The following is a 48,010-nucleotide window of genomic DNA, read 5'->3' as shown; positions in this document are numbered from 1 at the left end:
GATCCACGGCGACATCCCCACACCAGACGGAACGCTCAACTCCCGCCCTGGACGCGGCCGTCAGCGCCGATCCACCTCTTTGTGTTAGCCGTTGTTATCCCCATATATTGAGATGGTGGATCATGTGGACGTCGGCGGCGGGATCGACGCGGACGCCGACCTCCTTGTGCTTCGCTCGTCCAGCACCTGGAGGATGTGCCGGTAGGGTCGGCCGACGGCGCGGGTCATGCCGAGCTCGCAGGTGCGGTTGCACGAGACGTGCAGGGTGGCGCCGGACTCCCGCACTTCGGCAGCCTGGCGGCGGGTTGCGCTGTCGGTGAGTTCCGGGCGCAGGAGTCCACGGTCGCCGGCGAACGCGCAGCATCCCCATGAAGGGGGGATGAAGACATGTGCGCTGAGAGCGTCGGCGATGATCTTCAGGCTGTCGTCGGTGTGCATGCGGACCGACGAGCAGGTCGGGTGCAGAGCCAGCACTTCCGAGGTTCGCTCGATGTCCACCTGCGGCAGGATGTCGCGTGCGGTGAACTCGGTGGCGTCCTCGACACGCATCCCGGACGGCAGTGTCTTGCGAACTCCTTCGGTACAGGACGACGCGTCGACAACGACCGGGACGGCGCCCTCGTCGCCGGCCTGCCGGAGCGCGGCGTGGAGACGGCGGCTCATCACCTCGGCGCCGTCGGCTAGTCCTTTGGACGACCACGGCATTCCACAGCACATACCAGCCACCTCGTCGGGCACGGCCACCCGGATGCCGGCTTTCGCGCACAGCGACAGGAACGCGTCCGCCGTGGACACGTCGCCGGCGCTGCCGAACATCGACCCGGTACAGCTGGGCAGGAAAACGATGTCCGGAAGAGGCGTCGGACTGGCGGACCTCGGGTGGCCGCCGCGGGGCAGCTCGGGTGACCACTGCGGTACGGCCTCCGCAGGCAAGACCTTCCGCGCGGCACCGGTCGCTGCCGCGGACACGGTCGGCAGTCGGTGGGCGATGGTGAGCCCTGCCGCCGCGGCTTTCGTCGCGCTGGCCCAGTGGCGGGCAGCCGTGCGGCCGATCGCCTGGGCGGTCCTGCCGCGGCCTTCGGCGCGCAGCCTGCGGACGAGCGCGCCGGTGTCGATGTCGACCGGACAGGCTGTCTGGCACATCCCGTCCGCCGCGCATGTCTGCACGCCGGAGTACTCGTAGGCGCGGGAGAGTTCCGTTGCAGCCGCATCGTCGCCGGCCTGCCGCGCGGCGGCGATGGCGCGGCGGGTGACGATGCGTTGCCGAGGGGTCAGGGTGAGGTCCTTGCTGGGGCAGACGGGTTCACAGAAGCCGCATTCGACGCAGCGGTCGGCTTCGGCTTCGATCGGCGGGGTCGTTTTCAGGTGTCGCAGGTGGATGGCCGGGTCGTCGGTGAGCAGGACGCCGGGGTTGAGGATCCGGCGTGGGTCGCACAGGCTCTTGATCCGCCGCATCACGTCGTAGAGCTCGGTGCCGTACTGGCGTTGGACGTACGCGGCCATGACCCGGCCGGTGCCGTGCTCGGCCTTGAGTGTGCCGCCGCGTCCCAGTACCAGATCGACCATGTCCTCGGTGAAGGCCGCGTACCGGTCCACCCCGGCGGAGTCGTGGAACTCGGCGCTGAGCAGGAAATGGATGTTGCCGTCCTTGGCGTGCCCGAAAATGACGCTGTCGTCGTACCCGTGCTTGCCGAAGAGCCGTGTCAGTTCCGCGCAGGTGTCCGCGAGGACGGGGGGAGGAACGGCGATGTCCTCCAGGAGAGCGGTCGTCCCGGCTGCCCGGGCGCCGGCGACGGCGGCGAAGAGTCCCTTTCGGATCTTCCACAGCGCGGCCCGTGGCGCGGGGTCCGTCGTGAGCTCGTCGCCCCCGCCCGAGGTCCATGCGAAGCGTGCTTCCGCGTCCTGGAGAAGGCTCTGCAGCTGCGGGACCGTGGGCGCCTGGTATTCGACGAGGAGCGCGGCCTGTCGGGAGATGGGCAGCGCGCGCAGGCGTTCGGTGGCGTCCTTGTCGGCGGCGGCGACACGCAGCGACTGAGCATCGAGCAACTCGATCGTCGCGGCGCCGCTGTCGATGAGCGCGGGCAGCACCGAGGCGGCCGACACCAGGTCCGGCAGGACCAGCAACCCGGTACCGGTGTGGGGAAGCAACGGCACGGTCGTGAAAGTCGCCGAGGCGATGAAGGCCAGTGTGCCTTCGCTGCCCACGATGAGATGGGCGAGGATGTCCGCGGCCGCGTCGAAGTCGAGGAAGGCGTTGACCGCGTAGCCCATGGTGTTCTTGATGGCGAACAGTTCCCTGATACGGGTCACCAGAGCCGGGTTTTCGCGGACCTGGTCACGCAGCAGGAGCAGCCCTCGATACAGATCCGGCTCGAGCGCGCGCAGGCGGGCGTCGGCGTCGGCGTCGCCGGTGTCGACGAGGGTGCCGCTGGGCAGGACGAACCGCAGTGAACGAAGGGTGCGGTATGGGTTGGCATGCGTGCCGCAGGTCATCCCGCTGGAGTTGTTCGCGACGATGCCGCCGATGGTGCAGGCGTACTCGCTGGCCGGATCCGGGCCGAGCTTCGTGCCGTAGGGTCGCAGAGCGGCGTTGACGGCGCCGACGGTGGCTCCCGGCTCCACCCGCGCGGCGCGGCCGTCGTCGAGCACCTCGATGCCCCGGAAGCCACGGCGGGTGTCGACCAGAACGGAGTCGGTCACCGCCTGTCCGGACAGGCTGGTCCCGCCGGCGCGGAACGTCAGGGCGACACCGGCCCGGCCGGCGGCGGTCATCAGCTTGGCGACGTCCTGCGTGCCCTCGGCGACCACGACAGCCTGTGGCGTGAGCAGGTAATGGGAGGCGTCGTTCGCCTGGGCGACCCGGTCCAGCAGACTGTCGCTGGCGCCGCCTCCCCGCCACCCGTGCGCGCGGAGGCTCTCGAGGGGCTTCACCGCGTCACCTCCTCGACCAGCAGCTCGAAGGTGACGGCCACGATGTTCTCCTCGTCGACGAACTCTCCGCGGTGGACGTTTCCGAACCGGTCGATCGCCACCCCGCTGAGCCAGGAGAACGGGGCGGCGGGATCGCTCAGGTCGAAGCGGCCGATCAGGGACGCCTCGGTGGCCGGCCCGTCCACGACGAACGCACCACCGTCGCGCCGGAGGACGGCACCGACCAGACTGCCCACACTGCCCGCGATCGACGCACGCTCGAACCCGTTCTCCCGCATGACGTCGCGCACGGCCTCGGCCAGCTGGACTCCTGGTGCTACGCGGGACATGACCGCCCGCACCGACCCGGACGCGTTCGCCCCACCGGGCTGGGCCGGGCGCGGCGCGAAGACGGGCAACCTGGTCTCGGCGTCGTCGTCGTTGATGAGTTCGGCCTCGTGCAGGGCATGCACGACCGCGTGGACGGGACCAGGGCCGATTACGGTCTCCGGCCACACGTGCCCACCTCTGACCTCGCCGTACGCATCGAACCAGGCGGCGTGACAGTGGGCGAAACGCCGCCCTTGCCTGAACCCGACCGTGGCCGACCCGGCGATCAGACGCGCGGGTGCCACGGCTTCTCTGGTGGAGCTGAAGGTCACCGCGGTAGTGCCGTCGTGGCACAACGCGGGTACGCAGTAGCTGACCCGGGACAGTGACCCGTCGAGCAGCTCGACCTGACCGGAACTCGCACCCAGCGCCTCGATCTCGTGGGCCATGGCGTCGACGAGCCGCGCCCCGGCGGGCAGGGTCACTCGGGCCGGTGTGCTGGTCGTCGGCACGGAGACGCGGCGCTCCGCCGCCACGGCTCCGGGATGGCGGAGGGGCTGTGCCCAGCCTGAGGTCATGACTGCCAGCCCTGCTCGATCAGCCGATCTCGGACCGTACGGCGCACGATCTTGCCGTACCCGGACCGTGGCAGTTGGTCCCAGAACACGACATGCCGTGGCACCTTGTAGCGTGCCATGCGGTCGGTCAGCCACTGCCGGATCTCTTCACCGGTCACGGACGAGCCGTCGGCGAGGACACACACGGCGACACCGACCTCACCCCATGTCGCGTCCGGCATGCCGAGCACGATCGCCTCGCTGAGCGCCGGGTGGCTGAGGATCTTCTCCTCGATCTCCCGGGGGTGGATGTTGGATCCACCGGAGATGTACATGTCGGACAGCCGGCCGGTGATGTAGAGGAAGCCTTTCTCGTCGAGCATCCCGACATCGCCCGTGTGGAACCAGCCGTCGCGGAAGGCGGCCTCGTTGGCATCCGGGTTGTTGAGGTATCCCCGGAACACGGCTGGCCCCGCGGCACAGATTTCCCCGCTCTCGCCCGCTGCGACCTCGTTGCCTTCCGCGTCCTGGATGCTGATCTGCATCCCGGTACGCGGGTAGCCGCAGGTGCTGTACGCGACATTCGCCGGAGGCTCGTGGTCGTGCCGATGCGGCGGGAGGACGGTGATGTTGCCCGTCACTTCGGCCAGCCCGTAGTACTGCACGAGGACCTCTCCCAGCGTCGCCCGGGCGTGCTGCTGATCCCGGCGGGGCATCGGGGCGCCGGCGTAGACGACATGATGCAGCGACGAGTGGTCGCGCTCGTGCACCGAGTCGTGTTCGGTGAGGCGCTTGAGGATGGTCGGGACGGTGAAGAGGTTGGAGATCCGCTCGGATTCCACGAGCTCCCACACCTCGGCGGGATCCAGGCTCGCCGAGACCGGGATGACGGTGGCAGCCCCGCGCGCGACCTGGGGCAGCAGGTGCACGCCCGCGCCGTGCGACAACGGAGCCACGACCAGGGACCGGTCGGCCTCGGTCATGCCCGGCATCAGATCGGCGATGTGGTTGGTGATCACGTAGCCGAGCTGGTCGTGGGTGAGCACCGCCGCCTTCGGGGAGCCACTGGTGCCCGAGGTGAAGAAGTACCACGCGGCGTCGCCGACCCAGACCCCGTGATCCGGCATGTCCCGCTCCGGGTCGGACAGCGAGCCGATCTCCTCCAGCCACAAAGTCACCAGCCCTGGACCGACGACCGATTCGACCGCGCTCACGTGAGAAGCGGCCGACTTGTGCGCGATCACCACGACGGGCTCGCACACGGAGGCGATGGGAACGAGTTCGCTGTCATGCGAACGCGCGTTGACCGGTGCGAGCACCGCCCCTACACGCCACACGGCGAACATGGCCTGTACGTACTCCGGCTGGTTCGGGCCGTCCAGCAGCACGCACTGGCCGGGGCGGACTCCGAGCTTGAGCAGGCGCGCGGCCAGTGCCGAGACCCGCCGGTCCAGCTCCCGCCACGTCCAGCGCGTTCGACCGTGCACCAGCGCGCAGGCGTCAGGAGCACGGCGGGCGGTCTGCGTCAGCAGGTGGGCGAGGTTGACCGCTCGGTGCCGCGGCGTTTCGGCCTCGCCGCTGAGTTCTGTGTTCCTTCGTGCATAGGCGGGGGTCATCGTGCCCGCTCCAGGACGGTGGCGTAGTTGGCGACGGCGGCACCGCCCATGTTGAACACAGCCGCACGGTCGACGGTGGACAGCTGCAGCTCGCCGGCTTCGCCGACGAGCTGCATGGCAGCCATGACGTGTTGGGACACGCCGGTGGCGCCCAGAGGATGCCCCTTCGCCTTCAGGCCGCCGGACACGTTGACGGGCAATGTCCCGTCACGCTCGGTGGCGCCGCTGGCCAATACCTCGGCGGCCTTGCCGGGTGCGGCGATACCGAACGCCTCGTACTGCAGCAGTTCGGCGATGGTGAAGCAGTCATGGGTTTCGAGCAGATCGAGCTCCGTCAGCCGGGTTCCGGCCTCGTCCAGCGCGCCGTGGAACGCCGCGGCAGCGCCGACCAGGGCGAGGGGATCGGGCCTCGCGGCGACCGCCAGGTGGTCGTTGGCTTGGCCACGGCCACGCACCGCGACCGCACGGGCCGCCGTGCGCGCGAGGTCGACGTCGGCGACGACCAGGGCGGCCGCGCCGTCGGACACCATCGAACAGTCGGTGCGCAGCAGCCGTCCCACTACGCGCGGGTTCCGCTCCGACTCAGTGGCACAGAAGTCGAACCCCAGATCCTTGCGCATGTGCGCCAAGGGGTTGGCCACACCATTGCGGTGATTCTTCGCCGCAATCCGCGCCATGGCGTCGTGCGGGTCGCCGTACCGCTCGGCGTAGCGGTCGGCCAGTCCCGAGAAGACTCCCGCGAAACTGCCCGCCGACTCCTCGGTACGCCGGTGCGAACCACTCAGCAGGATGTTGTTGATCTCTGATCCCGGTACCGACGTCATCTTCTCGGCGCCCACCACGAGCACGGCGCGCGCACGGCCGGCCTCGATCCGGTCCAGGGCCGCGAACAGGGCCGCCGACCCGGTGGCACACGCGTTCTCCGCCCGGGCCGCAGGCACGGACGCCAGAGCGGGCGCGCCGGCACCGACCAGCGCGGCCTCGAAGCCCTGCTTCGAAAAGCCGTTGTTGAACACTCCGACAAAGATGGCGTCGATGTCGCCGGGTTCCAGCCCGGCGTCCTCGACAGCTGCGCCACTGACCGTGGCGATCAAGCGTTCGATGTCATGGTCCGGATGGCGGCCGAACGGGGTATGGGCCCATCCGATCAACTGCGGTGGTTTGGTCATCGAGAACCTTCATCTTTGAAGTCGGCGGGGCATCGCCCGAGACGCCCCGGTCGGCCCACCATGCCGCGCAGACGGGGCGCTGGGCACCGTCCGGGGACGAGGAAACAGGATGGCTCTTCCTCTCTCTGTAGAATTAACGTGTGTCCGACAACGAGATCCAATCCATCGTCGACCAGCTCGCCCAGAAGCTGCACCGGTCCGTCGTGATCAACGATCCAGCCGTACGCATGCTCTACAGCAGCGCCCACTTCGGCGACGAGGACCAGGTCCGTGTCCAGGCGATCCTCCACCGCGACGCCGGCCCCAAAGCCATTGGTCACGTCCTCGCCCAGGGGGTGTCGACCTGGACCACCGCCGGCGTCATCCCTCCCTACGAGGAGATCGGGATGAAGGCCCGTGTCGCGGTACCCATCCGATGGCGCGGTGAGCTCCTCGGCCTGCTGCTGGTGATGGACCCCGACAGTTCCCTCACCAGCTCCGAGTTCGCGACGATCAGCGACACGGCACAGCTCGTCGCTCCGATGCTGGCGGGCCAACCTCTTGGGGACGAAGGCGCGATTGCCCGCGAACGAGCCGTCCGGGACCTCGTCAGCAAGGAACCCACAGTGCGTCGCCGCGCACTGGCCGACCTCGCCCCGGGCGACGAGCTCAACCGGTTCACGCACGTCACAGCCATCGACGTAGGGGTGATACCCGTCGCGGAGACAGTGAGCGCGGCCCATGTCGAGATGGCACTTCGCGATGCCGTGAGCTTCAGCCGCCCGCAGGGCTCGACGGCCGAACTGCACGCGGTCACCGCCGACGGTGCGTTGCTGCTGCTCGGTGGCTCCGCCCCCCTCGCCGACAACGTCGGCCGCGGCCACGCGCAACGGATCGTCGAGAGGGTGCAGGACATGGCCGCCGGCCGCTTCACACCGGTGGCCGGTGTCGGATCCGCAGCCGAGGGCCTCGACCGCGCCGTGGAGACAGCGGACCAGGCACGGCTGGCCCGCCGCGCCGCCTCGTCAGTACTGGGCACGGACATCGCTGTCTGGGCCGACGTCGGACCCTACGGCCCACTGCTGCGCATCCCCGCCGACGAACTCACCACGAGCGCGCTGCCGGTCGAGCTCCGCCGCCTCCTCGACATCGACCGGGGCCGCCAGCTCACCGAGACCCTGCGCGCCTACCTGGACAACGCGTGCTCAGGTCCCGCGACATCGCAGGTGCTGAACATCCATCGCACCACCCTCTACTACCGTCTCGGTCGCATCAGTGAGCTCACCGGTCTCGATCTGACAGACGGCCGCACCAGGCTCGTGCTCCACATGGGCCTCACGATGATGGACCTCATACACGCCGGAGTTCGACAGTAAGAGGAAAACCGGCGTTCGCATTCCAACGTCCCGCTGTAGTGGCACACGGCCGCAAAGGCGCATCCTGCTCCGGACTGACCACCCAGCCACCAGGGATGTGACATGAGCACCGTTCGCCCTACCACCGAGGCGACGCGAGCCGGAACCGGCCCGTTCGACCTCACAGGGAGAGTCGCACTGGTCACCGGAGCAGCCCGTGGAATCGGCCAGTCGATCGCCGTGGAACTGGCCCGGCGAGGCGCCCATGTCATGGTCGCCGACATGCGCGACCCGAGCGAGACGGTGGCCCTGCTACGTGACGGCTTCCCCGTCGGCACCCACGAAGGCAAGGCGGTCGACGTGCGCGAACGCGAGCAGGTCGAGAACGTGGTCTCCGACACCGTCGAACACTTCGGGCGCCTGGACATCCTCGTCAACAACGCTGGGACAGCCACCCGGGCAAGTCTGACCGGGATCACCGACGACGAATGGTTCCGCGACATCGACACCAACCTCCGCGGCACCTTCCTGTTCTGCCGCGCCGCCATCAGCCCCTGGATGAGCGAGCAGCGCGCCGGCGCGATCATCAACATCAGCTCGATCAGCGGCATCATGGGCGGTGCCTCCTCGGGAAGTGAGGACCAGGTACGCTCCGGGCCCGCGTACGCGGCCTCCAAGGGAGGCGTCATCGCCCTCACCAAATGGCTTGCCAAAAAGGTGGGCGCCCTGGGGATCACGGTCAACTCGGTGGCACCTGGTCCCATCGCCACGGTGCTCACCGAAAACGTGGCGTACGACTTCAGCCAGCAGATCCTCCCGCGTATGGGCAAGCCAGAGGAGATCGGCGCGGCTGTGGCCTACCTCGCCTCGCCCGCGGCCGCGTATGTCACCGGGCAGGTGCTGCGCGTGTGCGGTGGCGCAGCGCTCGGATAACGGTTCCCGCTCAGTCCCCCTCAATTGAGCCGTAAAGGAGCCGGCCCAATGCATCAAGGAAAGCCCCAGACACTCCCCGATGCCCTGCAGGCACGCATCGTCCGCAAGGTCGCCCTCCGGCTGATCCCGTTCCTGGCGGTCGCCTACCTGCTCAACTACCTGGACCGCACCAACATCGCCTTCGCCAAACTGACCATGAGCCAGGACCTGGGACTCAGCGAAACCGGGTACGGACTGGCGAGCGGCCTGTTCTTCGTCGGCTACGTGTTCTTTGAGGTGCCGAGCAACCTCGCGCTGCACCGATTCGGCGCGCGACGCTGGATCGCCCGGATCATGATCACGTGGGGAATCGTCGCGATCGGCATCGCGTTCGTGAACAGCCCGGCCACGCTGTACACCGGGCGAATCCTGCTGGGCGTGGCCGAAGCGGGATTTTTCCCCGGCGTCATGCTCTATATGACGTGGTGGTTCCCACGGGCGGTCAGAGTCCGGCTGATCGGGCTGTTCATGATCGCCCTGCCGGCCTCCTCCGCACTGGGCGCCCCCCTGTCGGGCGCGATCATCGAGTACCTGCACGGATTCCTCGGCCTGGCCGGATGGCGGGTCATGTTCCTCATCGAGGGCGCGCCCACGGTGGCACTCGGAATCGCCGCATGGTTCTACCTCACCGACCGACCCCGCCAAGCCCAATGGCTCACTCCCGACGAACGCGAATGGCTGGACACGACCATGGCCGCCGAACAAACGGCCACGGCGGAAGGCGGCGGCCACACCTCCGTACGCCAGTCCCTGCGGGATGCCCGGGTGTGGGTACTGGGATTCGTCTACTTCGGTCTGGGATACGGCCTGTTCGCCCTGTCCTTCTTCCTGCCGACCATCGTCGCCGGGTTCGCGAAGAGCTTCCACACCGACTTCTCGATATTCCAATCGGCACTGATCGTCGCCATCCCCTTCACCTTAGGCGCGATCGCCCTCGTCATCTGGGCACAGCACTCGGACCGGACCGGCGAACGCATCTGGCACGTCGCTTTACCCACCATCCTCGCCGCGATCACCGTTCCGGTGGCGTTGTACATGCAGTCCCCAGCCGGGGCGATGGCGATCATCTGCCTCACCGCTATCGGGATCTACGCCGCATTCCCTGTGTTCTGGTACCTGCCGTCGACATTCCTCACCGGCACGGCCGCAGCCGGCGGCATCGCCGTAGTCAACACAATGGGTGCCGTCGCGGGTTTCGCCGCTCCCTACATCACCGGCTGGCTCCTGGACCTCACCGGCACTTCAAGGGCGGGCCTCTGGGTTGTCGGCGTAGTAATGTCCGCTTCAGCGATCGTGCTGCTGACCTTCCGCAGGCGGTTCCGCCCCCGAACGGCGGACGAGGCGCAGCCCACGGACGCGTCCTCGACCCTTCGGACAGCCCCGCTGCCGTCGCCTCCGAAGTGCCCGTGATCGAGGACCACCCCGCGACTTTATGAGACACCTGACCGTTCCATCCGTCTTCGCCCCCAGGGCATCCAGATCGGCGGCGGGTTGGACCGGACCCCTGGCACCTTCGCGGCGCGCCCGCCGCCCACAGCAAAGGCAGGACACCCCACCATGAGCGGAACCGGACTGATGTTCACCGCCTCCGACGGCGTGCGAATCTGCTACGACGACGAGGGATCCGGCGCACCGGTCCTGCTCGTCCATGGCTACTCCGGCAACCGCGGATACTGGCCCTTCCAGCGGCGCGCGCTGCTCGACGCCGGCTACCGCGTGATCAACATCGATCAGCGCAACCACGGCGACTCCGACCAGGCCGCATTCGGTCAGCGGATGTCTCGGCACGGCTTGGACCTGCGAGAGCTGATGGACGGTCTGGAGCTGACCGACGTCAACCTGATCGGTCACTCGATGGGTGTATCGGTGTCGCTGGCCCTGTTCAGCCTTTTCGGCACGCGCGATGTGCGCCGCTTCGTCGCTGTCGACCAGTCGCCGAAAATCGTCAACGACGAGACCTGGAAGTGGGGAGTGTTCGGGGTCGAATGGCCTCATGCGTGGGAGCAGGCCAACATGCGTCACCCGTGGGGCGAGCTGGACCGTGAGCCGGACATGCCGGAGGCAGCCACCCGCGAACTCGCCAAGTTGGCACACCATCACGACCACTATCCGCACGAGCAGGTCACTCAGCTCCTGCTGGACCACTTCGTCGCGGATTGGCGGGACGTGCTGCCGCGGATCGACATTCCCACCTGGGTCGTCACCGGCCGCCTCAACCCGTATTACCACGCTGAGGGAATGGAGTGGTTCGCCCAGCAGGTCCAGCGCGGCAGCTACTCGATGTTCGAGAACAGCGGTCACGAGCCGCACATGAACGAGCCCGACCTTTTCAACGAGCGGCTGCTCCAGTTCCTGGAAACCACTCCGTGAGCCGGCACCACAGAATGGTTCCCGCCGGCCGTGTCGTCCTCGTCAACCAAGCGCCGACTGAGGTAGAGCCCGCCGCTTCGACGAAGAGAGGAAGGTCCGGTCCGTTTCCCCTCCCCGCGACGGTGGTCATCCACGGCGGTTCGCACGACTGTTGGCACACGGGACGTACGGGTGAATCACACTCGGAGAGAGGTCTGATGAACAGCGTTGGCCGGGCATACACATCCTTTGACTTCGAGGTGCTGTTCCCTGAGATGGACCGCATCGAGGCGGGTCGGGTGCGGTGAGCACGGTGCACGAACTCAGCGGCCGGGTGGCCGTGGTATTCGGAGCGGGGTCATCGGGTGCCGGACTCAGCAACGGCGAGGCAGCCGCCCGGGCGTACGCTGCGGCCGGAGCGCTCGTCGCCGTGGTGGATCTGGTCGGCCCTGAGGCCGATCGGGTCGCCAAGAAGATCACCGCTACCGGGGGCACCGCCCTCGCTGTCACCGCCGATGTCACCGACGAGGACCAGGTCGCGGCCGCGGTGCGTACCGTGGTGGCGGAACTCGGCGTGCCGCACGTTCTCCACAACAACGTGGGCGTTGCGCGCACCGGCTCCGTGCTCGAGCTCGGGCTGGACGACTGGGAGGCGGGCTTGCGCGTCAATCTGACCAGTGCCTACCTCACGACACGCCACGTGCTGCCGTCGATGCTCGACGCCGGGAGGGGGGTCATAACGAACGTCTCGTCCGTCGCGAGCATTCGGGACACCGGCTACGTCTACCCGGTCTACAGCGGGGCGAAGGCCGCGGTGAATCAACTGACCGTGTCGTTGGCTCTCACCTACGCCGCTTGCGGCATCCGCGCGAATGCCGTACTGCCCGGTCTCATAGACACCCCTTTGGTCACCCAGCAGATCACTGACGATCCAGAGGCCCTTGAGGCCCGTCACGCTGCCAGTCCGACCGGTCGCATGGGTAGCCCATGGGATGTCGCCCATGCGGCTGTGTTCCTGGCCAGCGACGCGGCGGCCTACGTCAACGGCGTCTGCCTCCCAGTCGATGGTGGCCTGTCGGCGCGGTGTCGGTGAGGTCGACAAGACCGGTGGCGTCGCCGCGCCCAGGAGAGTGCTGATCCCGTCCCCCGGCCCGGGTCTGAGGGGATCGGAGCCATCCTGGCCGCCGGAACCGCCTGGCATCTGCTGTCGAAGGTCAAGTTCCGTGAGCGTCCACGTTCTGCGATCGGGTCCGGAAGCGTCACGGCTCACGCCCGGCAAGTTAGGTGGATCTCCAGTACCGGCCCTCATGCCACTGCACCTACCGTCCTGTCATCCGGCCGGAGCCCGACCCCGTCCGCACTCCTCTCGCCAAGGCGCCCCCTCCTCATGCGCGAGTCCCTTCGCCGAAGCCGAGCGGCGGCGCCCTTCCCGGCAGCGGCTCAGGACCCCGGAAGCGGACAGGGCAAGGGGCGGTCGCCACCCACGTCGCAGAGTAAGCGAACACCCCGGAGGAAAAGTGGACTCAGGCAGCACAGCCGCACAGGACGCGTACTGGACGTCCGCCGTCAGTACATTGACCGGGGACAAGGTCTACGTCCGCGGCTACGACCTCGAGGATCTCGTCGGCCAGATCCCCTTCACCGCGGCGATTTTCCTCATGGTCCGGGGACGGGTGCCGACGCCCCGGGAGACCCGCGTCCTCGACGCCGTCCTCAGTGGCGTCCTTGACTACGCGCTCGAGAAGCCGGGCACCGTGGCCGCGCGGTACGCGGTCTCCGCCAACCCCAGTATGGCCATCGGTATGGCCGCAGCCTGTATGTCGGTCGGTGCGCACACGCTCGCCACCGAGGACACGGGGCGCTTCATCGTCGCGACACACCGCGAGTATCTAGACTCCGGCCTCGCACTCGACGAGTTCGCCGACGCCAAGGTCGCTCGCCTGCGTGCGGCGAAGCAGCGCGTGCCGGGGCTGGGGCATCCCGTGTTCAAGAAGGTCGATCCGCGAGGCGCCCTGCTGAAGGGAGTCGCCGTGGAGGAGGGCCTGTGGAGTGAGGCCGCGGAGGTCTATGAGGCGGTCCATCGGGCATTCACACGGCTGCCCGGCAAGTCGGACATCCCGATCAACGACGTGGGTGTCATGGCGGCGGTGTTGCTCAGCTTGGGCTTCACCCCGGAGGAGGGCACCGGCCTCGCCGTCCTGTCGACACTTCCGGGGGTCATCGCGCACGTCTCCGAGGAACTGGCCGCGCTCAAACCGATCCGGATCGTGTCGAGGGATTCCGTCGCCTACACGGCCGGGACCACGGGAGAATTCTCCGCCGCCCGCGAGGCGGCCGGCTGGGACGAGCGATGGCGTGAGCTGCCCCAGGGCTGACGTCGAATGCCCGCGCTGCTCGTTCCTGCTTACCGTCCTTCCCAGTCCTGGCCATCAGCCACGTCTGTGACAACGGCCGGTATGGGGCCAGTGCTGAGTAAGGAGAGTGTGTGATGCCGCTGAGGGCCTGGGACGGGTGCAGCCGGCCACTTCCCGGTCGGTGTCTCGGTCACCGCGGTCTGCACCCGCCTGCGGAGCTGAGCGCCAGCCAGTGTGGACCGGAGCAGGGATCCGAGGGCGGCACGATGAGGCGCGCGCCACGCTGCGCTCACCCAGCACCTCGGGTGATGAATGGGTGGGCTGTGGGCCTCCCTCTTTCTGACCAGTACGCTGAAGTCTCTCTGGGAAAAGTGCCAAATCCAGCCATTTGTCTCGGCGTATCCCCAATTCCTGCTGTGGCACAGGACTGGCAGCCTTCAGCCACCCAAACCAGCTTCACGCTTCGGGCTTGACAGCCCGAACTGCCACTTCGTCGAAGCGGATCATGCGCGCGCGGTGGGTTTCGTGCAGCTGATAGCCGGACCGACCACGGGCTGCGGCTCGGCTCCGGCAGTGATGGTTACCTCGAATGGAAAAGGCTGCGAATGAGCGCAACAGACACAGTGGTCTCCGCCGACGCCGGGCCACGCCTGGGTGGAAACCTCGGAGCTCTGCATCTCTTCTTCAGCGTCATGGCCTTCAACGCCCCGCTGGTCGTCGTCATCGGTGTTCTTCCGATCATGCTGGGGATAGGCAACGGGGTGGGAACGCCGATAGCGTTCCTTGCGGCTGGCCTCATCGTCGCTGCCTTCGCCGTTCCGTTCACCAGAATGGCGAGAGTCTTCCCGAACCCTGGTGCCTTTTACGTGTACATCACGGCAGGGCTCGGGAGGGCAATCGGCCTGGGATCCGGGTTCCTGGCCCTTGTCGGCTACCTCAGCGTCAACATCGGCAGCTACGGGTTCGGCGGCGTGGTGTTCCAGTCGCTGGTTCGCGACACGTTTCACGGCCCCGACGTCGACTGGTGGCTGTGGGGGGGCCTGCTCTGGGCCGCCACGACACTACTCGGCTACCTAAAGATCGACCTGTCGGCGAAGGTGCTGACCGTCTTCCTGTTCCTCGAGCTCGCGGTCATCGTCGTGTATGACGGCGCTGTGATGTTCCAGGGGGGAGCGTCGGGCCTGTCCGCGGCACCCTTCTCGCCCAGTCACTGGTTCGACGGATCCTTCGCGGTGGGACTGCTGTACGGCCTCGGCATGTACGGCGGTTTCGAAGTCGCCGCGCTCTTCCGGGATGAAGTGCGCCAGCCCACTCGTACGGTTCCCCGGGCGACCTTCGGTGTCATCGCGGTGGCGATGGTTCTGTACGGGGGCACGGCCTGGCTTTACATCAACTCCCTCGGAGTCGACAAGGCGGTGTCCACCGCCGGCGCGGATCCCGCGGGGTCGATCCTGGGAAGTATCGAGACCTTCGGCGGACACGTCCTGTTCGACCTGGCGACGGTGATGGTCACTACCAGCACGTTCGCCGTGATTCTGGCAGCTCACAACATCAGTGCCCGCTACGTGTTCAACCTGAGTGCGGACGGGATCCTGCCCCGCCGGCTGAGTGGAGTGCACGCCAAGCACGGATCTCCGCATGCGGCCTCTCTTGCCACCAGCGGCATTGGATTGGTGGTCCTCGCCTTCACCGTGCTCAGCGGGGCCGATGTCAACAAGTTCTTCGCGGCGTCGCTCGGGCTGGCCAGTTTCACGGGTGTTGCCGCCATCTTCCTGGCGAACATCGCCATCGCCCTGTACCTGCGTAAGCGCCACAAGGACCAGTTCAGCGTCTGGAGCACTGTCCTGTTGCCGGTGCTCGCGGGCATCGGGCTGGCCTTTGAGCTGGTGATGACCGTCCGGAAGTTCCCTCTTCTGCTCGGCACTTCCACAGGCCTCGCGATGCTTCTGCTGGCGGCGCTCATCGGCGTGTTCGTCATCGGCGTCGTCATGGCCCTCGTCTACCGGCGTACCCGGCCTGAGGTCTACAGCAAGATCGGTCGTCAGTAAGCCCACGGCCACGGTCCCAGCAAGACTGTGGCACGCGGCACGACACAACGAAAGTGCCTTCTGCACTGGAACGACGAGGCTCGTCCAAAGACGCCTCCAATTTCGGCGGACGGCACTTCTCTGCCTGCACCCGCAGCCACGTCCCCGGCCGTCTGCGCAGCCCTCTCTGTCAGCAGCGCCGGCCCGACCCGCCCCCGATGCTTGGAAGTCCTACGAAACCAGAGCGCCGATTTCGAGTATCCGCCGATGCGACACTTCCCGGGCCGCAGGCACATTCGGGCGCGACAGCGAGGACGCGGACGCCGTCCTTGTCGGCCCGGCCCCGCACTGACGGGACGGCTGGAGATTCCGAGGAGATTTTCGATGAAGTTCGGTCTGTGCTACTTCCCCACGGACTACGGCATGGGGCCTGCCGAAGTAGCCGCAGCCGCCGAGGAACGCGGTTTTGAGTCGCTGTTCTTCTGCGAGCACACCCACATCCCGGCCAGCAGGCGAACGCCGTACCCGCTCGGAGGCGAACTCCCCAAGGAGTACCTGCACACCTACGACCCCTTCGTCGCGTGCACAGCGGCCGCGGCGGCGACGAGAGGCCTGAAGATCGGCACCGGGATCTGCCTGGTGGTGCAGCGGGACCCGATCACGACGGCCAAGGAAGTGGCAAGCGTCGACCGCCTCAGCGGCGGCCGGTTCCTCTTCGGCGTGGGGGCTGGCTGGAACCGCGAGGAGATGGCCAACCACGGCACCGATCCGCGTACCAGGATGGCACTGATGACGGAGCGGCTCGCGGCGATGCGACAGATCTGGACCACTGACGATGCGGAGTACCACGGCAGGTTCGTGGACTTCGACCCGATCTGGTCGTACCCGAAGCCGCTTCAGTCGCCGCTGCCGGTGCTCGTCGGCGGAATGGGCCCGACCGTGGAGGACCGCATCCTCTCCGTCGGGGACGGCTGGCTGGCGGAGAGTGTGCCGCTCGAGGAACTCGACGAGTTCGCCGATCGCGTGGCCAGGTTGCAGCAGCGTGCGGCCGAGGCCGGACGGGGCCGCATCCCGGTCACGATGTTCGACGCGCCCTCCGAAGCGGGTATGGCGGAGCGCTACGAGGCCGCTGGTGTCGACAGGTTCCTCTTCCAACTTCCCAACGGCGACGCCCCGGAGGCCGCCAAAGACCTCGATCGACTGGCGGACCGTATCCACTGACGCCGAGGAATGTTCCAGATGCTCGCAGAGCCAGGCGTGGAGCAAGCCCCGCACCATCACAGGAAAACCAGCATGGACAGGTGCAGTGATCGAGTACGAGGTTTCGTCCCCGAGCGCGGGACACGCTGTACTCACTGCGGATGTCTACCGTCCCGCCGGCGGGGGACCGTGGCCCGTGATCGTCGCCCGGACTCCCTATGACGTGAGAGCAAGGTCGCCGCGCGTGAGCCGGTGCTGATCAACCCGGGCGACGCGGGGGAGCGGGCATCGGAACGGCACGGCTCGCCCAAGGCTCCACGTCCGGCGACTCTCGTCGAGCTCAACGCGGCGACCCGCCGACGGCACCGGAGCTGCCGCCTTTCGTGCCGCCTGAGACGGTCGGCCCGGGATCTCCGTCGGCTCAGCCTCCTTCGCGATGGCCTGGGCCTGTCGGCCTCCATCCCCCAACGACGTGAAAGACAGGTGCGACAGATGCCCGATGTGACCATCGAATACGATCTCCCTGCCACCATGCGGGACGGCACCATCCTGCGCGCCGACGTCTACAGACCCACGACCAGTGGGCCGTGGCCCGTACTGCTCTCTCGGCTGCCTTACGGCAAGAGCACCTCGCTGATGATCACCCTGCTCGATCCGATGGGCATGGCACGCAAGGGCACCATCGTGGTCGTCCAGGACACCCGGGGCCGGTTCGCCTCCGAAGGTGACTGGGAGCCCTGGACGTTCGAGTCGGACGACGGCTATGACACGGTCCGGTGGGCCGCCACGCTCCCGGACTCCAACGGCTCGGTCGGGATGTACGGGGCCAGCTATTTCGGAAACACCCAGTGGATGGCGGCCCTGTCCAAGCCTCCGGAGCTGAAGGCCATCGCTCCGACGATCACCTGGTCGGACCCGGACGACGGCCTGTTCTCCCGGGGCGGGGTAGAAGAACTGGGCACCAATGTGTCGTGGTCTCTGTGGCAGGGGTTCGACACTCTGATGCGTCGGCACGCCGATGACCCGGTTGCCGCCACCGCCGCGCTCGCCGCGCTGGTACGCGATGTCGACGGCCTCGCGACGACCGGCTACTGGGAGCTGCCGTCCGGCCGCCATCCCGCGCTCCAGCGGCATCAGGTTCACGATCTCGGATTCGAGCGTTCGCGGCGCGAGCCGGAGTGGACCGCGTCGTGCCGGGTGGCGGGGCGCCACGGGGAGGTCGACCTGCCGAGCCTGAACATCGGGGGCTGGTACGACGTCTTCTGCCAGGGAACCCTCGACAACTTCACGGCGATGCGGGCCGCTGACCGTCCGGCGAACCTGATCATGGGGCCGTGGACCCACGGACACTTCGGCGCACAGGTGGGCGACGTCAACTTCGGCACGGCCGCGAGCGGGGAGGTCCTCGGCTTCCGGGGCACGCTCAGCGACGTACAGCACGGATGGTTCCGGCAGTGGCTGGCATCGGACGGCGGGGCCGGCGACGGAGGCCCTGTGCAGCCGGACCTGCCGCCGGTTCTGCTGTTCGTCACGGGGATCAACGAGTGGCGGGAGGAACAGGAATGGCCCCTCGCCCGCGCCGTCGACACGGAGTTCTTCCTGCGTGCGGACGGGCGGCTCACCGATGACCCGCCCCAGGTGGGCGAGGGCGGCGACACGTATGTCTACGACCCGGCCGACCCGGTGCCGACGACCGGCGGCGCGGCGCTGCTACAGGACGAGTTCCGGCTGGGCCCCCTGGACCAGGCCCGGGTGGAGGCACGGCCGGACGTGCTCGTCTACACCACAGAGCCTCTGACCGAGGACGTCGAGGTCACCGGACGGATCCGGGCCTTCCTCCACGCCGCGACCGACGCGCCGACGACGGACTGGGTGGTCCGGCTCTGCGACGTCGACGCCGACGGCCTGTCGATCAACATCGTCGACGGGATCGTCCGCGTGGCCGCGTCGCCGGGCGAGTTCGCCGAGCACCAGGTGGATCTGTGGTCCACCAGCCATGTGTTCCGCACCGGCCACCGCATACGAGTTCAGGTCACCTCCAGCAACTTCCCGCGCTGGGACCGGAACCTCAACATCGGAGAACCCGTCGAACGCGCGACAGCCTGGCGCCCGGCCCACCAGGAAGTGGCGCACGACGCCGCGCGGCCGTCCCGTCTCTTCCTCCCGGTCATCCCGGCTTCCTGACTCCGAGCATGCCTAACGTCGTGGCCGAGCAACATCGGCCACGACGATGACACGAGGTGCGACAGCACAGCTCACAGGTACTTCTTCGACTCGTGACGTCCTCACGACCGCCGGTGCGCCGATGACCGTGCGCGTCGCTGAGAGTAGGTTGGCTCACGCTCGTCGTGGCGGCCCGCGCCCCGCACTCGTGTCCGCCCCCGGACTTGCCGGAAGCGTCGGGCCCCGACAGACGGGACGCCCTTTCTGTGCAGGATCATCCTGGTGTCTCGTCAGGGACAGCGGACTCGTAGCCGACGCCGCCGTGACTGTCGGGGCGAACGCTGCTCTCACCGAGGCCACCCGCACCGCATGGAACGAAGCGGCCGAGCTCGGGCTCGGCGATGGCGATGACTCGGGCGTCGCCGAAGTCTTCCGCCACGGCTGACCGGGGCGTCCTACGCCTGGACGGCGGAGCCGTGCGGGCGGTCCCGAGGCAGCTGCGGCGCGCCGGGCGGACGCCAGAGATCTGGACACGCTCGTCACCTTGTGCTTGGCCATCGGGTACAGATCGGCCGACGTGAGGTTCCGCACCAGGGCTGTCCCACGGCCCCGGAGATCTTAGCCACGGCAGCGCGAACGCCCGGAGTGCCGATAATGGGAAGAGGCCCGGTGGAGCACAGCGAGGTGCCGAACGGAGCGAGGAGCGCCATGAGCGAATCCAGCGACCATGTCGGCAGTGGTTCCTGCGCCCTCGATGTCCTCGTCACCGCCGTACTCGACGAAGACGGCACGGTACGCCAGTGGTCGCCGGCGGCCGCGGAGCTCCTGGGCTACGACGCTGCGGACGTCCGGGGTCGGCCGTTGGGGGACCTGATCGTCGATGCCTCCGGTGCGTCATGCGCGGGACCCTGGCAGGGCACCCGACTGCCGGCCGGGGGCCGGGCAGTGCTGCGACACCGCCAGGGCGGCACGGTCGATGTCACCTTCCGCGTGCACCGGCTCGTTGACTCCGGCGAGCTGCTGGTTCTGGCCGCCCCCACACAACGAGTGGACGAGCAGGAACTCGGCATGTCGCTCGTGCGCGCGCTGTTCTCCCAGAACGGGATCGGCATCGGTATCCATGGCGCGGACCTGGCCCTGCTGCACACCAATGTGTTCCCCGTGAAGTCCGGCGGGCGGCCCGCACCGGCTGGTGCCCGTCTGCGGGACGTTCTCCTCGGCGAGGACGCCGACGCCATCGAGGCTTCGCTGCGGCAGGTGCTGGAATCAGGCGTACCGCTGGTCGGCGAGGAGAAGCGGACGCGGTCGCCGCAGGCCCCGGGACGGGAGCGGAGCCTGAGGCTGTCCGCCGTCCGGCTGGAGGACGAACAGGGGCAGGCGACCGGCGTCGCCGCCCTGTTCACCGACACGACCGAGCAGCAGCGGGCCCGCCGGCATCTGGACCTTCTCCAGGAGGCCGCGATCAGTGTCGGCGGCTCGCTGGACGCCACCCGCACCGCGCAAGAGCTGACCGAGGCGGTGGTGCCCGGGCTGGGTGACATGGGGATCGTCGACCTCGCCGAGGCTGTGTTGGAAGGGAACGAGCCCCCGAAGATGATCGGTGGCGGAGACCTCCACCTGCGCGCCGTGGCCTCCGCGACGGGTAAGTGGCCGGGCCACGTGGGCCAGGGGGAGTCCCTGCCTCCGTTCCGGGACCATCCGGCCCTGCGCGGCATGCAACACGGTGAGACGCTTGTGATGACCCGCGACGAACTCCTCGCGCTACTGAGTGACTCCCGGCTGATCGAGCTCCTGCCCGAAGACTGGCACTCGGTGGTGATCGCGCCGTTGTACGCGCGCGGCCTCGTCCTTGGTGACCTTCAGGTGTGGCGGTTGACGGATCCGGCCCCGTTCACCGAGGAGGACGTCGACCTGGTCACGGAGATCGCCTCCAGGGGTGCCCTGGCCATCGACAACGCCCGGCGCTACACCCGGGAGCATCGGGTGGCGGCCGCGCTGCAACAGAGTCTGCTGCCGCGGGCGACGACCGACACGTCGGCGGCCGAGACGGTGGGGATCTACCGGCCCGCGGGCGGCGGAGCCGAGATCGGCGGCGACTGGTTCGACGCCATACCCCTGCCCTCGCTCCGGCTAGCCCTGGTCGTCGGGGACGTCGCCGGGCACGGTCTCCATGCCTCCGCCACGATGGGCCGTCTGCGCGCCGCCATCCACACGCTCGCGGATCTCGAACTCGACCCCGGCGAACTGCTCACCCGTCTCGACGTTCTCGTACAGCGACTGGCCGCCGAGACGCCGACGGATCGGGACATACTCACCGCGACCTGCCTGTACGCCGTCTACGACCCGGTCAGCCGTCAGTGCGCCGTCGCCAGTGCCGGTCATCCAGCGCCGGTGGTCGTCCGCCCGGACGGGACCGAACAGGGCCTCCCGGTCTCGGCTGGTCCACCCCTCGGCGTCGGAGGCATGCCGTTCGAGATCACCACGGTCACCGTCGATCCCGGTAGCGTGGTCGCCCTGTACACCAAGGGTCTGATGCTCTGCCAGGATCCCGATCTCGACGCCGGTGTGCGCCGCCTGACGGACACGCTCGTCTCGCACGGCCGTCGCGGTGGCCCACTGGACGCGCTGGGCCGCTCCGTTCTCGCGGGCGTTGGTGAAGCCCCGGTCCGTGAGGACATCGCGCTGCTGCTGGCCCGTACCCGCGCCGTGCGGGACGAGAACATCGCGAACTGGAGCTTCCCGGCCGACCCGACCGCCGTGGCGCGGGCCCGGGAGGAGATCACCCGGCAGCTGAGCGCGTGGGGCCTCGACGACCTCGCCTTCACCACCGAACTCGTTGTCAGTGAACTGGTCACCAACGCCATCCGCTACGCCGGCGGTCCGGTCGGGCTGCGTCTGATCCGGGAGGACGTGCTGATCTGCGAGGTCACCGACCCCAGCAACACCCAGCCGCGACTGCGGCGGGCAAGCACCACTGACGAGGGTGGCCGCGGTCTGTTTCTGGTGGCGCAGCTGACCACGCGCTGGGGCTGTCGCTATGGTCAGACCGGCAAGACCATCTGGGCCGAACAGCCCCTCACCGCGCTGGCGGACTCGGCGATGTGGGACACGCGGACCCTGGTGCCATGAAGCGTGGTTCTGCAGAGGGGCCGGAAGCGCGGCACGGAAAGTCAGGGCAGGACAGGTCGTGCCACGCTTCCGGGGTCGAGGCCGTCTCCCACGGCGTGAGGTCGATGCGTAGATGATTGATCAACGACGTCTGGACTCCGGCCATGGCAGAGACGGTGCGGTGGTTGACCGCGGAGGAGCAGCACGCGTGGCGGAGCTTCGTCCGCCTGCATGAGTGGCTCGGGGGTCATTTGGACCGCTTGTTGCAGTCGGATTCGAGGCTGTCGACCCCCGACTTCCAGGTGTTGGTCCATCTCACCGACGTGCCCGAGGGCGGCAGCGGCTTCTGGATCTCGCTCACGCGCTGGAGCGGGAGAAGAGTCGGATGTCGCATCACATCGCCGGACGGGCGAAGCGCGGGGTCGTGATGCGGGAGGACCATCCCGAGGACGGGCGGGGCGTTTTCGTGGTGAGCACGCCGACGGGACGGGGGCGATCGGAGCGGCCGCTCCGAACCACGTCGAGGCGGTGCGTTCGCTCTTCCTCGACCACGTCACCGCCGCGGAACTGGCGACACTGGCCGGGATTTCCGAGCGGGTGGTCCAGCGGCTGGACCAAGTACGGTTCTGATCCGGACACGGTCGGCTGGTCCGGCCGCTGCGAGGCGGCCGGGATCGTGCCAGGGGGCAGGCTCACATGGCCAGAGCGAGCGTGACGGCGGTCGCCGCGGAGACCAGCGTGAGGATGATCGGGGCCATGGCGTTTCCGCGTGTGGCGGGGTCGGCGTAGTCGCCGACCTTGGCGTGGAAGCCCACGGCGCCGATCATGGTGATCCCGAAGCCGACGGCGGCTGCGATGCCCAGCGGCTGCCAGAAGAGCCCCACGACCAGGCCCACGGCCGCGGCGACCTCGGCCAGTCCGATGAAGCGAACCAGTCCGGCGCTCAGCCCCATGTGGGACTGGAGTCCCGCGGAGACGTCGCCCTTCAGCATGGTCTTCGGCGCGCCGGCGGCCAGCGTGACAAGGGCTAGCAGCACGCTTAGGACGGCGGCGGTGATGTACATGGGTGGTTCCTTCCAGTGTGACCCGGGCCCGGGCCGAGGCTCATAAACCGTTGGTTGTTTCGTCAACCAGAATCGTCACCGAGGAACATAGAGACACTGTGGTGATGTGTCAACTACATGCTCGCGTCGGCCACCTCGGTGGCGGCCTTTCGTACTGGGTGCTTGCTCATGATCGAGATCCGGTTGAAGGCGTTGATGGTGATCGCCACCCAGATGACCGCGGAGATCTGGTCCTCGGTGAGCGCCTGGCGCGCGGCCTCGTAGGCGGATGCCTGGCCGTCGGTGTCCCGCGGGTCGGTCGTCGCTTCGGCCAGGGCGAGAGCCGCGCGCTCCTCGCGGGTGAAGAGCTCGGTGTCACGCCAGGCGGGCAGGATGCCCAGCCGTCGTGCCGATTCGCCCGCGCGCAGAGCCGCCTTGGTGTGGATGTCGAGGCAGTAGGCGCAGCCGTTCAGCTGGGAGACGCGGATGTTGACCAGCTCTACGGTGACCCGGTCGAGACCGGCCTCGGCGGCGACGGTGCGTACCGCCTGCGACGTCTCCCGCAGGGCATGGAAGGCCTTGGGGCTCTGCTTGTCGAGGAAGATCCTCCTGGCCATCGCTCCTGTGGTGCGACTGCTCACTGTGAGCCTCCTTCGGGGGGCTGCGCTCGGCTCCCTGCCGGTCCGCGTGGGCGCGGTGGCCTTCCGATCCGCACCCATGCCATGATAGTTGATGTAGCAACTAGGTATGGGAGGTGGCCTCGGTGAGCAATGTAGAAGCCGAACCCGCGGCGGTGAGGTGCGGGGCGCTGGTCGACGACAGGCGGTCGGCAGAGGTGCCGCACGTCGACGTCCTGTCCCCGCGCGAGGTGCCGCTGGGCGGCCCGCGTTCGATGACCGTGCGGCGGACGCTGCCGCAGCGGGATCGGACGCTGATCGGGGCCTGGTGTTTCGCCGATCACTACGGTCCGGACGATGTCGCCGGGTCGAGCGGCATGGACCTTCCCCCGCATCCGCACACCGGCCTGCAGACGGTGAGCTGGCTGTTCAGCGGAGAGGTCGAGCATCGCGACTCCCTCGGCACCCGTGGCCTGATCCGACCCGGCGAGATGAACCTCATGACGGGCGGCTACGGCATCGCCCACGCGGAGGTCTCCACGCCGCGCACCACCGTGATCCACGGCGTGCAGTTGTGGGTCGCCCTGCCCGAGGAGCACCGGAACACCGCACGCGACTTCCAGCACCACGTCCCCGAACCCCTGCGGATCGACGGAGCCGAGGCCCGGGTGTTCCTGGGCTCGTTGGCCGGCGACACCTCGCCGGTGCAGACCTTCACCCCCCTGCTCGGTGCCGAGATCGTCCTCGCGCCACGTGCCGCCGTCACCCTCGCCGTGGACACCACCTTCGAACACGGTCTCCTCGTGGACAGCGGCGACGTCCGGGTGGCCGACACCCGCCTGCGTCACGCGGAGATGGCCTACGTAGACCCCGGCATCGACCGTCTGACGCTCGTGAACGAGTCGGAAGATCCGGCGCGGACGATCCTGCTCGGCGGTACGCCGTTCGAAGAAGAGATCGTCATGTGGTGGAACTTCGTCGGCCGCAGCCATGACGACATCGTCCGGGCGCGCGAGGACTGGCAGGCCTCCTCCGACCGCTTCGGGGCGGTCGAGGGGTATCCCGGGAATCGCCTCGCCGCTCCCGCCCTGCCGAACGCCGTCATCAGGCCACGCAGGAACCCCGCCGTCGTGGCAACCCGTCGGCCCCGCCCGAAAGGCACCTCATGAGCCAGCCCTCCGCCGCTCCCGTCGTGGAGCGGGTGGATACCGCGCATCGCTACGAAATCCTGGTCGACGGCAAGCGCGCCGGACTGACCGAGTACCGCGACCACGGTGCGCAACGCGTCTTTTATCACACCGAAGTGGACACCGCCTTCGCCGGCCAGGGTCTGGCCGGTCAGCTGGTCCAGGAGGCCCTCGCCGATGTGCGCGCGTCCGGGAAGCGGGTAGTGCCTGCCTGCCCCTACGTGGCCAAGTTCCTGAAGAGGCATGACGAGTTCGCCGATATCACGGACCCCGTGACACCGGATGTCCGGCAGTGGCTCGCGGCGGAACTGGACTGACGTGCGCCGGTCGCTCGTCGGAGGTCGCAGTTCGAGCGGTAGATGACAAATCAACCATCGCCTACAATCGTTCGAATGAACGATCAAACGAAGTGGCTCACGCCGGCGGAGCAGTGTGCCTGGCGAAGTGTCATACGGATGTACGAGAGGCTCGAGGGGCGCCTGTCCCGCGGTCTGCAGTCGGAGTCCTCTCTGTCGGTCTCCGACTACGCCGTACTCGTCAACCTCGCGGAGGCGCCCGACGGTCGCATGCGTCATGTGGATCTGGCCAGGCGTCTGGAGTGGGAGAAGAGCAGGATGTCGCATCAGGTCTCCCGCATGGTGAAGCGCGGGTTGGTGGCCCGGCAGGAATGTGCTGAGGACGGTCGCGGCGCGTTCGTGGTCGTCACCCCGGCGGGGCGAGAGGTGATCGCGAAAGCCGCGCCCCGTCATGTCGGTGAGGTCCGGCGCCTGTTCATCGAGCCCCTGACGCCCGACGAACTCCAGGCGTTCGCCCGTGTGGCGGACCGCGTCGTCGATCGCCTGGAGGAGGAACAGTGCCGGTGATCGGTCCGTGCTCGTGACTGGGGACGGTTGACGGGTAGCCCGGAATATGAATGTGTCGGGGCGCGTTGCGAGGCATTAGTTGATGTATCAACATGATGGAAGGGCTGATCACGATGCAGTTCGGCATCTTCACCGTCGGTGATGTCGCCATGGACCCGGCCACGGGCCGCACGCCGACCGAGCACGAGCGGATCAAGGCCATGGTCGCCATCGCGCAGAAGGCCGAGGAGGCGGGCCTGGACGTCTTCGCGACCGGCGAGCACCACAACCGGCCGTTCGTGCCGTCGTCGCCGACCACGATGCTGGGCTGGATCGCCGCCCGCACCGAGCGCATCATCCTGTCGACCTCCACCACGTTGATCACCACGAACGACCCGGTGAAGATCGCCGAGGACTACGCGATGCTCCAGCACCTGGCCGACGGCCGGGTGGACCTGATGATGGGCCGGGGCAACACCGGTCCGGTCTATCCGTGGTTCGGCAAGGACATTCGCGACGGGATCAGTCTCGCTGTCGAGAACTACGCCCTGCTGCGGCGCCTGTGGCGCGAGGACGTCGTGGATTGGGAGGGAAAGTTCCGCACGCCGCTACAGGGGTTCACCTCCACCCCGCGGCCGCTGGACGACGTACCGCCGTTCGTCTGGCACGGCTCCATCCGCTCCCCGGAGATCGCCGAGCAGGCCGCGTACTACGGCGACGGGTTCTTTCACAACAACATCTTCTGGCCCAAGGAGCACACCAGGAAGATGATCGACCTGTACCGGACCCGGTACGCGCACTACGGACACGGCAGTGCCGAGCAGGCGATCGTCGGCCTCGGCGGGCACGTGTTCATGCGCCGCAACTCCCAGGACGCCGTGCGCGAGTTCCGTCCGGTCTTCGACAGCTCACCGGTGATGGGCGGCGGGATGTCCATGGAGGAGTACATGGAGCAGACTCCGCTGACGGTCGGTACTCCGGAGCAGGTCATCGAGAAGACGCTGTCCTTTCGAGAGTACGCCGGTGACTACCAGCGGCAGCTGTTCATGGTGGACGGCGGCGGAGTCCCGCTCAAGGCGGCGCTGGAGCAGATCGACATCCTGGGCGAGGAAGTGGTCCCGGTGCTGCGTGCGGAATTCGCCAGAAACCGGCCGGCCCAGGTGCCCGACGCCCCCACCCATGTCTCGCTGCTCTCCGCCCGCGGCACCGACCTCGCCCAGGAGTCGGAAGGAAGAGAAGACTGATGGCTGACAACATCGACAGCTTCAACGACTACCCCGCGCAGGACGGCGTCGCACCCGACCGCTGGGCCAGTGCTCTGTACCTGTTCGACAACGGCGTCGGCGCGCCGCACGAAGAGAGCGTCCTCGAACGCTGGGAGAGGGCCCAACTGCTCTTCGAGACCCGGGACTACATCGACGCCGCCCGTCTCCTCGCCGTCGTCGTCGAGGAGGCCCCGGAACAAACCGGCCCCCGGCTGTTGCTGGCCCGCGCCTACTAGCATTCGGCCCAACTGTGGCGCGCCGAGGAGCAGTTGAACCAGGTCATCGACCGCGATCCGGTGGAGCATTACGCCCACCTGATGCTGGGCCGCGCCCTGGAACGCCAGGGGCGTAGCGACGAGGCGGCGCCCTGGCTGCGGATGGCCGCCGCCTTCTCGGGCGAGCTGCCCTCCCAGGCCTGAAGTGGCGGGCGCACGGAAGAGGGGCACCGGGTCAACCGTTGCCCTGCCCGCGGCCTCGGGATCTGCGTTCCTGGCCCTCAGGCTTTCGTAGGGCGCCCCGATGAGCGGGAAGACGTGCTTGGGTGCGATGACGCCCCTGGGGTCGGCCAGTACGGCCAGGCCGCGCCGGGCGATCAAGGGGTCCGTACCGCGCAGGACCAGCGCATCGGTGGTCGTGGACGTGCCCGCGGCGACGAGCGTGACGCCGTACACCTTGGTCAGCGAGGAGACCGACGGCGCCTGCGGGTCGCCGGAGGCGGGGCCGCCCAGGGTGAGGGGGTGGTCCAGCTCCCGCAGGTCGGCGATCGTGCGCAGTCCGTGGCGGCGCGCGGTGTCCCGCCCGACGGCGAGGACGATCCCGCACTGGGGCGGCGGCCGGGGGCAGCGCATCGATGCCCTGAGGCAGTGCCATGCTCAGCGTCGCCGCGAGATCGCCGGGCATGACCTGCCCGCCCGGCAGTGCGCGCAGCACCGTGCTCTCGTACGCGGGTACGAGATCGAGCTCGCCCTCCACGACGGCCCGGGTGGTGTCGGCGGCCGACGTGTAGCCGGTCGTCGCCATCCAGACCTTCTCACCGACGCCGGTGAGAAGCGCGCCGTAGGGGCGGCCACGTCCCGGCTTTCGGCGGAGGTGTCGGTACCGGTCACCGTCGGTCTTCGGCGGTCCGCGTATGTGGATCCGGGGTCGTACTCCTGACATCACGGAACACCACTCGCGATCGGCTCTGCGGCAATGCGCGGAGCGCTCGGCCTGGGTCATCGGGGTGTTGGAGGGGACGGTGAGTCCGGGGTGGTCCTTGTCCCAGCCGTCGGACTGGTAGTTGTTGACGTACCAGACGTAGTGGCCGTAGAACGGCTTGTCGAAGTTCATCTCGTACCACCCCGTGGCCCGCTGTTCGGCGGGGCCGTGGTTGATCCAGGCCTTGTGCCCTGCGGGGGCCCTGACCGTGGTCTTCTCGGTCTTGGTGGGGGACGTCTCCCAGGAGTGCTGGTAGCTGAACTCCATGGCCGTCTCGTAGGCCGTCCAGAACGACGCGCTCGCGCTGATCGCGACGCCGACCGTGTTGGTGGTTCCGGTCGTGTCCGACCAGGCGACCTTCTGCTCGTTGACCTCGGTCCCGAAGTTGTACAGGGTGCTGCCGACCTGGTGCGCCGGCGCGGTGTACGTCGCGTAGCTCTGCGGGTGGAACTCGCAGTGGTCGGCGAAGCTGCAGGTGTCCAGCATCACCAACGGCAGGATGTAGTCGTTCCAGGCGGCGATGAAGGTGTAGATGGCGAGGAACGCCAGGGGGGCCGGGCAGACGCACGGCGGCGCCACGTGCCAGTACAGCCGGAAGAACCCGGCGCCCTCGATACGGGCGGCGTCGAGCAGTTCGTCGGGCACGCTGGTGGTGGTGTACTGGCGCATCCAGAAGATGCCGAAGGCGTTGGCGGCGGCGTTGGCGGCGGCGGGCACGATGAGCGCTTGGGGGTGCCCAGCCAGCCCCGCTGCACCATGAACTCGTACTGCGGGATGATCGCCAGCTGGGTCGGCAGGATGTACATCGACAGCAGGACGCCGAAGAGGAACTTCTTGGCGGGGAAGTCGTACTTGGCGAAGGCGAAGGCGGCCAGCGAGTCGAAGAACAGCACCAGCAGCGTCGTACAGACCGCGACGATCACCGTGTTGAACAGCGACCCGAAGAAGTCCATCTTGTCGAACAGGTGCTGGATGTTGGTCAGCAGACTGCCGCCGAACCACAGTTTCGGGGGTAGCTGTAGATGTCCTGCGAGGTGTTCGTCGCCATGACGACGATCCAGTAGAACGGGAACACCGCGATGAGCACGCCGAGCATCGCGAGGCTGCCGCCGACGCCGATCGCGGAGCTCATTCGGGCCGTCACCGAGCCGAGACTCTCGCGGGGCAGCAGGTCACGCATAAGGCTGATGCTCAGCGGGGACCGCGCCCGTGGAGGAGCCCTGGAGGGTGCGGCCACCGGCATTGTGGGGAGGTCACTGATGCTCGGCGTGTGGCGGATGCCACTGAAGGCGGACACCGGTTGACATATCAACGACACCGGCCAAGAATGTATGTTGATGTATCAACCAGTAGGAGGCTGCCGTGAACCCACTCGGCACCGTGCAGGACGGCGGGACCCGGATGCCGTCCGTGGTGAACCAGCAGGTCACCGCTGTCATGCCGCTGTGGCGTGCGGCTGAGATATTCGGCCTGAACCTCGCTCCGGCCCTCGGCGAGCCAGGCGCACGTAGCGTGGACCTGACGCGCGGAGCGCTCCGGTGAGTGCCCTGACGGCCTGCGCTTCGCGACGAGGGAGAATGCCGCGGAACCTGCGGCACGGAGCGGTGGGTGTGGCGGCGGCCGCACTCGTGTACGTCGTTCTCCTCGTGACCTTCGTGAGCAAGGAATCCTTGCCCGCCGTCGGTCTCGCGTCCTCCGGCGCCGAGCACCTGCGCCCCTGGGCGGCCGGTCTCGCGGAGAGCGCCGTGGCGTTCGGACACGGTGCGGGGCATGTCCTTTCCTGGATCCACACCGTGGCCCAGTGGCCCCTGCTGGCACTGACCCTGTTCTGGCTGGCCCGCCGGGATCCGGCCGTCTACGCACGCCTTGCTCTCGCGCTGCTGCTGACGGCCGCGGGTGGCATGACCGGATTCGCCGCGTCACACAGCTGGCCGGATCGCGAGGCGTCCCTCTTCCGTGACTACCTGGCACTGCCCGGTGTCGGCACGGGCGCCTATGTGCTTATCGCGATGGCGGTCGTCGCCGCGGTCGCGAGGGCACGAGTCCGGGCCGTCGTGCTGGTGATCACCCTCGCCACGGTTGTGGCGGCGGTCGTGGCCGCGGACCGTCACCTGCTCGGCGCGCTGCTCGCCGCGGGTGCCCCGCTCCTGGCGTGGTACGCCGCCGGGTCGTTCGTCAAACGACAAGGCGCCCGGCGTGGCACGAAGGGGCAGGTGGCTCCGGTCTCGCCCCGTGCAGAGTCGTCGCGGTCCTGGACCGTCGCGGAATCCGCGCGGGTGCGGCGGACGGGCTGACGGCCATGAACATTGATGCCCTGATCGAGGCCGCCGGATGGTGGTCGTACGTCGTCGTGTTCGCTATGACGGCCGCAGAGACCAGTGCCTTCCTCGGCCTGCTGGTGCCCGGGGAGACCGCCATCCTCCTCGCCTCCGCGATCGCGGGGCGGGGCGACCTGAACGTGCTGCTGCTTGCGGCCCTCGTCGTGGCGGGCGGGGTGACCGGAGACAACCTGGGCTATGCGCTGGGCCGCCGGTGCAAGCGACGCCCGCATGCCCGACTGGCCCGCCGTATCCGGCCTGGCAACGGGATGCGGCGGGCGCAGGACTTCCTGCTGCGGCACGGCGGCATGGCCGTATTCATTGGCCGGTTCATCGGCTTCGTCCGCGCCTTCCTGCCCTTCGCTGCAGGGGCGTCCGGCATGCCGTACCGCCGGTTCTTCTTCTTCAGCACGCTCGCATCGCTTGTCTGGGGCATCGGGAATGTGCTCCTCGGTTACTTCGCCGGCGCGGTCGTCACCGAGTTGCTCCACTCGGTCGGTCTGATCGCCGTGGCCGGGCTCGCCGCCGCGGGTGTCGTTGCCCTTGCCGTCGTACGACTGAGCAGGCGTCGTCGTCGCGTCGTGCGGGCCAGGTCAACGGTGGTGGCGTCGGGCGGAGCGACGCAGGCTTCTGTGCAGGAACCACTGCACTTGTTCACGTCTTCACTGGAAGGATGACCCATGGGATTCGAGGGTGCTGAACTGGCGGTGGTGCCGCTGGACTCGAAACAGGCCGAGGACGCGACCGTCGCCGGCGCCAAGGCCGCCAACCTCGCCCGCGCGGCCGTGGCGGGCCTGCCCGCGCTGCCCGGCTTCGTGCTGGTGCCCGTGAAGCGGGCGCCCGGGGCACCGGCCGGGGAGGACGCGGTGCGTTCCGCGTGGCGCTCCCTGGCCGGGCCGGACGGGCAGGGGAGAGCACTGGTCGTCCGCTCCTCCTCCGCCCACGAGGACACCGAGGAATCCTCCATGGCGGGGCGTTTCGAGTCGGTGCTGGACGTGCGGGGGTGGGAGGACTTCACCACCGCGGTGCAGGCCGTGCTCGACTCCGCGCGGCGGGTACGACCCATACGGCCACCGCAGGAGACCCCCGACGACGACGGGATGGCGGTACTGGTGCAGCCTATGCTCACGTCGGCCGCCGGCGGCGTGATGTTCGGCGCCGACCCGGTGGACGGCCGCACCGACCGGATCCTTGTCAGCGCGGTACGTGGCGGACCGGACCAACTGGTCGATGGCAGCACGCAAGGCGTCCGTTACCAGCTGACCCGCATGGCCCGGCTGGTGCGCACGGAACCGGCCGAGCCCCGCGGGGAGCGGCTGCTGACGCACCGGCAGCGGACCCGGTTGGTGCGCCTGGCCAAGCAGACCGAGCGGGTGTTCGGCGGGCCGCAGGACATGGAGTTCGGCTTCGACGCCGAAGAACGGCTGTGGCTGTTCCAGGCGCGTCCCATCACGGCGATGGCCGCACGGCCGCTGCGGGGCGCCCGCCTGCTGGGGCCCGGTCCGGTCGCCGAGACCCTGCCCGGCGTGCTTCAGCCGCTGGAGGAGGACCTGTGGGTGACTCCGATGTCCCGCGGCCTCACCCTGGCTCTCGACATCGCCGGGGCGGCACCGCGGCGCCGACTGCGCAGACTCGCCCTGGTAACCACCGTGGAGGGACGGGCCGCCGCCGATCTGAAGCTGCTGGGCGCCGTACCGTCCGCCCACCCCGTCCTGGACTTCATCAACCCCGCGCCGGGTGCCCGCAAGGCGGGAGCGGCCTGGCGGGTGGGCCGGCTGCGTTCGGCGCTGCCGATGCTGGCGGTCGATCTGATGGCCGACGTGGACCGTGCGTTGGCCGACTATCCGCCACCCGGCGAGATGCTCAGCGGCCAGCTCCTCGACGCCGTCGCCTGGGGCCGGCAAGTGCTGTCCTCCTTGCACGCCCAGGAGTCCCTGGCGGGTGCCCTGCTCGGCGCCGGGACCGGCGCCAGCTCAGCGGGGGAGGCGCTGGCGGAGCTGGCCGAGGGCCGATCCCGTGGTCTGACCGACGAACAGCTCGTCGAACGTCATCCCGTGCTGCTGGCCCTGCTGGCTCCCACGCTCGGCGACCGCCCGCCGCTGCCGCAGCAGACCGGCTGGACCACGGTGCCGCGCGGAGTGGGCGCACTGCCGGTGCGCGAAGGACTGCGGCTGCGAATCCGCTGGGTGCAAGAGATGCAGGCGCAGATGGTGCGGGAGATGACGCGTCGGCTGGGCCCTGGTGAATGCCACCTCGGGTTGTCCCGCCTGTCGTTGCTGCGCTGGGACGAACTGGTCAAGGCCGCGGACGGCGGCGGACTGCCGGCCGACCTCGCCGAGCGTCAGCCGCGGCAGGACACGGGGCCGCTGCCCGCCGCGTTCCGCCTGGCCGACGGCCGCCCGGTGGCCCAACTCCCACCCGGGCACCGTACGTCCGGCGAGGGCCAAGGAGCCGGCGGCGGCTTCGGCACCGGCACGGCCTGGGACGGACACGGCACACCCCCCGAGCACCCGGTGCTCGTGGTCCGCTCTCTCGACCCTGCCCTGGCCCCACTGCTGCCGGACCTGGCCGGGCTCGTCGCGGAGACTGGCAGTGCCCTGTCCCACCTCGCCGTACTGGCCCGCGAATACCGCGTCCCCACGGCGGTCGGCGTACCCGGAGCGGTGGACCGCTTCCCGGCCGGCACAGCACTCACCGTCGACGGCGGGACCGGCGCGGTGACCGCGGACGACAGCACCGAAGCGGCAGCCGAAGCCGCCACGACACGAGAGGAGTCGGCGGCATGAAGGCCATCAGACTGGTCGGTTACACCTTCGGCGGACTGTCCGCCGCCTACGCCGGCTACTACACCGTGCTCTACCTGACCCGCTGGGAGTGGCAGCGGGCCCTGATCTCCGCGGCCCTGCTGCTCGTGGTCGAGGTCTTCCTCGCCACGGTTCTGCTGCTCACCCGCCTGAGCCGTCTGGAGGACCGGCTGGAGCAGTCCGACGCTCGCGTCGAGGAGGTGCGCAAGCGCCTCGAACAGACCCGGGGCACCGCGCCGAACCGCTTCAACTGGCTGCGCTCGAGCGACCTGACGGATGTGAACGGCAGCCGCACCTTCGTCTTCGTACCCGTGCTGATGGTGGCTGGCGCCGCACTCTCGGGGGTCGCCATGGTCCTCCAGAAGGTCGCTGGTGCCACGGCACGGCCGGGCGCGGAGCGCCGCCTGGCGGGACGGCTGGCGTCCCTGACCGCCCCGCCAGCCGCCGGGACGGCCTCCCTTGAGGACCAGCCGGCCGTACCGCCGGCCCGCACAGGCCGACGGGCGATCGCTGTGGTGGTGGCTGTGGCCAGCTTCGTGATGGTGCCCCTTTTGTGGTCCGCGTTGGCGGACGCGACGCAGACACGGGCTGAAAAGTCACCGGACGCCGCGAGCACGACCATGGTCTTCCGCGTGGAAACCCGCGGGGACGAGAGCCCGCAGGCAGTCCAGCTCGCGGCCCAGGACCTGTGGGAGACCTGCCGCCGTTCCACCGCGGCGGAGAACGGCGATGCCACGCTGAACCGGATGAACGACGGCGTATACACCGGTGTGGTCCGGCCCGCGCTGCCCTCGCACGACGTGATGCGGCTGCGCGGGTGCATCGAGGACGCCAACACCAACCGCACCAGCGCCGTCGTGCTGGGAGAGGGGCGGGCGGAGCGTTTGGTCAGCACTTTTGCCCGCTGACATCGAAGTCGGCCCCGTGCAGGTCATTGACCTGGTCGGGCCTGATTGATTGCAGTCGTGGCGCCGCGTTGTCGTGGACGATGGAGATGTCGTGCTCATCCGTGAACTCACCCAAATCTCTGTGGAGGTTCTGCTTCGATCATGGGGTCGATGAGGTGCTGGACGGGGTCGATGGCCGTGGAGCGACGAGGTAGCGGCTTGCGGGGCTGGGGCTCTGGGCCGTTGAGGGCACCGCGGCCGGTTCACCAGGTGATGTGATGCCGCAGGACAGTGCTCTCCCTGGCAGGCCCTCGGCTTCTGCGTTGCGGCGAATGAACTGGTAGAGCTCGGTCTTGTCGTGCGCTTCGGCTTCCGCGGCGGGCGCGACATGCGACATCGGCGTGGAGGTGGAACATCACCCGCTACGACGTACACGCCGTGCGGGAACACCGGAGGCCGCTCGACCTCGTTCGCTACCGACTCTTCGGCAGGGACCTGCTCGGGCTTGAGACCGTGGCGTCCGTGAGTGGCGGTATGCGAGTGGCCTATCGGACTTGCCGGCCTGCCATCGCACAGGACGGCAGCCGACGTCCAGGGCGCGTCAATGGTGGAGCTGGCGAACGCGGTCGACGAACCATTGCTCGGGCTCGGGGACGGCGTCAACCGGGTCGAGCGCAAGCAGTACTGGGCGTATCAGCGTCTGCGGAACCTCGCCTGCGTGTGCCCGCCTCAGCGGAGCAAGCTTCTGGTCTATCTGAAAGTCGACCCGAAGCACATCGAGCTCGTTCCCGGGTTCACCCGGGACGTGTCCGGTCTCGGGCACCACGGGACGGGTGACCTGGAGGTGCAGCTCCGCACGCCAAGGGACGTAGAGAGAGCACAGGATCTGCTCCGGGCGAGCTACGCGGCGGCGTGATCGCTCGACGGCACCCTGGATGATGCGTGCGATCCTGCACCAGGTCCGCTGGCCCAGGCTGCGCGCCGGCCCGTTTGTGGGCCACGCTCGTGAGACCGGCCAGTTCGATGACCTCGTCGACGCGACGGCGGGGGATGCCATGGGCGTGGGCGAGTGCCATCAGATGGGCGAAGGCGCTGCGGCCCGGATGGACCGAGCGGGCCTCCAGCAGCGAGCTGATCTCCTGCAGGGGCGCGGCATGCCGGGCGTACGGGTTGCCGCCCACGGTGACCGAGCCGCTGGTGGGCCGGTCAAGGCCGATGATCATCCGCATGGTGGTCGACTTCCCGGCCCCGTTCGGACCGAGGAAGCCGGTGACCTGACCGGGCTTGACGGTGAACATCAGTCCGTCATGGCCGTCTTGTCGACGTAGCGCTTGGTGAGTTGCTGTACGTCGATCACGGGTGTCCGGTCCTCCGGAGCTGCCGATGGTTTCACACGAAGCGGCAGCGTCTCCGCCTGCGCATGACGGCCGCTCAGCGGGCCGCGGCACCAAGCTAGGCGTGGGACGGGCGTGACCCCTGGGACTAAGGGGGACTCTTGAGGAGCGGGCAGTGGTACTGCGGTACCAATGCTCCGCGTCGAGCGAGCAGGGGAGTGTACTGTGCCGGTGAGATCGTCGCTTCCCCTCACCAGGGCACGGGCAACTCGCCGGAGCAGGGTCTCGAAGACGGTCTCCGGTTCGAGCCTGGCGGGGTTCTGACCGAGGCACTGGTGCGGGCCGAACCTGAAACTGGGGTGGTGCCGCGCGCCGCGCTCGATGTCCAGCTCGTCAGGTGGCGGTGGCCATCGGTCCCTGGACTGGCGCAGCCCTGGCAGGACGGCTGGGCGGTTACGACGGACTATTCCTCGTCCTCGACTCCGCCCTGGCGCTCGGCTCGGGGCGGTCTACCTCCAAGGCATGGGAATGACCGGCCTGGTGTGCACGCAAAGCCGCCCGGGACCCCTGAGATTTGTACCCCAGTCCCCCTCTAGTTGGCTGGGGAGCCGATGCCTATCCCCCATCCTGAGGCTGAGCGCAGGGGCGCTGTGCTGTTGCCCTCAACGCCCTGCACCGTGGGTGACCGACTCAAGGGCTAACTTCTGCTTCAGCTGGTTGAACTGGATGTGCTCGATCGCCGAGAGCTTGCTGGTCAACACGCTGATTCAGGCTCAGGGAGATGAGGCGAGCGAGTGTCTGAGTACGCACTGAACACGGTGCGGTATCGGATTTTCGTGTATTGATCGCATCGCTATGACCGTGATCGGGATGATCTCCTGTTCGCTGGGGGCCTTCGAACGCGGAAGGAATCACGGGGCATTTCCTTTTCGATGAGGTGTTCGGAGGTAGACGGGGCGGGTGTGGAGCGGGTGTGCCATGTGGCAGAGCGGTAATCTTGCGCGTAGATCACCGACGGAAACGGAAAGTGACAACTGTGACCACTGCTGCTGTGGCCCCCGCCAAGGTCTCGGACTTCTACTGCCATCAGGCCATTCCCGGCCTCGTGGAGATCGAGCGGGTGATGGAGACGGACCGGGTGCTGGCGTTTCACCACACCCGGCCGTCACACCCGGTGCACATCGTGGTGGTGCCGAAGGAGCACATTCCGTCGCTGATCGACCTGGGGGACGGTCGTGCCGAGCTGCTGGCGGAGGTCATGGACGTAGTGGCCAAGGTGGCGGCTCAGGTGACCGAGAAGCACGGCGCCGCCTCGGTGACCACCAACAACGGCCTGTACCAGGAGTCCAAGCACATGCACTGGCACGTCTACCACCGTGGTGAGACCGACGAGCAGATCCTCGGAATGTACGGGCACGGGGACGGCTGAGGCCTAGCGGGCTCGGTGCCGGCGCCGCGGCCCTGCGGCCGCGAGGGTCTCGCGGGCGATATGGCCGGCCGCCTGGTGGATGACGGTGGGGTCCGGGCTGCCGGACTCCGCGGGGGTGTGGGCCAGGTGAAAGCAGGCTGCGGCGAGCACGGCGCCGCCGGTGAGCGTCTCGTCGTCGTGGATCACGTGACACCGCCCCTCCTGACGCCGTGCATACGCTTCGGCGTTGACCAGCTGGTCGCCCCGGCTGACGCTGGCCGGCAAGGGAATGAGGACGGCGCGCTTGCCGAGCGCTTCCAGTTCCGCCAGCGTCGTCGCCCCGGCCCTACCGATGACCAGGTCAGCCAGCCACAGTGCATTGGTCATTTCGGCGTGCAGGTATTCGAACTGCCAGTAGTCGGCCGTACTGTGGAGGGACGGGTCAATATTGCCCTTCCCGCACACGTGAATCACCGCGAACCGGCCGCAGAGCTTCTCCAGTTGGCTGCGTACGGCGTCGTTGATGCGTGCGGAGCCGCTGCTGCCGCAGAAGATCAGCAGTACCTCGGTGCCGGTCTTGATGCCGAGTCTGCTGCGCATCCGGTCGGGGTTGCCGTGCGCGAGGTCGTGCCGCAGCGGTAGGCCGGTGACGACCGTCTTCCGGGCGAGCCAGGCCGGCGTCTCGTGTGCGGCCGGTTCGGAGAGGCAGACGCGGGCCGCCATGCGTGCGAGGATCCGGTTCGCGAGTCCGAGGGAGTGGTCGGACTCGTGGATCACGAGCGGGACCCGGCACAGCCAGGCGGCGATGCCCACCGGGACGGTGACGTAGCCCCCCTTGCTGAACACGGCTTCGGGACGCTCGCGCCGCATGGCCCGCCACGCGGCGCCGATGCCGCGCAGAACGGTGAAGGGCATCCGCAGGTTGCTCCACGAGCCGTAGCGCTTCAGGCCGGCGGACGGTACGGAGCGGAAACGGATTCCGGCCCTCTCGGCGTACTCGTGCTCGATGCTTCCGTGCCGTCCGAAGAACACGAGTTCGTTCTCGCCCTGCGCGGAGAGCTGAGCGGCGACGGAAAGAGCGGGAACAACGTGCCCAGCGCTACCGCCACCAGTGATCGCAATTTTCATCAATACCGTTTCCGGGTTCGCATGAGCGCATTTTCTGGCAGTCGATGATTCCTTCAGCGATGTCCCGTGCCCTGTTACGTTTCGAAGACCGCACCGGGTACGGGATACCGGCTGAGCTGGTCGGGTCGGCCGGACTTGAACCAGGCTCCTCGGCAACGCTTTTGCCGTGCTCCACCGTTGAGCTACGACCCGTTCACCGCGTGAGCATCAAGCTAGGGGCCGCCGCGTCTGGGCGTCAACCGGATCGGCGGAATGTTGGCGGAGTTTTCGCCATCGCTCACTTGCGTGAATTGGCAGGTGATTCTCTGCGTGCGGGTACGCCGAATAGTGCCGCCATGAAAGGTGTTCGGCCGTGCTATTTTCAGCTACTGGGTTGCGTTGTCTCCTGGTGTTATCCGCCGGTCGTGATTGGGGGAATGCGGCTGGATTCAGCGACGGTGGTGGTGCGTCCGGTCCAGCGGCTGATGACCTCGATCTCCTCGGCGGGGCGGTCGGGAGAGAGCACGGCGGTGTACGGCAGCCCCAGCAGGCGGGCGTAGCGGAGCTTCTCCCCGGCGGGCAGGGGCCGGTCGTCGACGAAGCAACTCAGGCTTCGCGCCGTGAGGTCCCTTACGAGCCGGTCGGTGCGCTCGCCCATTTCCGGCTGGTCGGCACGGAGCACGGTGAGGTGGACGTCGGCGGGCCCGGTGCCGGGCTTCCAGCGCAGGCCCCGCTGGTCAACGATGTCGCCCGCCGCCTCGCCGACCAGGCGCGCGGCAGCCTCGGCACGCAGACGTTCTTGCTCAACCTCTACACCCTGCGCAGCGGCCTACCGCACCCTGGGAGGAGTTCCCGTGGGGCTGCGAGTTCTACGAGCGCACCGGCACGATGATGGACGAGGACGGGCTGGAGCGGCTGAAGGACTTCGACGCGATCTACTTCGGCGCGGTCGGCTGGCCCACAGTCCCCGACCACATCAGCCTCTGGGGCCTGCGCCTGAGGATCTGCCAGAACTTCGACCAGTGGGCCAACGTCCGCCCCGTGCACTTCCTGCCCGGCGTACAGAGCCCACTGCGCAAGGCCGACGACACGGAACTCGACTGGGTCGTCGTCCGCGAGAACAGCGAGGGCGAGTACGCGGGCCTCGGCGGCCGCAACCTGTCCGCCCGTGGCCAGGGCGGTGAAGTCGCCGTCCAGTCGGCCCTGTTCACCGAGGTCGGCTGCGAGCGGATCATGCGGTTCGCCTTCGATCTGGCCCGCACCCGGACGGTCAAGAAGGTCTCCTCCGTCACCAAGAGCAACGCCCAGCAGTACGGCATGGTCCTGTTGGGACGACGTCTTCAAGCGTGTCGCCGCCGACTACCCGGACGTCGAGACCGAGAGCGTGCTCGTGGACGCGATGTCCGCGAAGTTCGTGCTGAAGCCGGAGGACCTCTCGGTGGTCGTCGCCTCCAACCTCAACGCCGACATCCTCTCCGACCTCGGCAGCGCCCTGGCCGGCAGTCTCGGTCTGGCGGCGAGTGCCAAGGGAAACAGGGCAAACCGAGCCTGCGGTAGCCATCACAAACAGCAGAGCTGCATAAACGCCAAGCTAAGGGCGTGCAGATAAATAACCTGCGGATTATGAGACTTGAACTCGCAGGTCAGCGCGTTGTCCGTCGGCAGGTTGTTTCTCTGCGAGCCCTAACGAGCTGGTGCACGGTAGGCGGTGAGACGCCGCGGACTTCGGTCTCGGGGGCCTGGCGCCAAGTGCAGCCGGAAGTGGTACGAACAGGATCGCGACCGACACATCCGGGGTCCCGATGCCCCGCAGGGGCGACGGTGGTGGTGACCAAGCAAGAAAGATCTTGATCGGGCGGCTGGCAAGGATCGTGGTGATCGCCGTGATCCGGCGTTCCTGCGCCGCGTTGGTGCTCCGTCTGCCGTGGCCATACCGAAAGGGATGGTCACAGCACTAGCCTGGTGTGTGCAGTAAGGGGTTAGCCTGGTGTCGCCTTAACGGAGTTTGATGGATACAAACAGGGATAATCCGCAGCGAAAGGTGCGTTTGACGTTCCTCGCGGGCTAGAGGTCCAGCTCCAGCACCGCCGACGCGGAGCGGCTCACGCAGATCATCATCGTGGTGGCGGTGGCGCGTTCGGACGGGTCGATCACCGTGTCGCGGTGGTCCGGAACCCCGGCCGTGACCGGTGTCTCGCAGCTGCCGCAGTAGCCCTCCTCGCACGAGTACGGCACGGTCGGCAGCAGTTCCCGGACGACGTCCAGGACGGAACGGTCCGCGGGCACGGTCGTACGCAGTCCGGAGCGGCACAGCACGACCTCGAACTCCGCCTCCGCGCCCATGGCTTGCGTGCCTTCGTCGCCCGGGGCGAAGCGTTCTGTGTACGCCGTGCGGCACAGGGACATCACCGCGTCGAGCATCGGCGTCGGCCCGCAGGCGTAGACCGCGTGACCGGGCGGAGCGGCTGCGATCTCGGCGGCCAGGTCCGGGAGACCCGACTCGTCCTGCGGCACGAGGAGCACGCGGTCTCCGCCCAACTCCACGAGGTCGTCGGCGTACGCCAGGCGGGAGCGGTCGCGGGCGCCCAGGACCAGGCGCCAGGGGAGGCCCTGCGCGGTCAGCTCGCGGGCCATCGGGAGCAGCGGAGTGATGCCTATGCCGCCCGCCAGCAGCAGGTAGCCCTTCGCCGGGAGCAACGGGAATCGGTTGACCGGGCCTCTTACCTCCAGCTCCCGCCCTACCAGCGCGGTGTCGTGGATCTCCCGTGAGCCGCCGCGTCCGTCGGGTACTCGGTGCACGGCGACTGTCCACACGTCGGCGTCGGCGGGGTTCCCGCACAGGGAGTACGCGCGTCGCAGTCCAGAGGGCAGGGTGAGTTCGATGTGGGCCCCCGGCTCCCATGGGGGCAGTGCGCCGCCTTCGGGCCGGGTCAGCCGGAGTTCCAGCACGTCGTGGGCGATCCAGCGGGCCTGCCGGACCAGCAGAGGTGCCATGGACGGTGAGGTGTCAGAAGACACGGAAGTACTCCCGTTGTTCCCAGTCGGTGACCTCCTGCTCGAAGCGGGCGATCTCCGCGCGCTTGATGCCGGCGTAGTAGGACACGAAGTCCTTGCCGAGCCGGGCCGCCAGGCCCTCGTCCGCCTCCAGCGCGGTCAGGGCCTCGCCGAGCGAGCGCGGCAGCGGCTCGGCACGGGTGGCGTACGGTTCGTCCGCCGCCGGGCCGGGGTCCGAGCCGTTCGCCACTCCGTCGAGTCCGGCGGCGAGTTGGGAGGCCAGGTAGAGGTAGGGGTTGGCCGCCGGTTCGCCGATTCGGTTCTCCAGCCGGGTCGATGACGGTCCGTCACCCAGGACCCGCACCATCGCCCCTCGGTTGTCCCGCCCCCACACCGCACGGTCGGGGGCCAGCGACAGGGACCGAAATCGCTTGAAACCGTTGAGAGTTGGCGTGGAGAACGCGCTCGTTGCTCGTGCGTGCCGCAGCAGCCCGCCGAGGAAGGCGGTGCCGTACGGCGACAGGGGTGGCCGGAGTCCGTCACCCTCTGCTGCGTCCGGCGCGAAGATGCCGACCCCGTCCCGCAGCACGCTCTGGTGCAGATGCCAGCCGCTGGAGAACACCCCGGGCAGATGGGGGCGGCACATGAAGGTGGCGTGGTGGCCGTGCCGCGCGGCGACCTGCTTGACGGCGCCGCGCAGCAGCACCATCGCGTCGGCCGTGCCGAGTCCGTCGGCGGGCTGGAGGGTCAACTCGACCTGGCTAGGCCCGAATTCGACCTCCAGGCTGCGCAGCGGCAGCCCCAGTCCCTCGATGTTCACGCGCAGGACGTCGAGGATCGGGTCCAGCTCGTCGTACCGCAGCTCGCTGAGGTACTGGTAGCCGTGGTTGAGCATGCCGACCTCGGGAGCGGCGCCCGGCTGGCCCAGATCGCCCGAACCCAGGCGCGGATCGGTGAGCCGGAAGAGGTGGAACTCCACCTCCAGACCGGTCCGGTAGGTCAGCCCGCCCGTCTGCTCCAGCACCGAGCGCAGCAGCCCGCGCGTGCACAACGGCACCGGCGCTCCCGTGGAGAAGCGCAGATCGCACAGCAGCCAGCCCGTGCCCGGCGACCAGGGCAGCATCCGGAAGGTGAGCGGATCGGGGACCATCACCATGTCGGCGGCGCCCCGCAGTTCGGGCAGCCCGAGCGGCGTCTCCTTGGTGAAGAGGGGGAAGACGGTCCGCCCCGAGGTGTCCTTGGCGAGCAGTGACGAGGCGATGCTCGTGCCTTCGCGTAGAACGTTGGACAGTTCCCCTACGGTGACGGTCTTGCCGCGCAGCAGCCCGTGCTGGTCGGCGAAGACCAGACGTACGACCTTCATGCCGCCGCTCTCGGCGCGCTCGCGTATCTCCCGGGCCGCCGTGGCCTGTTCGGGGCTCCACAGGCCGTGGCGCTCGATGAATCCCACGTCGTTCAGCCGTCCGTTCCGACCGGCTGCGCCCAGCTGCTGTCGGCGCGCTGCTTGGCGGTGGCGGCGGCCCAGTGTTCCTGCCAGCCCTCGGTGGGGCCGATGCCGTCCAGTGTGACCGGCCCCTGGATCCGCGCGGCCTCCTCGGGCGGCAGCACCAGCGGTGGGTTCTCACCGCGCTCGACGGCGGAGACGGCCTCGCCCAGCATCCGCCGGTACATCACGATCGCCTTGTCCGAGCGGCCCAGATGCTCGCGCGTACGGTCCTGGACGGCGCCCTGGCCCTCCACCGCCCACTGGTCGTGCACGTTGATGTCGGTGCCGAGACCGGTGTACGTCGTCGTGCGCTGTTCCTCGGGGTCGTAGCCGTAGTTGTTCGCCCGGCCGAAGCGCGGCCGGTAGTCGGGCAGGGTGACCGCGTCGACCCGCTGCCGGCGCATCTCCGCCGCGTCCACGGGGCCGCCGACGCTGGTGAACAGGGCATACCAGTAGGAGGAGTTGTCGTCGATCGGCACATGCCACTGGGTGATCGCCGTCTCCGCGTCGAGCGGGATGTGGAAGGCGTGCGGGAACACCTGGTGGGTGACGCGGACATGGGTGCGGCTGCCGTCCATCGCCCGGCCCTGGGTGTCGGTGCCGTCCAGGGTGCGCAGGGCGGTGATGCGGATGCCGTACGGGGTGCGCACGGCGTCGATGTCGGGGCGGCCGTACTCGCGCAGGATCTTCGTCATCGGCAGGTCGGTGCCCCGGGAGGCGGCCCGGAACTGTCTGCCGTAGCTGTCCTCGGGGTCCTCGTCCTCGAAGAAGCGGTGGAGGTAGGAGGCGTGGGCGGGGTCGATGCCGACCTCCAGGGCCTGGAGCCAGTTGCACTCCAGGAGGCCCTTCCAGGCGAAGGCGTGGTCGGCCGGTGCCTGGAAGCAGTCCAGGGCGGGGAGTTCGGGCGGTTCGCCGGGGCCGAGGTAGCCCCAGATGATCCCGTTGATCTCGCGGACCGGGTAACTGCCCAGGCGCACACGGGACTTGAGCGGGCTCCCGATCGGCTCGGCGGGTGTGTCCAGGCAGGTGCCGTCGCGGCCGAACAGCCAGCCGTGGAAGCAGCAGCGCAGGCCGCCGTCCTCCAGTCGGCCGAGCGCCAGGTCGGCGCCACGGTGCGGGCAGCCGCGGTCGACGAGGCCGAGTTCGCCCTGCTCGTCGCGGAACAGGACCAGGTTCTGGCCCATCACCTTGGGCGCCACCAGCGGCCGTACGCCGTCGAGTTCCTCGCTTAGGGCGATGGGCTGCCAGTAGCGGCGCATCCACTCACCGGCCGGGGTGCCGGGCCCGGTCCGGGTGAGCCGGGTGTTCTCTTCCTCGCGCATGGGACGCCTTTCTGACGAAGGGGGCGCGGTCAGCCGCAGCAGTGGTCCGGGGCCGTGGGGCTCGGCGTGTGGCAGGAGACGGGGGCCGGCACGTCCAGGGCCGGGTTGCGGTCGAAGAAGCCGTCGGGCTCCAGCCGTAGCCGCGCCTTGGCCACCGGCATCACCGGCCACTCCTCGGGGCGCGGGAAGTGGTGGGAGCCGATCGTGGCCCACAGCACCAGGTCGGTGCCGTCCAACGAACGGTTCTCCTCCTGCCACTTGTGCACACCGTCGGCGCCCGGCTCGGCCTGGTTGGGGTACTCGCCGGCGACGAAGCGGCGGTCCGGGTCGTAGGCCGTCGCCCACAACTGCCGTCCCACGAACGGGGCTCGGCGGGCGCACACACTGTCCTCGCGCACCGGCAGGACAGCCGTGTTCTCCAAGTGCACGCGGTACGCGGTCGGTTCACCCATCCGGTTGCGGGCCTCGGTGCTCTCCACCCGCCAGTGCAGGGCGCGGGAGGGGTCCGTGCTCCGTGCGCCCTCCGCCTCGCTGAGGATCGGACGCAGCACGGTCCGGGCGGCGTTGCCGTACGGGTTCAGCTCCGGGTCCGGCTCGGGCTCCGCCGTGACCTCGACGAGGCGGTTGCCGGTGCCGTCCACCGCCATGTCAAGGCGTACGGCGAAGAAGTGCTGGTGGTTGGTGACCGCGACGTTCGGGGCGACCCGGCGGGCGTACGGGGTCTCCTCGTCCTCCGTGACACCGGTTGCGGAGAGGATGCCGGTCATCTTGATCTCCAGCATCACCGAACCGTCCTGGTACAGCGACCAGTAGAAGCCGTAGTCGTAGTTGGCGACCGTGGCGAACGCCGAGATGATCAGCCGGCGGGAGCGGCGGACCTCGGTGCGGCCGGTGCGGCCGTCGTGGTGCTTCCAGAGGATGCCGTCGTCCTCCTCGTGCACACAGACGGCGTTGGGGATGAGTCGGGGGACGCCGTCGCCGCCGAGCACCGCCGCGTCGAAGTACTGGATCACGCCGAGGCAATCGCAGCCCAGGGCAAGGGAGTTGGTGAGCGGGCCCGCGCCGTACTCGCCCCAGTCGAAGAAGTTCTTGCGGTACTGGGTGGACGCGGTGTCGAAGTAGGGCACGTACATCTCGTTGACCGCCGCACGCCGGATCACCTGGCGCGGGCCCTTCCCGGCCGCGTCGAAGGTCAGGTCGTGCAGCACCAGGCCCTCACGGTGGCTGAAACCGACCCGGACCGACCAGCCCTGCCAGTCCAGCCGCTGGCCGGTGACCGTGAAACTGGGTCCGTCGGGCTGGACAACCTCCAGTGGTTTCAGGCCTGTTCGCTCCGGCACGACACCGGCGCCGAACACCCCGGACTCCTCCGACAGCGGGACGATCCCGTGGTCCTCGATGTGCAGGATCTCCATCGACTCCATGTCGATGATCGGTACGACGCCCTGGACCGGGCGCGCATAACCGTTGTCGTCCTCGGAGGTACGGTGCCAGACGCTGCCCCAGGTCAGCCGGCGCCCCGGGTACTCGGGCGGTTCGAAGCCGCCGATCGACTCCGGGTCCACCATGACCAGCGACACGTCGTGGATGCCGCGCAGGGCGAGGGCCTCCCTGAAGCGCGGGTCGGCCCGGCACATGGCGGCGGCCTGGCGTGCCTCCTCGGAGGAGCAGCCTGGGCTGCGTACGTCCAACTCCCGCCAGGCGGTGCTCTGGGGCTTGTCACCGAGTTCGAGGGCGACCTCGTAGGCGATGTGCGCGGAGGGGCAGATCACGACTGCGCGGGCCCGTCTCGCCTCGCCCGGGACGGCGCGGCGGGCGTGGTCCTCGTCCAGAGCCACGCCCCAGAAACGCGCGTCCTCGGTGACCCGGGTGTCCGCCTTCAACACCGTGACGGCGGCGGCCAGTTCGGCGACGGTCAGTGGGTCCAGCGGGTGTGGTGCTTCGGTCGCCGGTACGGGTTCGGGGGCGAGGGTGCTCATGCGGGGATTCCTTCCGGGACGGGGACGGCCGGGCCGCCGCACAGCACGGTGCCGCCGTCGGCGCGTGGGTCGGCGGCGCCGTCGAGGCGGCCGTCTGCGGACAGTCGTACGGCCTGGGTGTGGCCGGCGAGATCGGTGCGGCCGGGCGTGACGACGACCGGCAGGCCCGATGGGAGGGTGGTTGTGGTGGCTGGGACCGACCCGGGCTCGGCCAGCAGGGTCTGGGTCTCGTGGCCGATGTCGCGGGCGCCGACCACCCAGCGCGGGCGGTCCAGCACGGCGGCCGGATCGGCGTCGGGGTCCATCAGGGCGGGCACGGTCTGGGCGAGGATCTGTGGCTGGGCCCGGCCGCCCTGACACCCGGCGGCCAGCAGGAGGTCGGCTGAGCGGCCGAGTACCGGGCACAGGGTGTGCGGCGGGCGCAGGCCGGGGCCGATGAGTGCGGGGTGGTCGGGTTCCAGGCTGAAGGCCGAGCCGCGGTTGTGCAGGACGATGCCGGTGGTGGGGTCGCAGATGCCGGAGCCGAAGGTCTGGTAGACGCTCTGGATCAGGGAGATCGCGAGGCCGGAGGCGTCGACCGCCGTGATGGCTACGGTGTCGCCGGCCGGGCGGGAGGGGGGTTCTGGTGGTTGGGCTCCGGCCAGTGGGGCGGGGTGTAGCAGTCCGTCGAGGTCGGGCTGCGAGCTGCGGGGGTCGCCGAGGAGGCGGTCGCGTGCTGCGGAGGCGTCTTGGCAGAGGGGAGCCAAGTGTGCCGCTGTATGGGTGCGTTGTTGGCCGCGGGGCGGTGGGGGCTGGTCGCGCAGTTCCCCGCGCCCCTGAAGGGGCGCTGCACTGCACCGGAGTTCACCAGTTCCGCCTACGACAGTTGTGGCTACCGCGCTGTCCAGTACCGCCAGCAGCGTCGCCCCCTGGCTCGGCGGGGGAGCCGCCCACCAGCGGATGTCGGCCGTGTCCAGTGTCAACGGTTCGACGGTCTCCGGCTGGTGGGACGACAGGTCGGCAGCCGTCAGTGGGCTGCCCGCTCGGCGTAGGCCCTCCGCGAGGGACTCGGCCACCGCTCCTCGGTAGAAGGACCAGGGGTCGTCGGCCAGGTCTCGTAGTACGGCGGCCAGTTGTGGCTGGGGGAGTGGGGCGCCCTCGGTGAGCGGGGTTCCGTCGGGGGCGGTCAGCAAGGCGGTGAGTCCGGGGTCGGCGGCGATCTGCTCGGCGCGCTCGCCCATCGCGCGTGCCAGGCCCGCCGAGACCGTGGCGCCGTCCTCCGCCAGTTCGGCCGCGTCCCGCAGCGTGGCCGCGAGGGCGCCCGGTGTGCCGTAGGACTCGGCGAGGGCCGCCCAGCCGGCCACCACGCCGGGCACGGTCACCGTGTGTGGACCCTGTGCGGGCATCCGGCGGTCAGCGGCGCGCAGGGCCTCGACGTCCACGTCCTGTGCTGCGGCTCCGACGGAGACGATCGCGCGCACAGTCCCTTCGCGGGAGTGGACGAGGGCGATCAAGTCGCCGCCCAGGGAGCACTGGTGGGGGTAGACGACGGTGAGGGCGGCGGCCGCCGCCAGCGCGGCGTCCACCGCGTTGCCGCCTCGCTCCGCCGCTCGGCCGGCGGCTGAGAGCGCCGCCGGGTGCGGTGCGGCGAGGATCAGCCGGGAGCCGGCGCTCACGCGTCGTCCCGGGGCAGGAGCACCGTCCGTGACGGGGCTGCCTCGGCGCCCTGCAACGGCAGGGGGAGCGAGAGCATGTCGTAGACGCCCGGCGGGGTGTGCAGCAGGTCGACCACTTCGAGGATCAACACCTCGGCGGCGCACAGGAGTTGGTGGGTCTCCCAGTGGGTGGTGTAGGCGACGGCCTCGATGCTCAGGTAGTCGATGCCCGCCGTGCGCACCCCGGCTTCGATCAGGCGTTCCGCGCCGTCGGGGGCCAGGCCGACCCACTCCCTGGCCTTCCAGGGGCTGCGCAGCACGCCCCCCGAGTTGCTGGTGCGCAGCAGCACCCGTTCCTCGTCGCCGAGGCCGGCCGCGTCCAGGTCGGCGGCGGTGATCTGCTCCTTCACATGGGTCAGGTCGAGGACTCTCGCGACGCCGTTGAGCGCGGACAGATCGAGCTGGTCGACGGTCTTGCCGCCGTCGATGAAGTGGGC

Annotated in this window: 36 protein-coding genes, 1 tRNA gene and 5 pseudogenes (1 of these 42 cut by a window edge); 25 read left to right on the top strand and 17 right to left on the bottom strand. The window is 68.9% G+C overall.

Annotated elements, in window-relative coordinates; translation table 11 throughout:
- Window positions 1-120 precede the first annotated feature (120 nt).
- The 4 genes from ACFYXF_RS06645 to ACFYXF_RS06630 are packed head-to-tail and all read right to left on the bottom strand — an operon-like array spanning window position 121 to window position 6,582.
- Window positions 121-2,931: an FAD-binding and (Fe-S)-binding domain-containing protein gene (locus ACFYXF_RS06645; RefSeq protein WP_389348429.1), complete on the bottom strand. Its 2,811-nt coding sequence runs from the start codon at window positions 2,929-2,931 to the stop codon at window positions 121-123.
- Complete coding sequence (locus ACFYXF_RS06640; protein WP_389348428.1) at window positions 2,928-3,818, bottom strand: hypothetical protein; 891 nt, start codon at window positions 3,816-3,818, stop codon at window positions 2,928-2,930. The genes ACFYXF_RS06645 and ACFYXF_RS06640 overlap by 4 nt, the downstream gene beginning before the upstream one ends.
- On the bottom strand, window positions 3,815-5,413 hold the full coding sequence (locus tag ACFYXF_RS06635) for an AMP-binding protein (protein ID WP_389348427.1): 1,599 nt from the start codon (window positions 5,411-5,413) through the stop codon (window positions 3,815-3,817). Before ACFYXF_RS06635 ends, ACFYXF_RS06640 begins: the two co-directional genes overlap by 4 nt.
- Window positions 5,410-6,582: a thiolase domain-containing protein gene (locus tag ACFYXF_RS06630; protein ID WP_389348426.1), complete on the bottom strand. Its 1,173-nt coding sequence runs from the start codon at window positions 6,580-6,582 to the stop codon at window positions 5,410-5,412. The genes ACFYXF_RS06635 and ACFYXF_RS06630 overlap by 4 nt, the downstream gene beginning before the upstream one ends.
- A gap of 140 nt (window positions 6,583-6,722) precedes the next feature.
- Here ACFYXF_RS06630 and ACFYXF_RS06625 point away from each other — a divergent pair, with 140 nt between their 5' ends.
- The 11 genes from ACFYXF_RS06625 (at window position 6,723) to ACFYXF_RS06575 (ending at window position 22,110) form a co-directional block, all read left to right on the top strand.
- A complete protein-coding gene (locus ACFYXF_RS06625) occupies window positions 6,723-7,937 on the top strand; it encodes a PucR family transcriptional regulator (protein ID WP_389348425.1) in 1,215 nt (404 codons plus the stop codon).
- Window positions 7,938-8,039: 102 nt separating this feature from the next.
- A complete protein-coding gene (locus ACFYXF_RS06620) occupies window positions 8,040-8,849 on the top strand; it encodes an SDR family oxidoreductase (RefSeq protein WP_389348424.1) in 810 nt (269 codons plus the stop codon).
- Between the two features lie 48 nt (window positions 8,850-8,897).
- A complete protein-coding gene (locus ACFYXF_RS06615) occupies window positions 8,898-10,298 on the top strand; it encodes an MFS transporter (protein ID WP_389348423.1) in 1,401 nt (466 codons plus the stop codon).
- A 165-nt stretch (window positions 10,299-10,463) separates the two neighbouring features.
- Window positions 10,464-11,258: an alpha/beta fold hydrolase gene (locus ACFYXF_RS06610; RefSeq protein WP_389348422.1), complete on the top strand. Its 795-nt coding sequence runs from the start codon at window positions 10,464-10,466 to the stop codon at window positions 11,256-11,258.
- A gap of 283 nt (window positions 11,259-11,541) precedes the next feature.
- Window positions 11,542-12,330: an SDR family NAD(P)-dependent oxidoreductase gene (locus tag ACFYXF_RS06605; RefSeq protein WP_389348421.1), complete on the top strand. Its 789-nt coding sequence runs from the start codon at window positions 11,542-11,544 to the stop codon at window positions 12,328-12,330.
- Between the two features lie 424 nt (window positions 12,331-12,754).
- Window positions 12,755-13,612 (top strand): citryl-CoA lyase, encoded by an 858-nt coding sequence (locus ACFYXF_RS06600; RefSeq protein ID WP_389348420.1) that lies wholly within the window; start codon window positions 12,755-12,757, stop codon window positions 13,610-13,612.
- 584 nt (window positions 13,613-14,196) lie between these two features.
- Window positions 14,197-15,639 (top strand): APC family permease, encoded by a 1,443-nt coding sequence (locus ACFYXF_RS06595; RefSeq protein ID WP_389348419.1) that lies wholly within the window; start codon window positions 14,197-14,199, stop codon window positions 15,637-15,639.
- Between the two features lie 363 nt (window positions 15,640-16,002).
- Window positions 16,003-16,839 (top strand): LLM class F420-dependent oxidoreductase, encoded by an 837-nt coding sequence (locus tag ACFYXF_RS06590; protein ID WP_389348418.1) that lies wholly within the window; start codon window positions 16,003-16,005, stop codon window positions 16,837-16,839.
- The gene (locus ACFYXF_RS06585; protein ID WP_389348417.1) at window positions 16,751-17,077 is read left to right on the top strand and encodes a CocE/NonD family hydrolase; all 327 of its coding nucleotides are present in this window, start codon (window positions 16,751-16,753) and stop codon (window positions 17,075-17,077) included. The genes ACFYXF_RS06590 and ACFYXF_RS06585 overlap by 89 nt, the downstream gene beginning before the upstream one ends.
- Window positions 17,078-17,310: 233 nt before the next feature.
- Window positions 17,311-19,002, top strand: coding sequence for a CocE/NonD family hydrolase (locus ACFYXF_RS06580; protein WP_389348416.1), 1,692 nt, complete (start codon window positions 17,311-17,313; stop codon window positions 19,000-19,002).
- Window positions 19,003-19,689: 687 nt separating this feature from the next.
- Window positions 19,690-22,110, top strand: coding sequence for a SpoIIE family protein phosphatase (locus ACFYXF_RS06575; RefSeq protein ID WP_389348415.1), 2,421 nt, complete (start codon window positions 19,690-19,692; stop codon window positions 22,108-22,110).
- A 671-nt stretch (window positions 22,111-22,781) separates the two neighbouring features.
- On the opposite strand, the gene ACFYXF_RS06570 is transcribed toward ACFYXF_RS06575, so the two are convergent.
- Together ACFYXF_RS06570 and ACFYXF_RS06565 are read right to left on the bottom strand one after the other, a co-directional pair.
- A complete protein-coding gene (locus ACFYXF_RS06570; protein WP_389348414.1) occupies window positions 22,782-23,153 on the bottom strand; it encodes a DoxX family protein in 372 nt (123 codons plus the stop codon).
- A 113-nt stretch (window positions 23,154-23,266) separates the two neighbouring features.
- Complete coding sequence (locus ACFYXF_RS06565) at window positions 23,267-23,749, bottom strand: carboxymuconolactone decarboxylase family protein (RefSeq protein WP_389348479.1); 483 nt, start codon at window positions 23,747-23,749, stop codon at window positions 23,267-23,269.
- Window positions 23,750-23,895: 146 nt separating this feature from the next.
- Between ACFYXF_RS06565 and ACFYXF_RS06560 the strand changes: the two genes are divergently transcribed.
- The 5 genes and pseudogenes from ACFYXF_RS06560 to ACFYXF_RS06540 all read left to right on the top strand — a co-directional run bounded on the left by ACFYXF_RS06560 (window position 23,896) and on the right by ACFYXF_RS06540 (window position 27,462).
- Window positions 23,896-24,918: a pirin family protein gene (locus tag ACFYXF_RS06560; RefSeq protein WP_389348413.1), complete on the top strand. Its 1,023-nt coding sequence runs from the start codon at window positions 23,896-23,898 to the stop codon at window positions 24,916-24,918.
- Complete coding sequence (locus ACFYXF_RS06555; RefSeq protein ID WP_389348412.1) at window positions 24,915-25,253, top strand: GNAT family N-acetyltransferase; 339 nt, start codon at window positions 24,915-24,917, stop codon at window positions 25,251-25,253. The genes ACFYXF_RS06560 and ACFYXF_RS06555 overlap by 4 nt, the downstream gene beginning before the upstream one ends.
- Window positions 25,254-25,328: 75 nt before the next feature.
- Window positions 25,329-25,799 carry a MarR family winged helix-turn-helix transcriptional regulator gene (locus ACFYXF_RS06550; protein WP_389348411.1) on the top strand — a complete coding sequence of 157 codons (471 nt, stop codon included), beginning with the start codon at window positions 25,329-25,331 and terminating at the stop codon, window positions 25,797-25,799.
- A gap of 113 nt (window positions 25,800-25,912) precedes the next feature.
- A complete protein-coding gene (locus tag ACFYXF_RS06545) occupies window positions 25,913-27,022 on the top strand; it encodes an LLM class flavin-dependent oxidoreductase (protein ID WP_389348478.1) in 1,110 nt (369 codons plus the stop codon).
- Window positions 27,022-27,462 (top strand): annotated as a pseudogene (locus ACFYXF_RS06540) (tetratricopeptide repeat protein). The gene ACFYXF_RS06545 and the pseudogene ACFYXF_RS06540 overlap by 1 nt, the downstream one beginning before the upstream one ends.
- Window positions 27,463-28,720: 1,258 nt before the next feature.
- On the opposite strand, the pseudogene ACFYXF_RS06535 reads toward ACFYXF_RS06540, so the two are convergent.
- Window positions 28,721-29,360: pseudogene (locus tag ACFYXF_RS06535) on the bottom strand (carbohydrate ABC transporter permease); the annotation flags it as partial.
- Between the two features lie 242 nt (window positions 29,361-29,602).
- Between ACFYXF_RS06535 and ACFYXF_RS06530 the strand changes: the two are divergent.
- From ACFYXF_RS06530 to ACFYXF_RS06505, 6 genes and pseudogenes are all read left to right on the top strand, one after another.
- A complete protein-coding gene (locus tag ACFYXF_RS06530) occupies window positions 29,603-29,782 on the top strand; it encodes a hypothetical protein (protein WP_389348410.1) in 180 nt (59 codons plus the stop codon).
- Between the two features lie 35 nt (window positions 29,783-29,817).
- Window positions 29,818-30,534 (top strand): hypothetical protein, encoded by a 717-nt coding sequence (locus ACFYXF_RS06525; protein WP_389348409.1) that lies wholly within the window; start codon window positions 29,818-29,820, stop codon window positions 30,532-30,534.
- A gap of 5 nt (window positions 30,535-30,539) precedes the next feature.
- A complete protein-coding gene (locus tag ACFYXF_RS06520; RefSeq protein WP_389348408.1) occupies window positions 30,540-31,235 on the top strand; it encodes a DedA family protein in 696 nt (231 codons plus the stop codon).
- Window positions 31,236-31,238: 3 nt separating this feature from the next.
- Complete coding sequence (locus tag ACFYXF_RS06515) at window positions 31,239-33,344, top strand: PEP/pyruvate-binding domain-containing protein (RefSeq protein WP_389348407.1); 2,106 nt, start codon at window positions 31,239-31,241, stop codon at window positions 33,342-33,344.
- A complete protein-coding gene (locus ACFYXF_RS06510; protein ID WP_389348406.1) occupies window positions 33,341-34,270 on the top strand; it encodes a hypothetical protein in 930 nt (309 codons plus the stop codon). The genes ACFYXF_RS06515 and ACFYXF_RS06510 overlap by 4 nt, the downstream gene beginning before the upstream one ends.
- A 390-nt stretch (window positions 34,271-34,660) precedes the next feature.
- Window positions 34,661-35,165 (top strand): annotated as a pseudogene (locus ACFYXF_RS06505) (DUF5655 domain-containing protein); the annotation flags it as partial.
- A 61-nt stretch (window positions 35,166-35,226) separates the two neighbouring features.
- Here ACFYXF_RS06505 and ACFYXF_RS06500 read toward each other — a convergent pair.
- Window positions 35,227-35,606, bottom strand: a pseudogene (locus tag ACFYXF_RS06500) (ATP-binding cassette domain-containing protein); the annotation flags it as partial.
- 1,013 nt (window positions 35,607-36,619) lie between these two features.
- On the opposite strand from ACFYXF_RS06500, the gene ACFYXF_RS06495 reads away from it, so the two are divergent.
- On the top strand, window positions 36,620-37,012 hold the full coding sequence (locus ACFYXF_RS06495) for an HIT family protein (protein ID WP_389348405.1): 393 nt from the start codon (window positions 36,620-36,622) through the stop codon (window positions 37,010-37,012).
- A gap of 3 nt (window positions 37,013-37,015) precedes the next feature.
- Here ACFYXF_RS06495 and ACFYXF_RS06490 read toward each other — a convergent pair whose 3' ends face one another.
- The 3 genes from ACFYXF_RS06490 to ACFYXF_RS06480 form a co-directional block, all read right to left on the bottom strand.
- Complete coding sequence (locus ACFYXF_RS06490) at window positions 37,016-38,119, bottom strand: glycosyltransferase (RefSeq protein ID WP_389348404.1); 1,104 nt, start codon at window positions 38,117-38,119, stop codon at window positions 37,016-37,018.
- Window positions 38,120-38,236: 117 nt separating this feature from the next.
- A tRNA-Ala gene (locus ACFYXF_RS06485) sits at window positions 38,237-38,311 on the bottom strand.
- Window positions 38,312-38,510: 199 nt separating this feature from the next.
- A complete protein-coding gene (locus tag ACFYXF_RS06480; protein ID WP_389348403.1) occupies window positions 38,511-38,756 on the bottom strand; it encodes a His/Gly/Thr/Pro-type tRNA ligase C-terminal domain-containing protein in 246 nt (81 codons plus the stop codon).
- A gap of 230 nt (window positions 38,757-38,986) precedes the next feature.
- Between ACFYXF_RS06480 and ACFYXF_RS06475 the strand changes: the two are divergent.
- Both ACFYXF_RS06475 and ACFYXF_RS06470 read left to right on the top strand, forming a co-directional pair.
- A pseudogene (locus tag ACFYXF_RS06475) lies at window positions 38,987-39,355 on the top strand (isocitrate/isopropylmalate family dehydrogenase); the annotation flags it as partial.
- Window positions 39,267-39,707 carry an isocitrate/isopropylmalate family dehydrogenase gene (locus tag ACFYXF_RS06470; RefSeq protein WP_389348477.1) on the top strand — a complete coding sequence of 147 codons (441 nt, stop codon included), beginning with the start codon at window positions 39,267-39,269 and terminating at the stop codon, window positions 39,705-39,707. The pseudogene ACFYXF_RS06475 and the gene ACFYXF_RS06470, both read left to right, overlap by 89 nt.
- A 455-nt stretch (window positions 39,708-40,162) precedes the next feature.
- Here ACFYXF_RS06470 and ACFYXF_RS06465 read toward each other — a convergent pair whose 3' ends face one another.
- The 6 genes in view from ACFYXF_RS06465 to ACFYXF_RS06440 are tightly spaced (at most 29 nt apart) and all read right to left on the bottom strand, a layout consistent with a single transcriptional unit that may run on beyond the window.
- Window positions 40,163-41,116, bottom strand: a complete 954-nt coding sequence (locus tag ACFYXF_RS06465; protein WP_389348402.1) for a PDR/VanB family oxidoreductase — start codon at window positions 41,114-41,116, stop codon at window positions 40,163-40,165.
- The gene (locus tag ACFYXF_RS06460) at window positions 41,106-42,542 is read right to left on the bottom strand and encodes a glutamine synthetase family protein (RefSeq protein WP_389348401.1); all 1,437 of its coding nucleotides are present in this window, start codon (window positions 42,540-42,542) and stop codon (window positions 41,106-41,108) included. The genes ACFYXF_RS06465 and ACFYXF_RS06460 overlap by 11 nt, the downstream gene beginning before the upstream one ends.
- A 5-nt stretch (window positions 42,543-42,547) precedes the next feature.
- Window positions 42,548-43,900, bottom strand: coding sequence for a Rieske 2Fe-2S domain-containing protein (locus tag ACFYXF_RS06455; protein WP_389348400.1), 1,353 nt, complete (start codon window positions 43,898-43,900; stop codon window positions 42,548-42,550).
- A gap of 29 nt (window positions 43,901-43,929) precedes the next feature.
- Window positions 43,930-45,879 (bottom strand): primary-amine oxidase, encoded by a 1,950-nt coding sequence (locus ACFYXF_RS06450; RefSeq protein ID WP_389348399.1) that lies wholly within the window; start codon window positions 45,877-45,879, stop codon window positions 43,930-43,932.
- Window positions 45,876-47,534 carry a gamma-glutamyltransferase family protein gene (locus ACFYXF_RS06445; RefSeq protein ID WP_389348398.1) on the bottom strand — a complete coding sequence of 553 codons (1,659 nt, stop codon included), beginning with the start codon at window positions 47,532-47,534 and terminating at the stop codon, window positions 45,876-45,878. The genes ACFYXF_RS06450 and ACFYXF_RS06445 overlap by 4 nt, the downstream gene beginning before the upstream one ends.
- Window positions 47,531-48,010, bottom strand: partial view of a cyclase family protein gene (locus ACFYXF_RS06440; RefSeq protein ID WP_389348397.1) — the 3' portion only. The gene runs 180 nt beyond the window's last position; the window shows 480 of its 660 coding nt (coding positions 181-660); its start codon lies beyond the right edge, outside the window; it ends in the stop codon at window positions 47,531-47,533. Before ACFYXF_RS06440 ends, ACFYXF_RS06445 begins: the two co-directional genes overlap by 4 nt.

Source organism: Streptomyces sp. NPDC002680 (assembly GCF_042889145.1).
Classification (GTDB): Bacteria; Actinomycetota; Actinomycetes; order Streptomycetales; family Streptomycetaceae; genus Streptomyces; species Streptomyces adonidis.
Note: the sequence above shows the minus strand (reverse complement) of the source record. Positions and strands in the feature narration are given on the sequence as shown.

Excerpts from the sequence above, each read along its gene's own strand:
- ACFYXF_RS06490 (WP_389348404.1), bottom strand. The coding sequence starts at position 38,119 with ATGAAAATTGCGATCACTGGTGGCGGTAGCGCTGGGCACGTTGTTCCC.
- ACFYXF_RS06550 (WP_389348411.1), top strand. The coding sequence starts at position 25,329 with ATGAACGATCAAACGAAGTGGCTCACGCCGGCGGAGCAGTGTGCCTGG.
- ACFYXF_RS06570 (WP_389348414.1), bottom strand. The coding sequence starts at position 23,153 with ATGTACATCACCGCCGCCGTCCTAAGCGTGCTGCTAGCCCTTGTCACG.
- ACFYXF_RS06615 (WP_389348423.1), top strand. The coding sequence starts at position 8,898 with ATGCATCAAGGAAAGCCCCAGACACTCCCCGATGCCCTGCAGGCACGC.
- ACFYXF_RS06595 (WP_389348419.1), top strand. The coding sequence starts at position 14,197 with ATGAGCGCAACAGACACAGTGGTCTCCGCCGACGCCGGGCCACGCCTG.
- ACFYXF_RS06525 (WP_389348409.1), top strand. The coding sequence starts at position 29,818 with ATGCCGCGGAACCTGCGGCACGGAGCGGTGGGTGTGGCGGCGGCCGCA.
- ACFYXF_RS06520 (WP_389348408.1), top strand. The coding sequence starts at position 30,540 with ATGAACATTGATGCCCTGATCGAGGCCGCCGGATGGTGGTCGTACGTC.
- ACFYXF_RS06565 (WP_389348479.1), bottom strand. The coding sequence starts at position 23,749 with ATGGCCAGGAGGATCTTCCTCGACAAGCAGAGCCCCAAGGCCTTCCAT.
- ACFYXF_RS06575 (WP_389348415.1), top strand. The coding sequence starts at position 19,690 with ATGAGCGAATCCAGCGACCATGTCGGCAGTGGTTCCTGCGCCCTCGAT.
- ACFYXF_RS06555 (WP_389348412.1), top strand. The coding sequence starts at position 24,915 with ATGAGCCAGCCCTCCGCCGCTCCCGTCGTGGAGCGGGTGGATACCGCG.
- ACFYXF_RS06590 (WP_389348418.1), top strand. The coding sequence starts at position 16,003 with ATGAAGTTCGGTCTGTGCTACTTCCCCACGGACTACGGCATGGGGCCT.
- ACFYXF_RS06610 (WP_389348422.1), top strand. The coding sequence starts at position 10,464 with ATGTTCACCGCCTCCGACGGCGTGCGAATCTGCTACGACGACGAGGGA.
- ACFYXF_RS06635 (WP_389348427.1), bottom strand. The coding sequence starts at position 5,413 with ATGACCCCCGCCTATGCACGAAGGAACACAGAACTCAGCGGCGAGGCC.
- ACFYXF_RS06620 (WP_389348424.1), top strand. The coding sequence starts at position 8,040 with ATGAGCACCGTTCGCCCTACCACCGAGGCGACGCGAGCCGGAACCGGC.
- ACFYXF_RS06580 (WP_389348416.1), top strand. The coding sequence starts at position 17,311 with ATGCCCGATGTGACCATCGAATACGATCTCCCTGCCACCATGCGGGAC.
- ACFYXF_RS06640 (WP_389348428.1), bottom strand. The coding sequence starts at position 3,818 with ATGACCTCAGGCTGGGCACAGCCCCTCCGCCATCCCGGAGCCGTGGCG.
- ACFYXF_RS06455 (WP_389348400.1), bottom strand. The coding sequence starts at position 43,900 with ATGCGCGAGGAAGAGAACACCCGGCTCACCCGGACCGGGCCCGGCACC.
- ACFYXF_RS06480 (WP_389348403.1), bottom strand. The coding sequence starts at position 38,756 with ATGGGCGAGCGCACCGACCGGCTCGTAAGGGACCTCACGGCGCGAAGC.
- ACFYXF_RS06545 (WP_389348478.1), top strand. The coding sequence starts at position 25,913 with ATGCAGTTCGGCATCTTCACCGTCGGTGATGTCGCCATGGACCCGGCC.
- ACFYXF_RS06510 (WP_389348406.1), top strand. The coding sequence starts at position 33,341 with ATGAAGGCCATCAGACTGGTCGGTTACACCTTCGGCGGACTGTCCGCC.
- ACFYXF_RS06630 (WP_389348426.1), bottom strand. The coding sequence starts at position 6,582 with ATGACCAAACCACCGCAGTTGATCGGATGGGCCCATACCCCGTTCGGC.
- ACFYXF_RS06515 (WP_389348407.1), top strand. The coding sequence starts at position 31,239 with ATGGGATTCGAGGGTGCTGAACTGGCGGTGGTGCCGCTGGACTCGAAA.
- ACFYXF_RS06450 (WP_389348399.1), bottom strand. The coding sequence starts at position 45,879 with ATGAGCACCCTCGCCCCCGAACCCGTACCGGCGACCGAAGCACCACAC.